The 55985-nt window shown below is 60.8% G+C and carries 53 protein-coding genes, 2 tRNA genes, 2 rRNA genes, 1 other RNA gene and 1 pseudogene (1 of these 59 running past the window's edge); 26 read left to right on the top strand and 33 right to left on the bottom strand.

Annotation, left to right across the window (positions count from 1 at the left end):
• Positions 1-694, top strand: the final stretch of a protein-coding gene (locus ACPYOJ_RS07345; RefSeq protein ID WP_481415656.1) for an MFS transporter. 938 nt of this gene lie to the left of the window's left edge; the window shows 694 of its 1632 coding nt (coding positions 939-1632); its start codon lies off the left edge, out of view; the stop codon is at positions 692-694.
• Positions 695-702: 8 nt separating this feature from the next.
• Positions 703-1158: a GNAT family N-acetyltransferase gene (locus tag ACPYOJ_RS07340; RefSeq protein ID WP_481415655.1), complete on the top strand. Its 456-nt coding sequence runs from the start codon at positions 703-705 to the stop codon at positions 1156-1158.
• Positions 1159-1161: 3 nt separating this feature from the next.
• Here the strand turns inward: ACPYOJ_RS07340 and ACPYOJ_RS07335 are convergent, their stop codons facing one another.
• Both ACPYOJ_RS07335 and recR read right to left on the bottom strand, forming a co-directional pair.
• The gene (locus tag ACPYOJ_RS07335) at positions 1162-2412 is read right to left on the bottom strand and encodes a lytic murein transglycosylase (protein ID WP_481415654.1); all 1251 of its coding nucleotides are present in this window, start codon (positions 2410-2412) and stop codon (positions 1162-1164) included.
• Between the two features lie 12 nt (positions 2413-2424).
• A complete protein-coding gene (gene recR / locus ACPYOJ_RS07330; protein ID WP_168827853.1) occupies positions 2425-3030 on the bottom strand; it encodes a recombination mediator RecR in 606 nt (201 codons plus the stop codon).
• A 56-nt stretch (positions 3031-3086) separates the two neighbouring features.
• Here recR and ACPYOJ_RS07325 point away from each other — a divergent pair, with 56 nt between their 5' ends.
• A complete protein-coding gene (locus tag ACPYOJ_RS07325; RefSeq protein WP_481415653.1) occupies positions 3087-3704 on the top strand; it encodes an MOSC domain-containing protein in 618 nt (205 codons plus the stop codon).
• 2 nt (positions 3705-3706) lie between these two features.
• Here ACPYOJ_RS07325 and ACPYOJ_RS07320 read toward each other — a convergent pair whose 3' ends face one another.
• The 4 genes from ACPYOJ_RS07320 to ffs form a co-directional block, all read right to left on the bottom strand.
• Positions 3707-4318 (bottom strand): LysE family translocator, encoded by a 612-nt coding sequence (locus tag ACPYOJ_RS07320; RefSeq protein ID WP_481415652.1) that lies wholly within the window; start codon positions 4316-4318, stop codon positions 3707-3709.
• A gap of 35 nt (positions 4319-4353) precedes the next feature.
• Positions 4354-4677, bottom strand: a complete 324-nt coding sequence (locus ACPYOJ_RS07315; RefSeq protein ID WP_168827850.1) for a YbaB/EbfC family nucleoid-associated protein — start codon at positions 4675-4677, stop codon at positions 4354-4356.
• 19 nt (positions 4678-4696) lie between these two features.
• A complete protein-coding gene (locus ACPYOJ_RS07310; protein WP_481415651.1) occupies positions 4697-6574 on the bottom strand; it encodes a DNA polymerase III subunit gamma/tau in 1878 nt (625 codons plus the stop codon).
• Between the two features lie 46 nt (positions 6575-6620).
• An RNA gene (gene ffs / locus ACPYOJ_RS07305) (signal recognition particle sRNA small type) lies at positions 6621-6717 on the bottom strand.
• Between the two features lie 89 nt (positions 6718-6806).
• On the opposite strand from ffs, the gene ACPYOJ_RS07300 reads away from it, so the two are divergent.
• From ACPYOJ_RS07300 to ACPYOJ_RS07280, 5 genes and pseudogenes are all read left to right on the top strand, one after another.
• A complete protein-coding gene (locus ACPYOJ_RS07300) occupies positions 6807-7217 on the top strand; it encodes an HIT domain-containing protein (RefSeq protein ID WP_481415650.1) in 411 nt (136 codons plus the stop codon).
• Positions 7214-8173 (top strand): NAD(+) diphosphatase, encoded by a 960-nt coding sequence (gene nudC, locus ACPYOJ_RS07295; protein WP_481415649.1) that lies wholly within the window; start codon positions 7214-7216, stop codon positions 8171-8173. The genes ACPYOJ_RS07300 and nudC overlap by 4 nt, the downstream gene beginning before the upstream one ends.
• Before the next feature lie 9 nt (positions 8174-8182).
• Positions 8183-8871, top strand: a pseudogene (locus ACPYOJ_RS07290) (helix-turn-helix transcriptional regulator).
• A gap of 68 nt (positions 8872-8939) precedes the next feature.
• A complete protein-coding gene (locus ACPYOJ_RS07285; RefSeq protein WP_481415648.1) occupies positions 8940-9185 on the top strand; it encodes a hypothetical protein in 246 nt (81 codons plus the stop codon).
• A gap of 109 nt (positions 9186-9294) precedes the next feature.
• Positions 9295-9663 (top strand): VOC family protein, encoded by a 369-nt coding sequence (locus ACPYOJ_RS07280; RefSeq protein ID WP_481415647.1) that lies wholly within the window; start codon positions 9295-9297, stop codon positions 9661-9663.
• Positions 9664-9702: 39 nt separating this feature from the next.
• Here the strand turns inward: ACPYOJ_RS07280 and ACPYOJ_RS07275 are convergent, their stop codons facing one another.
• Both ACPYOJ_RS07275 and ACPYOJ_RS07270 read right to left on the bottom strand, forming a co-directional pair.
• Positions 9703-10563, bottom strand: a complete 861-nt coding sequence (locus tag ACPYOJ_RS07275) for a prephenate dehydratase (RefSeq protein ID WP_168827845.1) — start codon at positions 10561-10563, stop codon at positions 9703-9705.
• Between the two features lie 10 nt (positions 10564-10573).
• Positions 10574-11329 (bottom strand): 3-deoxy-manno-octulosonate cytidylyltransferase, encoded by a 756-nt coding sequence (locus tag ACPYOJ_RS07270; RefSeq protein WP_481415646.1) that lies wholly within the window; start codon positions 11327-11329, stop codon positions 10574-10576.
• 154 nt (positions 11330-11483) lie between these two features.
• Here ACPYOJ_RS07270 and ACPYOJ_RS07265 point away from each other — a divergent pair, with 154 nt between their 5' ends.
• Positions 11484-12059, top strand: a complete 576-nt coding sequence (locus tag ACPYOJ_RS07265; RefSeq protein ID WP_481415645.1) for a c-type cytochrome — start codon at positions 11484-11486, stop codon at positions 12057-12059.
• A 61-nt stretch (positions 12060-12120) separates the two neighbouring features.
• Here the strand turns inward: ACPYOJ_RS07265 and ACPYOJ_RS07260 are convergent, their stop codons facing one another.
• Positions 12121-13068 (bottom strand): AEC family transporter, encoded by a 948-nt coding sequence (locus tag ACPYOJ_RS07260; RefSeq protein WP_481415692.1) that lies wholly within the window; start codon positions 13066-13068, stop codon positions 12121-12123.
• A gap of 422 nt (positions 13069-13490) precedes the next feature.
• On the opposite strand from ACPYOJ_RS07260, the gene ACPYOJ_RS07255 reads away from it, so the two are divergent.
• Positions 13491-14483, top strand: coding sequence for an adenosine kinase (locus ACPYOJ_RS07255; RefSeq protein ID WP_481415644.1), 993 nt, complete (start codon positions 13491-13493; stop codon positions 14481-14483).
• Here ACPYOJ_RS07255 and ACPYOJ_RS07250 read toward each other — a convergent pair.
• Positions 14476-15015, bottom strand: a complete 540-nt coding sequence (locus tag ACPYOJ_RS07250; protein WP_481415643.1) for an SH3 domain-containing protein — start codon at positions 15013-15015, stop codon at positions 14476-14478. The genes ACPYOJ_RS07255 and ACPYOJ_RS07250 overlap by 8 nt on opposite strands.
• Before the next feature lie 183 nt (positions 15016-15198).
• On the opposite strand from ACPYOJ_RS07250, the gene ACPYOJ_RS07245 reads away from it, so the two are divergent.
• The gene (locus tag ACPYOJ_RS07245; RefSeq protein WP_481415642.1) at positions 15199-16200 is read left to right on the top strand and encodes a 2-hydroxyacid dehydrogenase; all 1002 of its coding nucleotides are present in this window, start codon (positions 15199-15201) and stop codon (positions 16198-16200) included.
• Here ACPYOJ_RS07245 and ACPYOJ_RS07240 read toward each other — a convergent pair.
• From ACPYOJ_RS07240 to ACPYOJ_RS07215, 6 genes are all read right to left on the bottom strand, one after another.
• Complete coding sequence (locus tag ACPYOJ_RS07240; RefSeq protein ID WP_481415641.1) at positions 16186-16662, bottom strand: GNAT family N-acetyltransferase; 477 nt, start codon at positions 16660-16662, stop codon at positions 16186-16188. The genes ACPYOJ_RS07245 and ACPYOJ_RS07240 overlap by 15 nt on opposite strands.
• A gap of 10 nt (positions 16663-16672) precedes the next feature.
• A complete protein-coding gene (locus tag ACPYOJ_RS07235) occupies positions 16673-17482 on the bottom strand; it encodes a molybdopterin-synthase adenylyltransferase MoeB (RefSeq protein ID WP_481415640.1) in 810 nt (269 codons plus the stop codon).
• Positions 17479-18603, bottom strand: coding sequence for a DNA replication/repair protein RecF (gene recF / locus ACPYOJ_RS07230; protein ID WP_481415639.1), 1125 nt, complete (start codon positions 18601-18603; stop codon positions 17479-17481). The genes ACPYOJ_RS07235 and recF overlap by 4 nt, the downstream gene beginning before the upstream one ends.
• Positions 18604-18747: 144 nt before the next feature.
• Complete coding sequence (locus ACPYOJ_RS07225; RefSeq protein WP_481415638.1) at positions 18748-19758, bottom strand: COG3904 family protein; 1011 nt, start codon at positions 19756-19758, stop codon at positions 18748-18750.
• A 233-nt stretch (positions 19759-19991) separates the two neighbouring features.
• A tRNA-Ala gene (locus tag ACPYOJ_RS07220) sits at positions 19992-20067 on the bottom strand.
• 147 nt (positions 20068-20214) lie between these two features.
• Positions 20215-20598, bottom strand: a complete 384-nt coding sequence (locus ACPYOJ_RS07215) for a TIGR02300 family protein (RefSeq protein WP_168827835.1) — start codon at positions 20596-20598, stop codon at positions 20215-20217.
• A 274-nt stretch (positions 20599-20872) separates the two neighbouring features.
• On the opposite strand from ACPYOJ_RS07215, the gene aroA reads away from it, so the two are divergent.
• From aroA to rpsA, 4 genes are all read left to right on the top strand, one after another.
• On the top strand, positions 20873-22225 hold the full coding sequence (aroA, locus tag ACPYOJ_RS07210) for a 3-phosphoshikimate 1-carboxyvinyltransferase (protein WP_481415637.1): 1353 nt from the start codon (positions 20873-20875) through the stop codon (positions 22223-22225).
• Positions 22226-22229: 4 nt separating this feature from the next.
• Positions 22230-22874 (top strand): FMN-binding negative transcriptional regulator, encoded by a 645-nt coding sequence (locus ACPYOJ_RS07205; protein WP_481415636.1) that lies wholly within the window; start codon positions 22230-22232, stop codon positions 22872-22874.
• Positions 22871-23515, top strand: a complete 645-nt coding sequence (gene cmk / locus ACPYOJ_RS07200; RefSeq protein WP_481415635.1) for a (d)CMP kinase — start codon at positions 22871-22873, stop codon at positions 23513-23515. Before ACPYOJ_RS07205 ends, cmk begins: the two co-directional genes overlap by 4 nt.
• A gap of 169 nt (positions 23516-23684) precedes the next feature.
• Positions 23685-25385: a 30S ribosomal protein S1 gene (gene rpsA, locus ACPYOJ_RS07195; protein ID WP_168827831.1), complete on the top strand. Its 1701-nt coding sequence runs from the start codon at positions 23685-23687 to the stop codon at positions 25383-25385.
• A 74-nt stretch (positions 25386-25459) separates the two neighbouring features.
• Here the strand turns inward: rpsA and ACPYOJ_RS07190 are convergent, their stop codons facing one another.
• The 3 genes from ACPYOJ_RS07190 to ACPYOJ_RS07180 form a co-directional block, all read right to left on the bottom strand.
• A complete protein-coding gene (locus tag ACPYOJ_RS07190) occupies positions 25460-27019 on the bottom strand; it encodes a hypothetical protein (protein WP_481415634.1) in 1560 nt (519 codons plus the stop codon).
• Positions 27020-27248: 229 nt separating this feature from the next.
• A complete protein-coding gene (locus tag ACPYOJ_RS07185) occupies positions 27249-27875 on the bottom strand; it encodes a ribonuclease D (RefSeq protein WP_481415633.1) in 627 nt (208 codons plus the stop codon).
• A gap of 85 nt (positions 27876-27960) precedes the next feature.
• Positions 27961-28770 (bottom strand): MerR family transcriptional regulator, encoded by an 810-nt coding sequence (locus tag ACPYOJ_RS07180; protein WP_481415632.1) that lies wholly within the window; start codon positions 28768-28770, stop codon positions 27961-27963.
• A 200-nt stretch (positions 28771-28970) separates the two neighbouring features.
• Between ACPYOJ_RS07180 and ACPYOJ_RS07175 the strand changes: the two genes are divergently transcribed.
• A complete protein-coding gene (locus tag ACPYOJ_RS07175; protein ID WP_481415631.1) occupies positions 28971-30251 on the top strand; it encodes a 4-aminobutyrate--2-oxoglutarate transaminase in 1281 nt (426 codons plus the stop codon).
• Positions 30252-30272: 21 nt separating this feature from the next.
• A complete protein-coding gene (locus tag ACPYOJ_RS07170) occupies positions 30273-31754 on the top strand; it encodes an NAD-dependent succinate-semialdehyde dehydrogenase (protein ID WP_481415630.1) in 1482 nt (493 codons plus the stop codon).
• A 41-nt stretch (positions 31755-31795) separates the two neighbouring features.
• On the opposite strand, the gene ACPYOJ_RS07165 is transcribed toward ACPYOJ_RS07170, so the two are convergent.
• The gene (locus ACPYOJ_RS07165) at positions 31796-32005 is read right to left on the bottom strand and encodes a SlyX family protein (protein ID WP_481415629.1); all 210 of its coding nucleotides are present in this window, start codon (positions 32003-32005) and stop codon (positions 31796-31798) included.
• Between the two features lie 169 nt (positions 32006-32174).
• Between ACPYOJ_RS07165 and uxaC the strand changes: the two genes are divergently transcribed.
• Both uxaC and ACPYOJ_RS07155 read left to right on the top strand, forming a co-directional pair.
• The gene (gene uxaC, locus ACPYOJ_RS07160; protein WP_481415628.1) at positions 32175-33590 is read left to right on the top strand and encodes a glucuronate isomerase; all 1416 of its coding nucleotides are present in this window, start codon (positions 32175-32177) and stop codon (positions 33588-33590) included.
• Positions 33587-35041, top strand: a complete 1455-nt coding sequence (locus tag ACPYOJ_RS07155; protein ID WP_481415627.1) for a mannitol dehydrogenase family protein — start codon at positions 33587-33589, stop codon at positions 35039-35041. The genes uxaC and ACPYOJ_RS07155 overlap by 4 nt, the downstream gene beginning before the upstream one ends.
• A 113-nt stretch (positions 35042-35154) precedes the next feature.
• Here the strand turns inward: ACPYOJ_RS07155 and ACPYOJ_RS07150 are convergent, their stop codons facing one another.
• The 7 genes from ACPYOJ_RS07150 to ACPYOJ_RS07120 all read right to left on the bottom strand — a co-directional run bounded on the left by ACPYOJ_RS07150 (position 35155) and on the right by ACPYOJ_RS07120 (position 43877).
• The gene (locus tag ACPYOJ_RS07150; RefSeq protein WP_481415626.1) at positions 35155-37605 is read right to left on the bottom strand and encodes a GcvT family protein; all 2451 of its coding nucleotides are present in this window, start codon (positions 37603-37605) and stop codon (positions 35155-35157) included.
• 1 nt (position 37606) lies between these two features.
• Positions 37607-38482 (bottom strand): phosphotransferase, encoded by an 876-nt coding sequence (locus ACPYOJ_RS07145; protein WP_481415625.1) that lies wholly within the window; start codon positions 38480-38482, stop codon positions 37607-37609.
• Between the two features lie 66 nt (positions 38483-38548).
• On the bottom strand, positions 38549-39625 hold the full coding sequence (locus tag ACPYOJ_RS07140) for an ABC transporter ATP-binding protein (RefSeq protein WP_481415624.1): 1077 nt from the start codon (positions 39623-39625) through the stop codon (positions 38549-38551).
• 24 nt (positions 39626-39649) lie between these two features.
• Positions 39650-40723 (bottom strand): Gfo/Idh/MocA family protein, encoded by a 1074-nt coding sequence (locus ACPYOJ_RS07135; RefSeq protein WP_481415623.1) that lies wholly within the window; start codon positions 40721-40723, stop codon positions 39650-39652.
• A gap of 19 nt (positions 40724-40742) precedes the next feature.
• A complete protein-coding gene (locus ACPYOJ_RS07130) occupies positions 40743-41630 on the bottom strand; it encodes a carbohydrate ABC transporter permease (protein WP_168827818.1) in 888 nt (295 codons plus the stop codon).
• On the bottom strand, positions 41623-42585 hold the full coding sequence (locus ACPYOJ_RS07125) for a carbohydrate ABC transporter permease (RefSeq protein ID WP_168827817.1): 963 nt from the start codon (positions 42583-42585) through the stop codon (positions 41623-41625). Before ACPYOJ_RS07125 ends, ACPYOJ_RS07130 begins: the two co-directional genes overlap by 8 nt.
• Before the next feature lie 5 nt (positions 42586-42590).
• Positions 42591-43877, bottom strand: coding sequence for an ABC transporter substrate-binding protein (locus ACPYOJ_RS07120; RefSeq protein ID WP_481415622.1), 1287 nt, complete (start codon positions 43875-43877; stop codon positions 42591-42593).
• A 204-nt stretch (positions 43878-44081) separates the two neighbouring features.
• Between ACPYOJ_RS07120 and ACPYOJ_RS07115 the strand changes: the two genes are divergently transcribed.
• From ACPYOJ_RS07115 to ACPYOJ_RS07095, 5 genes are all read left to right on the top strand, one after another.
• Complete coding sequence (locus ACPYOJ_RS07115; RefSeq protein WP_481415621.1) at positions 44082-44759, top strand: TetR/AcrR family transcriptional regulator; 678 nt, start codon at positions 44082-44084, stop codon at positions 44757-44759.
• 132 nt (positions 44760-44891) lie between these two features.
• A complete protein-coding gene (locus tag ACPYOJ_RS07110) occupies positions 44892-46040 on the top strand; it encodes a Gfo/Idh/MocA family protein (RefSeq protein WP_481415620.1) in 1149 nt (382 codons plus the stop codon).
• Between the two features lies 1 nt (position 46041).
• Entirely contained in the window at positions 46042-47205 is a 1164-nt protein-coding gene (locus ACPYOJ_RS07105; RefSeq protein WP_481415619.1) for a dihydrodipicolinate synthase family protein, read from the top strand.
• A 24-nt stretch (positions 47206-47229) separates the two neighbouring features.
• Entirely contained in the window at positions 47230-48060 is an 831-nt protein-coding gene (locus ACPYOJ_RS07100; protein ID WP_481415618.1) for a sugar phosphate isomerase/epimerase family protein, read from the top strand.
• Positions 48061-48102: 42 nt separating this feature from the next.
• A complete protein-coding gene (locus tag ACPYOJ_RS07095) occupies positions 48103-49377 on the top strand; it encodes a Gfo/Idh/MocA family protein (protein ID WP_481415617.1) in 1275 nt (424 codons plus the stop codon).
• Positions 49378-49379: 2 nt separating this feature from the next.
• On the opposite strand, the gene ACPYOJ_RS07090 is transcribed toward ACPYOJ_RS07095, so the two are convergent.
• Genes ACPYOJ_RS07090 through ACPYOJ_RS07080 form a run of 3 tightly spaced genes read right to left on the bottom strand, consistent with a single transcriptional unit; the run spans position 49380 to position 53281 of the window.
• Complete coding sequence (locus tag ACPYOJ_RS07090; protein WP_481415616.1) at positions 49380-50390, bottom strand: hydroxyacid dehydrogenase; 1011 nt, start codon at positions 50388-50390, stop codon at positions 49380-49382.
• Positions 50387-52243, bottom strand: a complete 1857-nt coding sequence (locus ACPYOJ_RS07085; protein WP_481415615.1) for a DUF2264 domain-containing protein — start codon at positions 52241-52243, stop codon at positions 50387-50389. The genes ACPYOJ_RS07090 and ACPYOJ_RS07085 overlap by 4 nt, the downstream gene beginning before the upstream one ends.
• Before the next feature lie 9 nt (positions 52244-52252).
• Complete coding sequence (locus tag ACPYOJ_RS07080; RefSeq protein WP_481415614.1) at positions 52253-53281, bottom strand: LacI family DNA-binding transcriptional regulator; 1029 nt, start codon at positions 53279-53281, stop codon at positions 52253-52255.
• A gap of 140 nt (positions 53282-53421) precedes the next feature.
• On the opposite strand from ACPYOJ_RS07080, the gene ACPYOJ_RS07075 reads away from it, so the two are divergent.
• Entirely contained in the window at positions 53422-54711 is a 1290-nt protein-coding gene (locus ACPYOJ_RS07075; protein WP_481415613.1) for an ABC transporter substrate-binding protein, read from the top strand.
• Positions 54712-55080 (top strand): hypothetical protein, encoded by a 369-nt coding sequence (locus ACPYOJ_RS07070; protein WP_481415612.1) that lies wholly within the window; start codon positions 54712-54714, stop codon positions 55078-55080.
• Here ACPYOJ_RS07070 and ACPYOJ_RS07065 read toward each other — a convergent pair.
• The 3 genes from ACPYOJ_RS07065 to ACPYOJ_RS07055 form a co-directional block, all read right to left on the bottom strand.
• A tRNA-Met gene (locus ACPYOJ_RS07065) sits at positions 55059-55135 on the bottom strand. The genes ACPYOJ_RS07070 and ACPYOJ_RS07065 overlap by 22 nt on opposite strands.
• Before the next feature lie 287 nt (positions 55136-55422).
• Positions 55423-55537 (bottom strand): 5S ribosomal RNA (rrf, locus tag ACPYOJ_RS07060).
• A gap of 209 nt (positions 55538-55746) precedes the next feature.
• Positions 55747-55985 (bottom strand): 23S ribosomal RNA (locus ACPYOJ_RS07055); the annotation flags it as partial.

Raw genomic sequence — 55985 nt, 5'->3', positions numbered from 1 at the left:
CACCTCGGTCGGTCTGCTCATTGCCGGCGCATGCTGGGTGCTGGCGCTTTCCCTGTTCAATACGATCGTCCAGCTTTCGACGCCGCGCTGGGTGGTCGGACGCGCGCTCTCGCTCTATCAGACGGTCACTTTCGGCGGCATTGCCGGGGGCAGCTGGCTCTGGGGCCTGCTTGCCGATCGCTTCGGCGTCTCGTATGCGCTCTACAGCTCCGCCGCGGTCATGCTGATCGGCATCGTCATCGGCCTTCGCTTCTCGATGCCGGCCTTTGCCTCGCTCAATCTCGATCCCCTCAACCGCTTCATCGAGCCCGCACTCGGTCTCGACATCACGCCCCGCAGCGGGCCGATCGTCGTTCAGATCGATTATCAGATCGGCGATGACGACCTGCCGGAATTCCTGAAGCTGATGGGAGAGCGGCGGCGCATCCGCATCCGCGACGGAGCACGCAACTGGGCGCTGATGCGCGACCTCGAGAATCCCGGCATCTGGACCGAGACCTACCACACGCCGACCTGGGTCGAGTACATCCGCCACAATCAGCGCCGCACCCAGGCCGATGCGGAGAACTTCGATCGCCTGCGCGCCCTTCACCGCGGCACCGAAGCGCCGCATGTTCACCGGATGATCGAACGGCAGACCATCCCGCCATCCGACGACGTCTTTCACAAGGCACCCATCGATCTCCACCACTAAGGCAAGACATGCATTCCTTTCGCCGCGCCCGCCGTTCCGATCTCACGGCAATCATCGGCCTGCTCACCGATGATGAGCTCGGGCAAAGCCGAGAGATTGCCTCCGATCCGCCGGATGCCAGATATCTTGCGGCATTCGATGCTATCGAGGCCGATCCGAACCAGTTGCTAGGCGTCGCCGTAAACGGCGAGGACAAGCCGGTTGGCTGCCTGCAGCTGACCTTCATTCCCGGACTTTCACGCACAGGCATGTGGCGCGGGCAGATCGAAAGCGTGCGCATCGCGCAATCGGAACGCGGCAGCGGGCTTGGCACGCGCTTCATCGAATGGGCGGTCGCGCGCTGTGAGGAACGCGGTTGCGGATTGGTGCAGCTGACCTCGGACAAGGCCAGGGACGATGCGATCCGCTTCTACGAGAAGCTGGGCTTCGTTGCGAGCCACGAGGGCCTCAAGCGCAACCTCTAGGCCCTACCTCAGCTTTCCGATCATCGAGGCTTCGGGATAGCAGGTGGGATTTTCACCGTTCTTTGCCTGCCACTGGCCGATGGAGCGGCGCGTCTTGTAGCCGGGAAGGCCGTCGGAGCCGCCGACATCGTAGCCCTTCTTCTCCAGTGCCTTCTGCATGGCCGCAACATCGGAGCGCAGCATCTTGCCGACATCGCCCCACGCTCCCTGAAAGGCTCCGGAGCCATCGGCGATCCGGTCGGCGAGGTTGCCGATATAGAGAGCATAGAGATCGGAGTTGTTGTATTCCTTTATGATGTAAAAGTTCGGCGTGACGATGAATTCCGGCCCATCGCGGCCGGCCGGCACCAGCATCATGCCTTCCGCTTTCATCTCGGCAGACGGGAAGCCCTTGCCGGAAATGCGATCGATCCCGAGCGAAGCCCAATGCGACAGAGGCTTTGCGAGATCCGGGCCTTCCTGCGCACAGGAGACCCGCGCGGGGATCGTCACCTCAAAGCCCCAATCGCGATTGCGCTGCCAGCCTTTTTTAACAAGATAGTTGGCTATTGATGCCAGCGTGTCCGGCACGGACGTCCAGATGTTGCGGTGCCCGTCGCCATCGAAATCGACGGCATATTTGAGATAGCTGCTCGGCATGAACTGCGGCTGGCCAAGCGCTCCCGCCCAGGAGCTCTTGAAGTCGGCAGGGGTCACATCGCCGCCATCGAGAATATGAAGTGCGGCGATCAGCTCTGTGCGGAACATATCCTTGCGCGTCGACATGAAGGCTTTGGTCGCCAGCACCCCGATCGCTGAATTCGGAATCTTTGCCGCGCCAAACCCCGTCTCGCGGCCCCAGATGGCCAGCACGATCGAACCCGGCACGCCATAGGTCCTTTCGATGCGCTTCAGCGTCGAGCCATATTGCGAGGCAAAGCCGCGTCCGGTCGCCGCAAGCCTTTTCAGCCGCTCTTCGTTGAAATAAGGCGCGGGTGAGGAAAACTCGGCTTGCGTCTGCTTTTGCGCCTTTGGCGGCGGGAAGCCAGGAGGCGCCAGATCCGGAAGGTCCCAGTTGAGCTCGATGCCTGCAAAGGCCGACTGGAACGTCTTCGCCGAGATGCCATTCTTTTCGGCTTCCCGGCGCAGTTCGGTCTGCACCCAATTTTCGAATTGCGCTTCGACAGCCGCCTTGGAGGGAGCGGCAAGGGCGGGCAAATGAACCGCTGCCACGAGCGCCGCGGTCAGGATCGAAAGGCGCGCAATCGTCTTCAATCTCTTCTCCCCCTAGATGACCGTTCGCGCTCGAAGCGCCGCCGCCAGCGTTCCCTCGTCGAGGTAGTCGAGTTCGCCGCCGACCGGAACGCCATGCGCCAGCCGGGTGATCTTCACGTCCAACCCGGCCAGCTGATCCGTTATATAGTGGGCTGTGGTTTGGCCCTCGACGGTCGCGTTGACGGCGATGATGAGTTCGCGAATGCCGCCCTCGCCGATGCGGTCGATCAGCCCGCGAATGTTGAGATCATCCGGCCCGACGCCGTCGAGCGGTGAAAGCGTGCCGCCGAGAACGTGATAGGCCGCATTCATCGCGCCGGCGCGCTCCAGCGCCCAGAGATCGGAAACGTCCTCGACCACGATGATAACGGAGTGGTCGCGGCGCTCGTCGGTGCACACAGAGCAAGGATCGAGGGTATCGACATTGCCGCAGCGCGAGCAAACCTTCACCTTGTCGTAAGCCTCGCCCATCGCATTCGACAGCGGTCCGAGCAACTGGTCCTTCTTCTTGATCAGGTGCAGTGCCGCGCGCCGTGCCGAGCGCGGCCCAAGACCCGGCACCTTCGCCAGAAGTTGGATGAGTTTTTCGATTTCGGGGCCTGTGACTCGCTTTGCCATGTGCCGTTCTTAGCCCATATGCTGCCAAAACGGCAACGCGGAAGGATCGGTCGCTCATGAAAATACGTGCCGTCTGCACCGGCAGTCCCGAACGGCTGCCCGGCAAGACATACAAGACGGGCATCTACAAACACGCCGTCAACGGTGCCGTAATCATCGGCGGCGACGGGCTTGTCGGCGACGCCGTCTGCAACCGCAAGCATCACGGCGGCGCCGATCAGGCCGTCTATCTGGAAGGCGCGCTGACGCTGGACTGGTGGGCGGAAGAACTCGGGCGCGCGATCTTCCCCGGAACGTTTGGCGAAAACCTTGTCATCGATGGCCTCGACAACCGTGACGTCTCCGTCGGTGATCGGTTCATAGCGGGCAATCTCGTGCTTGAGGTCACCTCCGCACGGATCCCCTGCTCCACATTCGCCGCCAAGATGGGCGACCGGCAATTCGTGAGGCGCTACACTGAGGCTGCTCGCCCCGGAATGTACTGCCGCGTGATCAAGAATGGGGTGGCCGAGGCCGGCACGGCTGTCGAATACGTGCCTTTCGATGGACCCAAGATAACAATGCCGGAACTGATCGCAACCTTTGGCCGCCGCCTCTCATCTGAGGACAAGGCCCGCTATCTCGCAGCACCCGTCCACTTCAAACTGAGGGCGCAGCTTGAGGCGCAGGGCTAGGGTCAGCGCAACGCGATTGCGACGGCGGCGCCCGCCATGGTTCCGGCGCTCGCCCGGTTGGCGATCCGAACCGCACGGCGGCTTTTCAGGAAGCCACGCGCTTTTGCAGCAGCGAGTGCCCATGTGACATCGATCAGGATCAGCACGACAAACATGGTCGTGACGAGCTCAGCCCAGCCGACGATCGTCACCGAATGAATGTCGATGATCGAGGGCAGCAGAGCCACGTAGAACACCATTATCTTCGGATTGCCGAGCGTCACCGTCATGCCCGCAAAGAAGAGCTTTGCCGCGGATTGCGCTTCCGGCAGCGTCTCCTCGCTCTTATCCGGCGAGGCAAACCACATCTTCCAGGCGAGATAGAGCAGGTAGCAGACGCCGAGCCATTTGATCGCGACGAACGCCCAGTGGAAGGTCTCGGCAATCGCGGCAAGGCCCGCGACCGCGCAGGTCAGCCAGATCGCCTCGCCGATCCACATGGCGGCGAGAAAAGGCAGGACATCGCGAGCGCCCTTCGACAGCACGCGTGCGACAAGCGCCGCAATGCTCGGCCCGGGCGAACCGGCGGCCATCAAGAGAGCGCCGGCAAACACAAGCAGACTGGTCAGCGTCATCGCCGCTCTCTCCCCCGTGAACTTGATCTGAAAACTTAGAACGGCATCTTGAAGCCGGGCGGGATCGGCAGGCCGGCGGTCAGCGCCTTGGTCTTTTCGGCAGCGGCGGCCTCCGCCTTGTCCTTGGCATCCTTGTGAGCGGCAACAATCAGATCTTCGAGGATCTCGACGTCGTCCTCCTTGAACAGCGACGGGTCGATCTTCAGGCTCTTCAGCTCGCCTTTACCGCTCATCACGAGGGTCACGAGACCGCCGCCCGCCTTGCCTTCGGCCTGGAGCTCGGCGATCTCCGCCTGCATCTGCTCCATCTTGGCCTGCATTTCCTTGACTTTGCCCATCATGCCCATGATGTCGCGCATCGTCTTCTCCTTCTCGAAACTAGAATTCTATGTCGTCGCCGGGCAGGATGTCGCCTTCTTCGGATTCGGCGACCGCAGGCGGCTTGGCCTCCTCAGCTTCCTCCTCCGGCGTCGGCGCCCTCACCCGCACGTCGATGATCTTGGCGCCCGGGAAGTGGGCGAGGATCGCCGCGACGTCGGGATCCTGGCGCGCATCGCTAACCTGCTGTTCCTTGGCCTTGGCTTCGGCCTCCACCATCGTCGGCTCTCCGGCCTCGCGGCTGGTGCTGACGATCCAGTGGATACCGGTCCACTCCTTCAGCTTAACAGCGAGTTCATTGAGCAGCGTTGGCGGCGCACCCTCGGTGAGGTTCACGTCAAGCCGGCCCGCCTCGATCTTTACCGGCCGCACGAAATTGCGCACCAGCGCCTTCAATTTCACGTCGCGCTTTTCGGCGGCGAGATTGACGATATCGGCGATGGAATCGACCGGAATGAGCGGCTTTGGTGCTTCCGCCGGTTTCATCTCGATCCGGCCTGCCTGCAGCGGCTGCGGATCGGGATTGGGTACGGCACGCAGCGTCGCCGTCGGCCCGGACGGCTGCGGACGCGGCGTGTTCTCCGGCGCGCGCGCGGTGACAGATGACTGATAGGGTACGTGGGTTCCGCCACCACCGTTTCCAGACAGCACCGGCGAAGGACGCGAGCCGCCGCTGCTGTTGTCGGAAAGTTCGGCGAGCCTGCGGGCCGCATCTTCCGGGGCCGGCAGATGCGCGGCATGCGCCAGCCGGATCAACACCATTTCCGCGGCGCCGGCCGTGCGCGAGGAGCTTTCCGTTTCCGGAATCCCCTTCAAGAGCATCTGCCAGATGCGCGACAGCGTCGTCACCGCAACGCCTTGCGCGAACTCGGCAGCCTTGGTGCGCTCGACTTCACTGAGCGAAGGATCGTTTGCGGCGTCCGGCACGTATTTGAGCCGGGTGACAAGGTGGGTGAAATCGGCAAGGTCAGTCAGGACGACGACGGGATTTGCACCTGCCTGATATTGCGCCTCGAACTCGGCGAGCGCCGCTGCGACGTCGCCCTTGATGACATGCTGAAAGAGATCGACGATCCGCGCACGGTCGGCAAGGCCCAGCATGCCGCGCACGGCCTCCGCCTGGACCGCGCCGCTCCCATGGGCGATCGCCTGGTCGAGCAGCGAAAGGCCGTCGCGTGCCGAACCCTCGGCGGCGCGTGCGATCATTGCCAGCGCATCCGGCTCGGCGTCGATACCTTCCTTCGCTGCAATTGTCGTGAACAGTCCGACGAGATCAGACGCGCTGATGCGGCGGAGATCGAAACGCTGGCAGCGCGAAAGGACGGTGATCGGAACTTTACGGATTTCTGTGGTCGCGAAGATGAACTTCACATGCTCCGGCGGCTCCTCGAGCGTCTTCAGCAGGCCGTTGAAGGCCTGTGTCGAAAGCATGTGCACTTCGTCGATGATATAAACTTTGTAGCGCGCCGAAACCGGACGGTAGCGCACCTGCTCGATGATTTCGCGGATATCGTCGATGCCGGTGTGCGAGGCAGCGTCCATCTCGATCACGTCGACATGGCGGCCTTCCATGATCGCCTGGCAATGGTCGCCCGGCACGCGAAGGTCGATCGTCGGCTTGTCGATCGCGGGCGTCTTGTAGTTCAGCGCCCGCGCGAGAATACGGGCCGTCGTCGTCTTGCCGACGCCGCGAACGCCGGTCAGCATATAGGCCTGCGCGATACGGCCGGTCTCGAAAGCGTTGGTGAGCGTGCGGACCATCGGCTCCTGGCCGACCATGAGGTCCGTGAAATCCTTTGGGCGGTATTTGCGTGCCAGCACCCGGTATCCGGTGCCCGTCGAGGCGGCATCTTGTGACTGTCGCTCGGTGTCGCTCATCGCCCTGCTTGCCGCCCGGAACGCCGGGCATTGTGGAAGAGAGAAGGTGGGAGGCTGGCACGATGACCCGTGCCTGGCTCGTTAGGGCTGCTTCCTTCCGGACCTGACCCGGTTGGCGAGTGGCTCGTCCACCACCAACCTCCCGGATGCACATATCGGCAATATCGCCATCAAAAGCAAGCCAAGCTAAAAAAAAACTGCTAATCATAGGAAAAGTATGGAGGAATGCCCTTTGACTGATTTCGTGCTTGACCCGCGGCTCGAGAATGACAGCACAAGTATCATGCCGACAGGCCTGTGCGACCTGAGATTGTCGAAGGACGCCCGCTGGCCGTGGCTGATCCTCGTACCCCGCCGCGCCGGCATCACGGAAATCTTCGAACTGACGCCGCTCGACCAGGTGCTGCTGACATTCGAGATCGAGCTGGTGGCGAATGCACTGAAGAACGTTACCGGTGCCACAAAAATCAACGTCGGGGCGCTTGGCAATATCGTCCGTCAGCTTCATGTTCATGTCATCGCCCGCTTCGAAGGCGACGCCAACTGGCCAGGCCCGGTCTGGGGTTTCGGCAAAGCCGAAGCCTATGACGACAGCAAGCGGGATGAATTCATAGCGACATTGCGGGAAGCCCTTTCATCATGAGTCATTCACTTTTCGATACCGATGCGCCCCATCCGGAGCCCAGCAATTTGACGGCTTTCGCCGCAAACGACCTGATCCGCGATTCCGAGCATCGCGACGAGCAATCTGTCGATAGGGCGCTGGCGAAAGACGGCACGCATATCTTCGCCTTCACCAAGGACAAGCTCGTCCTGAAGCATGACGGCCAGGTGCTCGATCCGCTCTTCGCCCGCTACGAGCTGCAAGAGCTGCAGCCGCATTGGGACGAAACGATCCTGCTCGGCTACCGCAAGACGGGCGAGCCGCGGCTTGCTGTTCCCGTCGGTACCCCGGCCGAGGATCTCAAAAGCCATTACAAGCCTGCGGACGGCCGGACGCTTTATCGCGACCAACTCATCGATGACGTGCTGCTCGGCGAATTCGCGCAGGCCGCCAGCCTCATCCGCTGGAATTGCGACAACCGCTACTGCGGCCGGTGCGGCTCGGCGATGGAAATGCGTATCGGCGGCTACAAGCGCGTGTGCACGGCCTGCGAGCACATGATCTTTCCGCGCACCGATCCGGTCGCGATCATGCTTGTCATCGACGAGGAGCGTGACCTTTGCCTGCTTGGCCGCAGCCCGCACTTTGCGCCGGGAATGTATTCCTGTCTCGCGGGCTTCGTGGAGCCGGGCGAGACAATCGAAAATGCGGTCCGCCGTGAAACGCTGGAGGAGTCCGGCATCCATGTCGGCCGCGTCCGCTATCACGCGTCGCAACCCTGGCCCATGCCGCATTCGCTGATGATCGGCTGCTTTGCTGAGGCAAAGTCCAGAACCATCCACCGCGATGAGCAGGAGCTCGAGGACTGCCGCTGGTTCACGCGCGAAGAAACGATCGAAATGCTGGAACGTCCCGGCGCCAATGGCCAGGCATCGCCACCCAAGGGCGCCATTGCCCACCGCCTGATGCGCGACTGGGTGGAATGGAAGCGATAGGTTGATGCAATGGCGCGCTCGGAACGCCTGTTGGCACTGCTTCAGACACTGCGGCGCTATCGCCGTCCAGTGAGCGGCGCCATCCTTGCGGCTGAAACGGGCGTCAGCATCCGCACCCTCTACCGCGATATTGCCAGCCTGCAGGCGCAGGGCGCGCTGATCGATGGCGAGGCAGGGGTCGGCTATGTCCTGAAGCCCGGTTTCATGCTGCCGCCGATGATGTTTTCGCAGGATGAGATCGAAGCGCTGGTCCTCGGATCCCGCTGGGTCGCGCGCGCCGCAGATCCTCGCCTTGCTGCGGCAGGCACCGATGCTCTGGCCAAGATTGCGGATGTCTTGCCGCGCGAGATGCGCGACGAGATCGAAACCTCGACCCTTCTCGTCAATTTCCGTCCGCGTTTCGAGGACAAGGCCGATCTCGGCGTCATCCGCAAGGCAATCCGGGCCGAGCGTATCCTCAAATTGACCTATACGGATGAAAGCGGTGCGGTCACCTCCGCCGCGTCTGGCCCTTCGCGATCAGCTTTTTCGAGCAAGTCCGGGTGATGGTCGCCTGGTGTGAGCTCAGGCAGGATTACCGCCACTTCCGCACCGACCGAATCATCGAAATCCTCCCAGACGACACGCGTTATCCGCGCCGGCGTGCCGTTCTTCTCAAGGAGTGGAGCGAACAGCAGAACGTTCCCGCCGAACCTTGAATCCTACTGCCATAAACTGTCAGTAGGCGGCGTTATTATCGGTTCTAATCCAAGCAGGAGAACCGATAATGACGAGTCTGAACCTCACCCGATCGGCATGCGTGAATCGACCTGTCGAGAACACATCCACGCATGCGCGATACCCGCAATCCCCGATGCTGCGAATGATGCTGAACGCATCCCGCAACATGGTGCGAAGCCGCTATCCTTGGCTCGATCTCGATGCGATGTCCGACTACATGAAGCGCGATCTAGGGTTCATGGACTGGAGCCCCCCGCACCACGAGGACGATTCAATTCAATTGGCCCCTTAAACGCCAATCCCGCGAGTTCAACCTCCCGGGCGCCGAAGCCTGCTGCCATAGATCGGCAGCAGGCTTCGGCACTGTGGGGCACGATTTCATACCAAAAAGGAACAGCAATATGTCCAGCCCCAATCTTGTTATTCTCTACGTCAAGGATCCGGCTGAAAGCGCCGTCTTCTACAAGAACCTGCTCGGCCGCGAACCCGGCGTCGCGGCACCGAATTTTGTCGCGTTTCCGCTCGATGGCGGCTTCACGCTTGGCCTGTGGCGGCGCAGCACGGTCGAACCGCAGCCTTCTGCCATCGGCAATCGGGGCGAAGTCGCCTTCATGGTGCCGGGGGAGAATGCCGTTGCCAGCTACTACGAGGATTGGCGAAAGCGCGGCCTGCCTATTGCCCAGGAGCTGACCGACATGGATTTCGGCCCGACCTTTGTCGCTCTCGATCCGGATGGCCATCGGCTGCGCGTCTGCGAGCCGGACAAATGAGCGGAAAGAAAAAGGGGCGCCAGCGGCGCCCCTTTTTTGTTATTTGTGCAATTGCCCGCGCATCGGGTGACCGTGGTAGACCCCGAGAATGCGGACGTTCTCGGAGAAGAACCGCAATTCCTCCAGAGCCCGGCGCACATTGGCGTCGTTCGGATGACCTTCGATATCGGCGTAGAACTGCGTTGCAACGAACTTGCCGCCGAGCTGGTAGCTTTCAAGCTTGGTCATGTTGATGCCATTGGTGGCAAACCCGCCAAGCGCCTTGTAAAGCGCGGCCGGGATGTTGCGGACGTTAAAGACGAACGTGGTGACGATCTTTTCTTCCTCGGAAGTACGGCTTGCCCATTCTTCGTCACGAGAGAGGATGACGAAACGGGTGACGTTGCTCTCCGCGTCCTCCACATTTTCGGCAACGATATCGAGGCCATAAAGCTCGGCGGCAAGGCGCGGTGCAAGGGCCGCCATCGTCCGGTCACCGGTTTCCTTGACGAGCTTCGCAGCCCCTGCCGTGTCTCCTGCAATCACCGGCTTCCAGCCATGCGCGCGCACGATTCTGCGGCACTGGCCGAGCGCATGGATGTGGCTGTGAACGGTGCGGATTTCGTCCTTCGAAACGCCGGGCAACACCATCAGCTGGAAACGGATCGGCATGAAGTATTCGCCGATGATGTGAAGCCGGGACTCGGGCAGAAGATGATGGATATCGGCGACGCGGCCAGCGATCGTGTTTTCGATCGGGATCATCCCAATGTCGGCCTCGCCATTGTCGACCGCCGTGAACGCATCCTCGAAGGTCTGACAGGGCAGCGGCTCCATGGTCGGGAACATGTCACGGGAGGCCATGTCGGAATTCGCGCCGAACTCGCCCTGAAAAGCAATTCGATTGGTCTGGATGTTCATAGCGATGTCCTCACGCCTTCTTTGCCGAAAGGATACGGCGAGCCTTTTCGAGATCAGCCGGTGTATCGACCCCAAGCGGCACGGTGTCGACGATCTCCACGTCGATGCGCATGCCGGCTTCAAGCGCACGGAGCTGCTCCAGCGATTCGCGCCTTTCGAGAACCGAGGGGCCGAGTGAAACGAAGCGCTTGAGCGCTGCCCGGCGATACGCGTAAAGGCCAATATGGTGATAGAGGGGGCCGTTGCCATACGGTGCCGTCGCGCGGGTAAAATAGAGGCCCCGCAGGCGGCTGTCGGAGAGCGGCGAGCCAACGACCTTGACGACGTTGGGATTGGTCTTCTCTTCCTCGTCGGTGATCTCGACCGTGAGCGTCGCGATATCGACGGCCTCGTTTTCAAGCGGCCGCAACGCAGCGCGGATTGTTTCGGGATCGATCGTCGGCAGGTCGCCCTGAACATTGACGACGACCCTCACGCTGCCTTCCGGATCAACCTTGTTCAACGCTTCGAAGATTCGATCGGAACCGGATTGATGATCCCGGCTGGTCATGATGACCTGGAAGCCGGCTTTCGAAACAGCTTCGAAAACCTGCTCGTCATCGACCGCCACGACGACTCGCCCGATCTCCGCTTCCTTGGCCCGCAAGGCCACCTGAACGATCATCGGCAGTCCGCAAATATCGGCGAGCGGCTTGCCTGGAAGGCGCGTGGACGCCATGCGAGCGGGGATCAGAATCAGCACGCCATCTAAAATTGAACCGGTCACCGTTCGGGCCTTTCTATTCCAAGCGGGAAATGACAAAAAGTCTCACGTACAAGACCATTTAGACTGTTGCAAGGAACAGCCAAAAGACATAGGTTCCCCGCGATTTCAAGATGGTGCCTTTTCAGGGTCTGCCAATTGCGGGGGAGCATTGCAGATGAAGTCTAATGTCAATATGGCCGTTGGTGCGCTGCTCGGTACAATTTTCGTACTGATGTCGGTGTCGATCGCGTCCGAAGGAATCTTCCACTCCGAAGCACCGGAGAAAGAGGGTTTTGCTATTGTTGCCGCGGAGGCGCCCGCCGCCGGCGGTGGTGAAGCTGCGCCTGCAGCGATGGAGCCGATCGCCAAGCTTCTTGCAACCGCCGATGCCAAGGCCGGCGAAACGATATTCAAGAAGTGTCAGGCCTGTCATGACGCGACCAAGGGCGGTCCGAACAAAGTCGGACCAAACCTCTATGGTGTTGTCGATCGTCCGATCGCCTCGCATGAGGGCTTTTCCTACTCCTCCGCTATGAAGGATTTCTCCAAGGGCGGCAGCGAAAAGTGGACCTTCGATCATTTGAACCATTTCCTGCTGGCACCGAAGAAGCAGGTTCCGGGCACTGCGATGGGTTTTGCGGGCCTGCCGAAGGAACAGGATCGCGCCAACGTCATCCTCTACCTGCACACGCTGGCCGATTCGCCGGTCGCGCTGCCCGACCCGAACGCCCCGGACACTGTTACACAGTGATCCTGCACCGGTTTCCGATGAAAGTTGAGGCCCGGCCAACGCCGGGCTTTTTCTTTTGCGATCAGGCGCCGAGCAGATAGGCCCAGATGGAAACTGAAATGGCGCCAAGCGCTGTTGTGACCGTAATCGTTGAAGCCGCAAGGCTGTGACCAACGCCGAAGCGATTGGCGATCAGCCAGGCATTGACGCCGGTAGGAACGGACGAAATCAGCACCAGCGCGGCTGTCCACTGGCCAGTCAGTCCGACCAGATGACTTGCGGTCCAGACGCAGCATGGAAGCAGCAGCAGCTTGAAGGCAGAGGTCATGCTGGCGATGCCGAGATTGCCGGAAACGCCGTATTTCTGAAGCGCCATCCCCAGCGATACCAGAGCCACCGGCCCTGCGGCTCCCGCCAGCTGATCGACGATGGATTTCACGGGCGGCGGCATGTGAAGACCCGCAACGTGCATCGCTGAGCCCGCCGCAAGGCCGATCACCAGTGGATTTCGGATGAGGTTGAGTCCGATCTGACCCAGCAGCCTTCCAATGCTCCGCTCGGCTTTGCCCGAAATCTTCCGCTCCGCCCGCTCCATCATGATTGTGCCGATAATCATCATGACTGGCAGATGCACGGCAATCAGGATGGAAAGCGGCACGAGTCCTTCGTCTCCGACGGTGCGCTGAACGAGCGGCAGGCCAACGAAAATCGTATTGGCGAAAGCCGAAGAGACGCCGGCAAGCACACCGATGCGCTCGTCACGGCCGAAAAGGCGAGTCGCGGCGATGTGGCCGGCGGTCCAGGTAATCGCAACGCCGGAAAAATACGCGATCCAGAGGCGAAACGGCGAAGCGCCGTGAAAATCTGCTTCGGCGATCGTACGAAAGAGAAGCAGCGGAACGGCAATCTTGAAAACAAAGTCGCTCAGCGCATCCCCGACATCCGCCTTCATCAATCCGGCTTGCACGACCAGCCAGCCGATAAGGATCATGACGAAGATGGGGAGAACGTCGAAGAAGATGGCTATCATGCGGGGAAAGGCCTTGCGCGGGATACCCTGCTCTACCAGCAAAACTTCTTCGTTGACAATGCAACGGCAAAGAGAGGCGCCTACAAACCGGGCGATGGAACGAAAAAAGCGGGCATCGCCCGCTTTTCCGCATCCGGCGTCGCCGGACACCCGGTTTCCGGGTCTGCCAGTTCATCCGTGGTCAGCCCGCTCCGGTGCAGTGTCGAAGGGTATCATTCCCTTCTCATCCGGCTGCAACGCGAAAACTGTTCATGCCGGTCTGCTTGCGAACAATATTTAAAAGCTCAAGGTGACAGCCGCGTGACTCCCTGGCGGCATTTTTGCGAACAAATAGAGGGACCAGCCTCGTTTTTTCTTCCAATGACCGGAAATTCGGGTAAGACCAACCCCCGGCGATCATTCAACCCGGACCTATTCCTTTCATGACCAAATTCGATGTTCTGACTGTCGGCAACGCCATCGTGGATATCATCGCGCGCTGCGACGACCAGTTCCTCATTGACAACGGTATCACCAAGGCAGCGATGAACCTCATCGACGCCGAACGCGCCGAACTTCTCTATTCGCGCATGGGACCTGCCCTTGAAGCGTCCGGCGGCAGCGCCGGCAATACCGCATCGGGCGTTGCGAGCCTAGGCGGCAAGGCCGCCTATTTCGGCAAGGTCGCCGAGGACCAGCTCGGCGCGATTTTCGCGCACGACATCAGGGCACAGGGGGTGCACTACCAGACGAAGGCGAAGGACACATTCCCGCCGACCGCGCGCTCCATGATTTTCGTCACCGATGACGGCGAGCGGTCGATGAACACCTATCTCGGCGCCTGCGTCGAGCTCGGTCCGGAAGACGTCGAACCCGACGTCGTAGCTCAAGCCAAGGTAACCTATTTCGAAGGATACCTCTGGGATCCGCCGCGAGCCAAGGAAGCGATTCGCGAATGCGCCCGCATCGCCCATGAGAATGGGCGCGAAGTGTCCATGACGCTTTCCGACAGCTTCTGCGTCGATCGCTACCGTGCGGAATTCCTCGACCTCATGCGCTCCGGCACGGTCGACATCGTTTTCGCCAACCGCCAGGAACTGCTCGCGCTCTACGAGACCGAGGATTTCGAGGAAGGGCTCAACAAGATCGCCAAGGATTGCAAGATCGCAGCCGTCACGATGAGCGAAGACGGCGCCGTTATCCTGAAGGGCAACGAGCGCTGGTACGTCGATGCGATCCGGATCGAGGAAGTGGTCGATACCACGGGCGCTGGCGATCTCTTCGCCTCCGGTTTCCTTTACGGCTACACGCAGGCGCGGACGCTGGAAGATTGCGGCAAGCTCGGCTGCCTTGCTGCCGGGATCGTCATCCAGCAGATCGGGCCGCGTCCCATGAAGTCGCTTGCCGAAGCGGCCCGTGAAGCGCAGCTTATTTGAAGGCTTCGCCTGGATAGGCGCCCCAGATTTCCGACTGCGCTACCCAGCCTTCGACGCCGTCGGTATCGGCATGGCACCAGTCGCCGTTGCATTCGCCGATATTGATCGTCACGCCCGGCTCCAGCTTGGCGACGATTGTCGCCGAGGCCTGCGGCTCCCGCCGCACATTGACGTAAACGGATTTACCCTTGCCCTTCATCCACGGAGCGGCGATTGCTGCACGCTTCCCGGATAGCAGGGACTGGTTCACCCAGCCTTCCGTGCCGTCCGCGTCGCGGATGCGCCGCCAGTTATCGTATTCCTGGATGATTTCGACCGGCAGCCCGGCCTTCAGATACATCCAGGAGGCGGCGTAATCCGTGCCGGGGCCGATCCGGAGATTGACGCGCTTCGACTTCAGCGTGACGAAACGCGGAAGCGGCAGACCGCTCGGGCCCTTTGCCGCTTGGGCCCAGGCAGATTCGACGGTACCTGCCGCAAGCATCAGACCAACCGCAAAAACGAGGCAGACCTTCAGAGAGTTTCCACGCATTGGAGAGTTCCGTTCAATCGAATTCGCGAGCAGGTCCAGCCTGCTCACCGCCGGACTTCGACATTCGTCTAGCGCCATACGCGACTTTTATTTGTCTTCGCGTACGGGTCTGATAGAAATTGCCCGAGACCAAAAATATCCCCGTCTTGGTTAAAGACCTCTGAACAAACGTGGCCGGCCGCGATGACATCGAAGAAAAAACCGAAGGTCTATATCACCCGGAAACTGCCCGATGCGGTGGAGACCCGGATGCGGGAACTCTTCGACGCCGAGCTCAACATCGACGATTCGCCGCGTTCGGTTCCGCAGCTCATCGAGGCTGTCAGGACCGCCGACGTTCTGGTGCCAACCGTGACGGATCGCATCGATGCGGCCCTCATCGAGCAAGCCGGACCACAGATGAAGCTTATCGCAAGCTTTTCGAACGGTACGGACCATATCGATGTCGAGGCCGCGGCCCGAAGGGGCATCACGGTTACCAATACGCCGAACGTGCTGACCGAAGATACAGCCGACATGACCATGGCGCTCATCCTCGCGGTGCCGCGGCGTCTCGGTGAAGGTGCGCGGGTTCTTACCGACAAACCGGGCGAATGGGCCGGGTGGTCACCCACCTGGATGCTCGGTCGGCGTATCCACGGCAAGCGAATCGGCATTGTCGGCATGGGCAGGATAGGCACGGCAGTGGCGCGCCGCGCCAAAGCTTTCGGCCTGTCGATCCACTATCACAACCGCAAGCGCGTGAATCCGGCAACCGAGGAGGAGCTGGAGGCGACCTATTGGGAAAGCCTCGACCAGATGCTGGCGCGCGTCGATATCGTTTCCATCAATTGCCCCTCGACGCCGGCGACGTTCCATCTGATTTCCGCGCGCCGCCTCGCGCTGCTGCAGCCGACCGCCTACATCGTCAACACGGCGCGCGGCGACGTCGTGGATGAAGCCGCCCTGATCAAGTGCCTGAGGGAGGGACTGATCGCCGGCGCGGGACTCGACGTTTTCGAGAACGAACCTGCGGTCAATCCGAAGCTCGTCAAGCTTGCGAACGAGGGCAAGGTGGTGCTGCTCCCGCACATGAGTTCGGCGACGATCGAAGGCCGGATCGACATGGGCGACAAGGTGATCATCAATATCCGGACCTTCATCGACGGCCATCGGCCGCCGAATCGCGTGCTACCCGGCCGTTAGAGCCTTGCGCATTTCGATATAGGTAACGCGGTCGAAGCCTGGATGGGATTTCTCGGCCGTCCTGGCAAAACCCCAGCCAGCGAACACTGCGTGGTTTTCGGTCAATTCGATGCGCGTATCGAGCCGCATGGCAGGCAGTCCACGCTCTTTCGCAACACTTTCGGCGATTTGAAGCAGCTGCCTTCCGACACCCCCGCCCTGAGCCTCCGGGGCAACGGCGAGTTTGCCGATGTAGAGGCATTCCGGCTCCTGTTTCAGGAACATGCAGCCAAGCAGATCTTCCCCTTCCAGCGCCAGATAGCCGATTTCGTTGGCAGCCTTTTCGGCCAGCGATTGCGGCGTCAGACCGAGCGCGGAAGACGGCGGATCGATGCGGTCGTTCATATAGGCGAAAGACGAGAGGATCAGCTGCAGCAGCTCGCCCCAGCGGCCGAAACTCGCATCGATCCGGATGATCTTCATGCGGCTGGTTCTATCTTGGGCGGCGTCGCTTGTAGCGGACAGTATCGAAACGGGCGGCAAGCGCATCGTAGAGCAGCAGGCGGCCGACCAGCGGCTCGCCGGTGCCGGTCACAAGCTTGATCGCCTCCATCGCCATCAGCGTGCCGATGACCCCCGTGAGAGCGCCGATGATGCCGGTTTCGGCGCAGGCGGGAATGAGGCCCTCCGGCGGCATTTCCGGAAAGAGGTCGCGGTAGGTGGGATTGAGCGTCCCGTCCTCGCTTCGTTCGTAGGGCTTCAGCACCGTCAGCGAACCGTCGAAACGGCCGACGGCGCCGCTCACCAATGGGATTTCCGCTTTTTCGGCAGCATCGGCCGCCGTGTAGCGCGTCTCGAAATTGTCCGATCCGTCGATCAACAGATCAAAGCCGGAAAGATGGCGGAAGGCCCACTCCGTCGAAAAGCGCTCCGCGAAGCGGATGACATTCACATGCGGGTTCAGCCGGGCGATGGCCAAGGCCGCGCTCTCCGTCTTCAGTTCGCCGATGGTGCCGGAATCATGAATAACCTGCCGCTGCAGATTGGAAAGCGATACGCGATCGTCGTCGGCGATGCCGAGCGTGCCGACCCCCGCGGCTGCCAGATACTGCAAGACCGGCGCCCCGAGACCGCCCGCTCCAATCACCAGAACACGGGCTGCCTTCAGCTTTTGCTGGCCCGCCCCGCCGATCTCCGGCAGGAGGATATGACGCTGATATCTTGCGATTTCTTCGGGGCTCAAAGGTTCCATGCGGGTGATGCTAGCATGGCCGGAAGGCGTGGGGAAAGCCGCATCCGTCATTCGAAGACGCGGCCATCGGCCACGGTAAAAAACTGCGCGCGCGCGCCGAGGACGGCAAACATCGACCGATCGGTTCCGGTCATGAAGGCCTGGCCGCCAAGCGCATCGATGAGATCGAAGAGGGCGGCACGCCGGCCCTCGTCGAGATGCGCGGCGATTTCGTCGAGAAGCAGGATCGGTGCGTGACTTGTGAGATTGGCAACGAGCCTGGCATGGGCGAGGATCAGGCCGACAAGCAGCGCCTTCTGCTCGCCGGTCGAGCAGCGCTCCGCCTCCATCTGCTTCTCGCGGTGGCGGACGAGCAGATCGGCCCGGTGCGGACCATCGAGCGTGCGACCGGCAGCCGCGTCGCGATAGCGGCTTTCGGCAAGCATTGCGGCATATTCGTCTTCGAGATCGACGGAAGGACGCGTGAGCTGGCCGTCCATGAACCCGGAGAGCTCGAGCGAGGCGGAGGGGAAAGGCGAGGTTTCGCGCGTTTCCTCAATGAGACGGGCAAGCAGGCCGAGCATTTCCTGGCGTGCCAGCGCCATGGCGATGCCGAGACTTGCCATCTGCTCTTCGATGCCTGACAGCCAGGAGGGATCGAACCGGCCCTCGTCCAGCAGCTTGTTGCGGCTGCGCATCGCCCGCTCGAAATCGCTGGCGCGGCGGCCATGGGCCGGATCGAGCGATAGCACCAGGCGGTCGAGAAAGCGGCGGCGATCGGAAGAACCACCGGTGAAAAGCCCATCCATGGCAGGCGTCAGCCAGAGAACACGCAGATGGTCCGTCAGCTCGTCGGCCGTCTTTGCCGGCGTGCCGTTGATGCGCAGCCTGCGGCCGGTGTTCTCGTCGCTGGTATCGGCGCCGGTCCCGATTTCGACGTGGCCCTCCATGCCCTCGAGTTCGGCGAAGATCGAAAACCCCGCCGGAGCGCCGACGCGGGTGACATCGGAATAGGTGGCGCGGCGCAGGCCCCGTCCGGGCGAGAGGAAAGAGACCGCCTCCATCAGATTGGTCTTGCCGGCACCATTATCCCCCGTCAGCACCACATGCCGCCCGTCGAGCGCCAGCGACGCCGTCGCATAATTGCGGAAGTCGGTCAGCTTCAGGCGCGAAAGGGAAACCTTGTGGGGCATCAAATATCCGGATTCGTGGTTCGGGGCAGAGCTATGCCGAAGCCGGGTGGATGGCAAGGCTGTAGTGGGGGATCAACGATCCCCTCCGACGGTAGAGGGACCCGATTTAATCGAGTCCGGTTAGATCGCGTCAAAGCCGGTTAGCTACCTGGCAGCCAGACTAAAAAGTCCATTAAGCTTTTCTTGACCACCATCCGTGGAAATGGCAGCAATTCCAAGGAAAATTCCAGCCTCAGAGCTAGCTCGAACGTGAATTCCGAAACTCTCTGCATAGGCAAGCATCCGTGCCTCGTCGTCTGAGAGCTTAGCCATGAACATTATGTAGATGCCTGCAGGCGCCCTTAGGCACCTGTCTGAGATGTCAATTCGAATTCCTTCACCGTTGACGACAATTTCGATCAGCCCGAAATTCAGAAGCTCGTGCTCTCGACCCATCGCTTCTACCATCGCGACGAATGCAAACCTATCGGAATTGGAGTAGCAGAGAATCACCTTTCCATGCCCGTATAGGGAGTCTCGTTCTCCTCTGACCCACATTACGCCCTGATGTACTTCTACGCCCCACTTAGCTTCGGTCTCTCCACCCGTAATCACCCTCAAATCACGTAGCTGCTCTTCGGCGAGCAGCGAGAGGTCGTGTCCTGGCGTCAGAGCAGACTGCTCCAGAAAGGCCGCCGGGATGCCCATGTCCTCAATGTATCGGGCGATTGCCGCGGATAGTCTCTGCGACTTGTCGATAGTGTGAAGCGTGGGGTTTTTAAAGAAGAATTGATGGACACCGAACTCCGACCCGGTGTCGAAATGACGAAGTCGCCCACCGAGAAAAATCAAAGTGGCAGCACTCAGACATTTGCCAGGAATGAACCTGCGAGGGATAATCAGCTCGTCGGCGCTTTGGCTATCAAGTACGTAAGACCCAACCAGCGTAGAAAACCAAGCATCACGGATCAGCCTGCCGATCCTGATCGCGGCCTCTACGTGCCCGCCGGTCGAGTTAATGTAGACATTCGTTCGAGGCGGCGGCGCGGAACGCTCAACAAACTTCTCGAATTTCGTATCGTCACCTTCCTCGATCCTACCGATCAAGTTGATATGGAAGAAGCCGCCAAATAATATCTCGGCTTCGGTTTGAGGCTCAGTGTACTCGAATTGCATTCGATTTTGCCTTATCCGCCTCATATCTGTCGCGTACGCATAGACAGATTTCAGACTCACTTTTAGAGCTGGGTTAACATGTAACTAGGGGAGCAATCATAAGGCGAATCAAGAGGAAATGGCATTTCAAGAGTTCACCCGACACCTCTGCCGCCAACTCCAAAATGTAGGTCCAGAAAGAGCATGTCGTTGCTCTACGAAACCTACCGGAAATCATATAAATGGGGAGAACTTGGTGGAGCTAAGCGGGATCGAACCGCTGACCTCTTGCATGCCATGCAAGCGCTCTCCCAGCTGAGCTATAGCCCCATCAGGGTGGTCCGGTATTTGCCGGTCCTGGGATACTCCCCGGCGTTGCCCGGCGGAGTGGCGGCTTCTTACTTGCGGTTTTCGCAGATAGCAAGCCTAAAAAACCGGCCCGGAGATTTTTTATCATCCGGGCCGACGTTCGTTCGATCAGACTTCGTCTTCGTCGCCGGTGACGCCGATGATGTCGCTCATGTCGTCGTCTTCGTCTTCCTCGGCTTCGAGGAAGGTGTCGTCGTCATCGCCTTCGATTTCGACGTCGTCGTCGCCCATATCCGGGATATCGTCGCCGGCTGCACCTTCATCGGCATCCTCGAGCGATACGAGTTCGACTTCTGTGTTCTCGGTATCGACTTCCTGCACGTCGTCTTCTTCGGTCGCCTCTGCAGCCGCAGCCGCCGAGGTTTCCTGGAAGAAGGACAACGGGTAGGACTTGCCGGTATAAGGAGAAACGATCGGGTCCCGGTTCAAGTCGTAGAACTTCTTGCCGGTTTCCGGATCGGTACGCTTGGTTCCAAGTTCCGCTTTCGCCACTATAAGCCTCGTGAGATAGCCGAATCAAAATTCGGCAAATGCCGTTCAAACCGGCGTTTCTATCGGAATTTATAAGCCGGTCCCCATAATCGCTGATGCTCCCCATGTCAAAGCCAAACTTTATGGCAGCAGCGCCCGCCTTTTTCAAAGCCCGGAGGATGACCGGCTTTCGACTTTGTGTTAACCAGCCGGCAAAGCCGTAAAACCAGCCGGGAACTGACGCAGGGCCAGGCATTTTGCGGGAATTTGTGCCGCTTCTGCAAGGGATTTTTCCGTGTCGCATGGATCCGCGCCGAAACCCGCCACCGCGAGAAAATCCGCCGCCCTGAGGGGCACGGTCCGCATTCCGGGCGACAAGTCGATTTCGCACCGCGCCTTCATGCTTGGAGGCCTTGCGTCCGGCAAGACGCGCATCACCGGCCTTCTGGAAGGTGAAGACGTCATCCATACCGGCAGGGCGATGCAGGCGATGGGCGCCACAGTTCGCAAAGATGGCGATGAATGGATCATCCGCGGTGCCGGCAACGGGGCACTGCTTGCTCCGGAGACGCCGCTCGATTTCGGCAATGCCGGGACCGGCTGCCGCCTGACGATGGGCCTCGTCGGCGTCTATGATTTCGAAAGCACCTTCATCGGCGACGCTTCGCTTTCCGAGCGGCCGATGGGCCGTGTGCTCGATCCGCTGCGTGAAATGGGCGTGCAGGTGAAATCCACCGGTGGCGACAAGCTGCCGGTGACGCTGCACGGGCCGGGAACGCCAAGCCCATTAATTTACCGCGTGCCGATGGCATCCGCGCAGGTGAAGTCGGCCGTGCTGCTCGCCGGTCTCAATACGCCAGGCATCACGACCGTCATCGAACCGGTGATGACGCGCGATCACACGGAGAAAATGCTGCAGCGCTTCGGCGCCGAGCTTTCCGTCGAGACCGACCATGCAGGCGTTCGAACGATCCGGCTCGAAGGCCGCGGAAAACTGACGGGCCAGGTCATCGACGTGCCGGGCGATCCGTCCTCGACAGCCTTCCCGCTCGTGGCGGCACTGATTGTCCCAGGCTCCGACATTACCATTCTCAATGTGCTGATGAACCCGACACGCACCGGGCTGATCCTGACGTTGCGGGAAATGGGCGCCAATATCGAAGTGCTGAATGCGCGGCTTGCAGGTGGCGAGGACGTCGCCGATCTGCGCGTCCGCGCCTCCGAACTCAAGGGTGTTACCGTGCCGGAAGAGCGTGCTCCGTCCATGATCGACGAATATCCGGTCCTCGCCGTTGCCGCCTGCTTTGCAGAAGGTGCGACGGTCATGAAGGGGCTGGACGAGCTGCGCGTCAAGGAATCCGACCGTCTTTCGGCCGTCGCCGACGGACTGAAACTGAATGGCGCTGACTGCGACGAAGGCCGGGACTTCCTTGTCGTGCGCGGCAAGCCCGGTGGCAAGGCGCTCGGCAACGCATCCGGCGGCCGGGTAAAGACTCATCTCGATCACCGTATCGCCATGAGCTTCCTGGTCATGGGGCTTGCTTCGGAGCATGCTGTGACCGTTGACGACGCAACGATGATCGCCACCAGTTTTCCGGAATTCATGGACCTGATGGCAGGTCTCGGCGCGAAGATCGAGCAGGAGTAAAGTCATGTACCAGCCGCCGCATTTTCGCGAAGACGATCTTGGCGTCCAGCATGAACTGATCCAGGCCCATCCACTCGGTTTGCTGATCACGGCAGGAGGTTCGGGGTTGATGGCCAATCCGGTGCCTTTCCACCTTGATGCGAATGCATCCGAGAAGGGTACGCTGCGGCTGCACCTTGCCAAAGCGAATGGGCAGTGGCGTGATATTCAGGACGGTGCGCCGGTGCTTGCCGTTTTCCAGGGCGCAAATTCCTACGTGACGCCTTCCTGGTACCGGACCAAACAGGAAACCGGCAAAGTCGTGCCGACGTGGAACTACGCAATTGTGCAGGTGCGCGGTCCAGCACGAGTTATCGACAATGCCGAGTGGCTGCTGCGGCAGATCAACGCCATCACCGGCCAGCAGGAAGGCAATCGCGAAGAACCATGGGCCGTCCACGATGCGCCGGAGGATTTTGTCCGGGCGCAGCTGAAAGGCATCATCGGCGTCGAGATCGAGATCGCGGCGATCGAGGGCAAATGGAAGGTCAGCCAGAACCGGCCAGTCGCAGACCGCGAAGGGGTGGCATCCGGTTTGAACGAGGTGGAAGGCCAGGCGGAGATGGTGGATCTGGTAAAGCGCTACGGCGGGCTGGAAGGTAATCATTGAGCAAGACATTTACGATCGCCATCGACGGGCCGGCAGCAGCAGGCAAGGGCACGCTATCGCGCCGGATCGCCGATGAATACCGGTTCCACCATCTGGATACGGGGCTGACCTATCGCGCTACGGCAAAGGCCTTGCTCGATGCGGGGCTGGCGCTCGATGACGAGCAGGTCGCGGAAAAGATGGCCCACAAGATTGAACTCAGCGGGCTCAATCGTGATATACTTTCGAGCCACGAGATCGGCGAAGCCGCCTCGAAGATTGCCGTCATGCCGGCCGTGCGCCGGGCGCTGGTCGAGGCGCAGCGGCGGTTTTCGGAAAGGGCGCCGGGCACGGTGCTCGACGGGCGCGATATCGGCACCGTCGTCTGCCCCGGTGCACCCGTAAAGCTCTATGTGACGGCCTCTCCGGAGGTGCGCGCAAAGCGCCGCTATGACGAGATCATCGGCAAGGGAGGAACTGCCGATTTCGACGCGATTTTCGAGGATGTGAAGCGACGCGACGAACGCGACATGGGACGGGCCGACAGCCCCTTGAAACCAGCTGATGACGCGCACTTGCTTGATACGTCGGAAATGAGTATAGAGGCCGCGTTTCAAGCCGCAAAGTCGATCATCGATGCGGCCTTGAGCCGAAACAACTGAATTCGAGTGCTTTCCCGCCTTTGCGGGGCGCTTCTGAAAAGCCTGAAATTCCGTCCAAGCGCCGGATTGCTTCCTGACAGGGAGGCGGACTGGGTTCAGGCCCGTTCAACACGAACCAACCGGCGCATACGTGGGCCTTGCAGCTATCGAAGGCCACGCAGGAGATTTTATGTCAGTAGCTACTCCCTCTCGCGAGGATTTCGCGGCCCTTCTCGAAGAGTCCTTTGCCAAGAACGATCTGGCTGAAGGCTATGTCACCAAGGGCATCGTCACCGGCATCGAAAAGGATGTCGCCGTTGTTGACGTCGGCCTGAAGGTCGAAGGCCGCATCGCGCTCAAGGAATTCGGCGCACGTGCCAAGGACGGTTCGCTGAAGGTCGGCGACGAAGTCGAAGTTTACGTCGAGCGCATCGAAAACGCACTTGGCGAAGCTGTTCTGTCGCGCGAGAAGGCTCGCCGCGAAGAAAGCTGGATCAAGCTCGAAGCCAAGTTCGAAGCTGGCGAGCGCGTCGAAGGCGTGATCTTCAACCAGGTCAAGGGCGGCTTCACGGTCGATCTCGACGGTGCGATCGCCTTCCTGCCGCGTTCTCAGGTCGACATCCGTCCGATCCGCGACGTATCCCCGCTGATGCACAACCCGCAGCCCTTCGAAATCCTCAAGATGGACAAGCGCCGCGGCAACATCGTGGTTTCGCGCCGTACGGTTCTGGAAGAATCCCGTGCCGAGCAGCGTTCTGAAATCGTTCAGAACCTCGAAGAAGGCCAGGTTGTTGACGGCGTCGTCAAGAACATCACCGACTACGGTGCGTTCGTTGATCTCGGCGGCATCGACGGCCTGCTGCACGTCACCGACATGGCATGGCGCCGTGTGAACCATCCGTCTGAGATCCTGAACATCGGCCAGCAGGTCAAGGTTCAGATCATCCGCATCAACCAGGAAACCCACCGCATCTCGCTCGGCATGAAGCAGCTCGAGTCGGATCCGTGGGATGGCATCCAGGCCAAGTATCCGGAAGGCAAGAAGATCTCCGGTACCGTCACGAACATCACCGACTACGGTGCGTTCGTCGAGCTGGAGCCGGGCATCGAAGGCCTGATCCACATCTCGGAAATGTCCTGGACCAAGAAGAACGTACATCCCGGCAAGATCCTGTCCACGAGCCAGGAAGTCGAAGTCGTCGTTCTCGAAGTCGATCCGTCCAAGCGCCGCATTTCGCTCGGCCTGAAGCAGACGCTGGAAAATCCGTGGGCAGCATTCGCCCGCAACCATCCGGCCGGCACTGAAGTCGAAGGCGAAGTCAAGAACAAGACCGAATTCGGCCTGTTCATCGGTCTCGACGGCGACGTTGACGGCATGGTGCACCTCTCCGACCTCGACTGGAACCGTCCGGGCGAACAGGTCATCGAAGAGTTCAACAAGGGTGACGTCGTCAAGGCTGTCGTTCTCGATGTTGACGTCGAAAAGGAGCGCATCTCGCTCGGCATCAAGCAGCTCGGCAAGGACGCTGTCGGCGAAGCAGCTGCTTCCGGCGACCTGCGCAAGAATGCAGTCGTTTCCTGCGAAGTCATCGCAGTCAACGATGGCGGCATCGAAGTGAAGCTCGTCGAGCACGAAGACATCACCTCGTTCATCCGCCGTGCAGACCTCTCGCGCGATCGCGACGAGCAGCGTCCGGAACGCTTCTCGGTCGGCCAGGTTGTTGACGCCCGCGTCACCAACTTCTCCAAGAAGGACCGCAAGATCATGCTGTCCATCAAGGCGCTGGAAATCGCAGAAGAGAAGGAAGCCGTTGCTCAGTTCGGTTCGTCCGACAGCGGCGCTTCGCTCGGCGACATCCTCGGCGCGGCTCTGAAGAACCGCGGCGAGTAATCGCTCTAGCCTTTGAGACAAAGAACCCGCCGGAGCGATCCGGCGGGTTCTTTATTTGATCGAATGCTTTTCGATTATTCCCAGCCAGCCATGCGCTGGTAGAGCGCGTAAATTGGATCGGCGACGGTGCCCGCTGCCGGCGCAGCCTCCAGCTCAGGCAAGTCCGGTAAGACGCCCTCAGGGCCAGCTTCGTCTGCTTCGGCATCCTGGTGCTGCTCGCCTGACGGCGCGTGCTGGTTCTGAGAACCGCTTCCTTCATGATCCCGGCGATGCATTTCGCCGTCCTTGCGTTCGCTTGAATGCTTGGCGAAGTGGTAAGGGTGCTGCGCGTAGGCGAAGCCCTCGGCGGGTTTTACGAGACCGGCCTTCTGGGCCGCTTCGGTGAGCTCGGCTGGCGCAAGCGCAGGCTGCGCCGCGACCTCCTTCGGCTCGCGCGCCAGAGTGGCAGCGTCGGCGCCGGCGGGGCGTACAACCGCTTCCACCTGCTGCGCATCTCTCGCTTGAGCGGCTTCAGCCGGCAAAGCGGACATCTCCTTCGCAGCGGCCTCTTCGAGCGCAAGGGCGGTAGGTGCGTGCTCAGTCGCGAGATCTTCCGAGAGAACGCTGGCGTTGTGCTCTCCGATGATAGCAACGACCAGTTCTGAGACCTTCTCCGTCATTGATGCGAGTATGCCGCTCCAGGCTTTCGGAATGACGGAATCGGGTTTCGCAAATTCCTTCGACCCAAGCGGTCCTGCCTGCGCTTCTCGAACGGTCGTGGCCGGCTCGTCCGGTACGGGCTGCTCTTTGAGATCGTCGATTGGCAACTCGTCCGCCATTGGGCTCTCCGCCGTGACAGGCTCTTCGCCGGCGGCCTCCAGCCTTTCTCCGACAATTGCCTTCGGCTCTTCCGGCAGCGATTTTTCCTCGATCTGTGGTCTGACCTCTGTACTCTCCGCAGTATCGGGCTCATCGAGGACGGCATCGATGTTTTCGACGGGTTGTTTCTCCAGTTGGGCAGACTGCCGTACCGGACTGAGCCCGGCCGGATACGAGGTCGCGGCCGTCACCGACTGCCCCCTCGATGAAGCGGCGGGCGGGCTTTCCCCTTGGAGACGTATTTTCGGGCGCTGCTCACCGGGAAGCGGCGAAGCATCGTTCTGGCGATAGGAGTATACGACAGCACGCGCGGCGAGATCGCGGTCTTTGTATGGGAGGGTTTCCAGATAGGCGATGATGCGAGCAGCTTCCGGTCCTGCCGGATTTTTCAACGCCTCAGCAATGAGGCGCAGCGGCAGGTTCTGGCCCTGCGCAGCCAGCTGGCGTTCGATCTCGTTGATTTTCGCAGGCGGCAACTTCTGGATCGCATCCGCGAGACGCGAGGCAAAGACCAGATCCGTTTCGTCACTCTCGCGCGGCAGCGGCAGGGCGCGCGAGGCAGCCTCAATCGCCTCGAGAAGGGCCTCGAACATTTGTTGCTTGGCGGCAATCAGCAGCAGATTGAGCTTGCCGGCAATTGCCGAATTCAGGTTGGAGGCCTCGACAGCCTGGACCGGCACGACGACTGATCGCTCCCAACCGCTTGTCGCGAGCGCGGCTGTCTGACCGTTGGAGGAAAAGCTTACATTTGACGCTGCACGAACCGGAGTCAGCATGGCATGCTCCTTCTTTCGCAAAGTGACGATGGAAGCAGATCACAAGAGGGCCGCGCTCATCCGGCCCCTCGCATTCGTCTGCAAACCTCCGGGTCCGCATGACGCATCATGGCGCCGCCGAATGCATAAAGATTGATGAAAATCCTATCGAAGGGCCATTAATGAAATGCTAACGGCCGGAGGGATGTCCCGTCCGGCCGCTGCAGGAAAGTCTTTGGTTCTGAAGAGGTCAGCTGTGGGCGAAGATATCCGCTTCTTCCCAGCCGAGCAGGTCGAGCTTCGCGCGAGTCGGTAGGAATTCGAAGCAGGCGTTTGCATGATCGATGCGGCCGTCGCGGATCAGCCGCTCGGTCAGCTTGTCGCGCAGGGCGTGCAGGTAGAGCACATCGGAGGCGGCATATTCGAGCTGTGCCGGCGAAAGCGTTGCCGCTGCCCAATCAGAGGACTGCTGCGCCTTGGAGACGTCGACGTCGAGCATCTCCTTCAGATTGTCCTTCAGACCGTGGCGGTCCGTATAGGTGCGTGACAGACGGGAGGCGATCTTGGTGCAGAAGACCGGCGCCGTCGTCACGCCGAAGGTGTGGAAGAGCACGGCGATATCGAAACGGCCGTAGTGGAAGATCTTCTGGCGGGTTGGATCGGCAAGCAAGGCGACGAGGTTTGGTGCTTCCTTCTGGCCGGCGGCGATACGGATGACATCGGCCGTGCCGTCGCCCGACGAGAGCTGCACGACGCAGAGCCGATCGCGGCGGGGCACAAGGCCAAGCGTCTCGGTATCGATCGCGATTGCGCCGGTGTAGCGGGCGGCATCCTCCGCAGAAATATCGCCTTCGTGGTATCGGATGGTGGCGGCCATGAGTATCTCTATCGTTTCAATGTCTCTTGTGGCGCTATAGCGCAAAGGCAGGCGGCGCGATACCCGGTTTTCGGCCCTGCCGGCGTCAGAATGTCGGCGGAGTGTTGATCCACAGAAGCACTGTTTCGCCATCGTGGCGATTGCGCCAGGAGTGATAGCGGCGGCTCTCGAAATAGAGCGAGTCGCCGGGACCGAGATCGAAGAACTGGTCGGAATCGAGAACGAGTTCGAGGCGGCCGGAAAGGACATGCATGAACTCCTCTCCTTCGTGCCTGTAGGCGCCTTCGCTGGCGGCACCCGGTGCCAGCACAAACCGGTGGCAATCCATCATCCTTCGGCCTTCGGCCAGCAGCTGCACCGTCACGCCCGGCGTGGTCTGCGGCCAGGTGCGCCATTCGCCGGAACGGACAATCTCAGCACCCTGTTCGCTCTCCTCACCCGAAAGGCGCGAGACCGTTGTGCCGTAGTATTCTGCGAGGTCGTGCAGGGTCTTGAAGCTGACGCCCTGAGAGGTACGCTCCAGGGTCGAGAGCGTGGAAGACGTGACGCCGATATCGCCGGCGACCTGTTCGAGCGTCTTTCCCGCGGCATGGCGAAGCCTGCGCAGCCTGCGGCCGAGATCGGAAACGGCGCCGTTCTCCACGCCTTCGGCCGACGGCTCCTCATTTTCCAGCGCCTCACGGATCGCAGCCGGATTGAGGCCGCGCTCGAGGCGATACCACGATATCCGCTTCAGCCGGGCGACGTCGTCTGCACTATATTGCCGGTGGCCCGTTTCGGAGCGTTCCGGAACGAGCAGTCCCTGGCTTTCCCAGAGGCGGACAGTGGAGGCGGAAACGCCTGCCAGCCTTGCCACTTCGGCCACCTTATAGCGTACCGGGCCGTTGTCGTTCATCAAGCATCAAACCCCTGATTGCCTATGGTTTCAAACATGCTCGCTATCAGAATCTTTCGGTGCGAGCATCCATCAAAAACCTTGATGTTTGAAGCAGTAAACGCCGCTTGATTTCTTGCAGGAAAAATGTAGGAATTTTGTACATATCTTGCAGAACTTATGCAAGGTAATTTCACCTCTTTGAGCGCAGGAGCGCAACGATGAACGCGATCACCCTTACAGACCGGAAGAACGCTGCGATTTCCCGCGGCGTCGGCATGACCACGCAGATCTATGCTGACCGCGCGGAAAATTCCGAGATCTGGGACAAGGAGGGGCGGCGCTATATTGATTTCGCTGCCGGCATCGCGGTGCTCAATACGGGTCACCGCCATCCACGCGTGATCGCAGCGGTCAAGGAGCAGCTGGATCGCTTCACCCACACCTGCCATCAGGTCGTGCCCTACGAAAGCTATGTGCATCTCGCAGAACGCCTGAACCAGCTGACGCCCGGGGACTTCGCCAAGAAGACGATCTTCGTGACGACGGGAGCCGAGGCCGTCGAAAACGCCGTGAAGATCGCGCGCGCTGCGACCGGCCGCTCGGCCGTCATCGCCTTTGGCGGCGGCTTCCACGGCCGCACATTTATGGGCATGGCGCTGACAGGCAAGGTCGTGCCCTATAAGGTCGGCTTCGGCGCAATGCCAGGCGACGTTTTCCATGTGCCCTTCCCTGTCGAACTGCATGGCGTCACCGCCGAACAACCGCTCGCGGCGCTGAACAAGCTGTTTGCAGCGGACGTCGATCCGCAGCGCGTTGCCGCAATCATCATCGAGCCGGTCCAGGGCGAAGGCGGCTTCTATCCGGCTCCAACGGCCTTCATGAAAGCGCTTCGCGAGCTTTGCGACCGGCACGGCATTCTCTTAATTGCTGACGAGGTGCAGACGGGCTTTGCTCGCACCGGCAAGATGTTTGCGATGGATCATCATGAGGTCGCACCCGACCTGATAACCATGGCGAAGAGCCTCGCCGGCGGTTTCCCGCTGGCTGCAGTCACCGGCCGGGCGGAAATCATGGATGCCCCGGGACCGGGCGGCCTCGGCGGCACCTATGGCGGCAACCCGCTTGGCATCGCCGCTGCCCATGCCGTCCTCGACGTGATCAAGGACGAGGATCTCTGCAATCGCGCCAATCAGCTCGGCGGCCGCCTGAAGCAGCGGCTGGAATCGCTGCGCGACAAGGCGGCCGAGATCGCCGACATCCGCGGTCCGGGTTTCATGAACGCCGTCGAGTTCAATGACAAGACCACCAAGCTGCCAAGCGCCGAGTTTGCCAACAAGGTTCGCCTGATCGCGCTGGAGAAAGGTCTCATTCTTTTGACCTGCGGCGTGCACGGAAACGTCATCCGCTTCCTTGCCCCGATTACCATTCAGGACGATATCTTCGGCGAAGCGCTCGATATCCTCGAAGCCTCAATCCTTGAAGCAAGTGCGGGCAAGTAACCGCCCTTCGGAGTAAATGACATGGCATTCACGACTGCACTGACCAAGCACGTTCCCTTTTCCTCACCATTCCTCCGCGACACCGGCTACATCAATGGCGAGTGGACGAAAGGCGGAGCCACGAAAACCTTCGATGTTCTGAACCCGGCGACCGGCGAAGTCCTCGCTTCGCTACCGGATATGGGCGCAGCCGAAACGCGCGTGGCGATCGACGCCGCTTACGCCGCCCAGCCCGCCTGGGCAGCACGTCCTGCAAAGGAACGCAGCGCAATCCTGCGGAAGTGGTTCGATCTGATGGTTGCCAATGCCGACGAGCTGGCCGCGATCCTGACGGCCGAGATGGGCAAGCCATTTCCGGAAGCCCGCGGCGAAATCCTCTACGCCGCTGCCTACATCGAATGGTATGCCGAGGAAGCCAAGCGCATCTACGGCGAAACGATTCCTGCGCCGTCGAACGACAAGCGCATGATTGTCATCAAGCAGCCCGTCGGCGTCGTCGGCACGATCACGCCCTGGAACTTCCCGGCCGCGATGATCACCCGCAAGATCGCTCCTGCACTTGCCGTCGGCTGCACCGTCGTTTCCAAGCCCGCCGAGCAGACGCCGCTTTCGGCGATTGCGCTCGCGGTTCTTGCCGAGCAGGCCGGCGTTCCGGCCGGCGTCTTCAATGTCATCGTAGGCGAAGACGGCCCGGCGATCGGCAAGGAGCTCTGCGGCAACGATAAGGTCCGCAAGATCAGCTTCACCGGTTCGACGGAAGTCGGCCGCATCCTGATGCGCCAGTGCGCTGACCAGATCAAGAAGGTGAGCCTCGAGCTTGGCGGCAACGCGCCGTTCATCGTCTTCGACGATGCCGATCTCGATGCCGCCGTCGAAGGTGCGATCGCCTCGAAATACCGCAATGCGGGTCAGACCTGCGTCTGCGCCAACCGGCTCTACGTGCAGTCCGGCATCTACGACGCATTCGCGGCCAAGCTGGCCGCGAAGGTGGACGCGATGTCGGTCGGCGACGGTTTCACGGCCGGCGTCGCGATCGGCCCGTTGATTGACGAGCAGGGCCTTGCCAAGGTCGAGGATCACGTCAGCGACGCGCTTTCCAAGGGCGCCAAGGTGCTGACCGGCGGCAAGCGCATCGAAGGTGCGGGCACCTTCTTCACGCCGACCGTTCTGACCGGCGTCGCCAAGGGCATGAAGGTCGCCAGGGAGGAAACCTTCGGTCCCGTTGCGCCGCTCTTCCGCTTCGATACTGTCGAGGAAGTCATCGCCCAGGCGAACGACACGGAATTCGGCCTTGCTGCCTATTTCTTCGCGGGCGATCTGAAGAAGGTCTGGAAGGTTGCCGAGGCGCTGGAATACGGCATGGTCGGCATCAATACCGGGCTGATGTCCACCGAGACGGCACCGTTCGGCGGCATCAAGCAATCCGGCCTTGGCCGTGAGGGCTCGCGCCATGGCGCAGACGACTACCTCGAAATGAAGTATCTCTGCATCGGCAATCTCTGAACCAAACAAAGGGCGCCCCGGGCGCCCTTTTTATTTCCGCCTCAATAATGCGGCGGCTTTGTTATCGTCGGCGCTTCCAGCGATTGCTCCTCCAGCGACAGAAAACGCTCCGTCAGGCGGTCGAGTTTCGCGCGCATCTGCTCGACAACCTTCCATTGTTCCGCAAGTTGATCGGAAAGCTCGTCGATCGTCTTTGCCTGATGCGCAACCGTCTCCTCGAGCTTGGTGATGCGGCTTGTCTCTTCGGCCATCGATTTCTCTCCCGGCAATAAGTGGCCTTTCAAAGCCGAAACAGGCCTTCAGGTCAATTCTTTCGAGGCTCGCGAAAAACGATTCCGAAAGTGAACCGTTTAGTTACTAATAGGGCTTGTCGTCCCCTCGTTGGTGAGGTAGGCCCTACGCTATCAGGGAGGATATCTGATGGATGTAGGGAACGGCTTTCTTCATCCGGACCGGCTCTTTCCGGCCGATCCGGCAACACGAACCATCGCGCGCGACCTCTACGAGACGGTCCGCAATCTTCCGATCGTCAGCCCGCATGGGCACACTGAACCGGCCTGGTTCGCCGACGATAAGCCGTTCGAGGACGCGGCTTCGCTGCTTGTCATTCCCGATCACTATCTCTTCCGCATGCTGCACAGCACAGGCTCCAAGCTCGACGAGCTCGGCGTGCCGCGCCTTGATGGCAAGCCGGTCGCTCAGGGTCGCACGATCTGGCGCGCTTTCGCTGCGCGGTATCACCTTTTCCGGGGTACGCCGTCGAGCCTGTGGGTCGATCATGCAATGTCCGCTGTGCTCGGCTGCACGGAACCGCTGACGCCAGATAATGCCGACAGGCGCTACGACCACATCAACGAGCAGCTGGCCAAACCCGAATTCCGCCCGCGTGCCCTGCACAGCCGTTTCGGTATCGAAACGATCGCGACCACGGAAGGTGCGCTCGACCCACTCGTTCATCACCAGAAGATGCAGAAGGACGGCTGGATCGGCAAGGTCCGCACGACCTACCGGCCTGATAGCGTCACCGATCCTGACGCCGCCGGCTTCCGCGACAACCTGATCAAGTTCGGCGAAATCACCGGCAGCGATGTTACACGCTGGGACGGCATGATCGACGCACACCGCAAGCGCCGCGCCTTCTTCCGCCAGTTCGGCGCAACGGCGACGGACCACGGCGTGCCGACGGCGTTTACAGCCGATCTTCCGCTTGCCGACAAGCAGGCGCTGCTCGACAAGGCTCTGAAGGGACCGCTTACAGCAGCCGAGGCCGAACTCTTCCGTGGCCTGATGATGACGGAAATGGCCGGGCTTTCGGCCGAAGACGGCATGGTGATGCAGATCCATGCCGGTTCGCGCCGCAACACCGACAGCACCCTTTTCCAGACGCGCGGACCGAACATGGGCGCGGATATTCCCACCCGCACGGATTGGGTCGGCGGGCTGAACGCGCTGCTTTCGAAATATGGCCACGCGCCCGGTCTAAAGGTCCTGCTCTTCACCCTCGACGAGACGACCTATGCCCGCGAACTGGCGCCGATGGCTGGGCACTGGGAATGCCTGATGATCGGGCCGCCTTGGTGGTTCCACGACAGCCCGAACGGCATCCGTCGCTATCTCGACCAGGTGGTCGAGACCGCGGGCTTCGTCAATCTCGCAGGCTTCAACGACGATACGCGCGCGCTGCTCTCGATCCCCGCCCGCCACGATGTCTGGCGCCGTGAGGTCTGCCGCTTCCTGGCGCAGCTTGCAGCCGAGCACCGGATTTCAAAGGCGGATGCCGAAATCGTCGCCCGGGACCTTTCCTATGACAATGCGAAGAAGGCGTACAAGCTGTGACGGAGCGACTGCAAAACCTGACCGGTCTCGCGCCGGCGGCCAGGCTTCCGGCCTATGATCGAAGCCAGCTGAAGGCCGGCATTCTGCATCTCGGACCCGGCGCTTTCTTTCGTGCGCATTTCGCACCCTTCACCGATGCGGCGCTCGCGGCGGGCGGTGGCGATTGGGGTATCGAGGTTGCAAGCCTTCGCACCGCCGATGTTGCGGATCACCTGAACGAGCAGAACGGCCTCTATACGATGCTGATCCGCGATACGTCGGGAACGACGGCCCAGGTCGTGGGTCCGATTCTCAAGGCGCATGTTGCGACGCGTGATCCCGCAGGGCTGCTGCAACGCCTCGAAGACCCTGCGATCCGCATTGTCAGTCTGACGGTGACGGAAAAGGCCTATGGTTTTGATCCGCACAGCGGCGGCCTCGATCTCAACCATGCCGACATCGCTGCCGATCTTGCAAACCGGCATGCGCCGCGCGGCGTTGTTGGCTACCTTGTCGAGGGGCTGGCCCGGCGGCGGGAAAAAGGCATTGCGCCCTTTACGCCGCTCAGCTGCGACAATCTGCCAAGCAACGGTGCGGTCCTGAAGCGCCTCGTCCTCGAATTCGCGAGCCGCATCGATCCCGATTTGCACGACTGGATAGAGGAGAACGTGCCTTTTCCGTCGACCATGGTCGATCGCATCACGCCGGCGAGTACCGACGCCACCTATGCCGATGCCGAACGCCTGACCGGGCGGGTGGATCTGGCAGCGATCGAGACCGAGCCCTTCACCCAATGGGTGATCGAGGACCATTTCGCGAATGGCCGTCCTGCGTGGGAGAAGGCCGGTGCGCTGATGGTCGAGGAGGTTTCAGCCTATGAAAAGATGAAGCTCCGAATGCTGAACGGGGCGCATTCTCTGCTCGCCTACCTCGGATACATAGGTGGCTATGAATACGTTCGTGACGTCATGGACGACGCCGGTCTGGCCGCGCTTGCACGGCGGCAGATGAACTCGGCGGCGGCAACGCTCGATCCTGTTCCCGGCATTGATCTGGACCATTACGCAGACGAGCTAATAGCACGCTTTGCAAACAAGGCGATCGCCCACCGCACCTATCAGATCGCCATGGACGGCACGCAGAAGCTGCCGCAGCGGCTGCTGGAGCCGGCAACGGAAGCGCTTGCTCATGGCAGCAAGGCGGAGACCTACGCAATCGCAGTTGCCGCGTGGATGCGCTACGCACTGGGTGTCGATCGGAACGGCCAACGCTATGAGCTGCGCGATCCGCGATCGGCCGAGATTGCAGCTATCCTTGCCGACGTGCCGCGGAATGGCCCGGCTGTTTCGGCGGCGCTTTTCGGCTTGCCCGGACTTTTCCCTGCGGCACTCACGAAGAATGTGGCCTGGACGGAAGACGTCGCCAACAAGCTGGAAATCCTGATCCAGGACAACAAGCTGCCGCTGATTTGAAGCCTGGGCTTTCAGTGGCAGCATGCGGCGACAGCCGCCTTCCCTCATTCCTGTGCTTGTCACAGGAATGAGGGAAGGCGGGGTTGCCTGTCCCCCAAATAGCGAGGGCTGCACTACGCCTTCACCCTCTTCATCTCCGGGTCATAAAGCGGTTTCAACGACACCGTGCACGGCACCCGCTCCCTGGCGACGTCCAGCTCGTAGCTTCCTGCCAGCACGAAATCCGCCGTCACGCCATCGGGATTGCGGATATAGCCGTAGCCGATCGGCTTGCCGACGGTATAGCCGAAGCCGCCGCTGGAGAGCCAGCCGACACGTTTGCCATTGCGATAGGTAGTTTCGCGCCCGAGAAGGACGATCTCGGGATCGTCCGGCACGAGACAGGCGAGCATCTTCTTCACGCCGCCCGTAAGCTGGCGCTCGATCGCCTCGCGGCCACGAAAGGCAACGTTCTTCTTCGTCTTGACGGCCCAGGTAAGTCCCGCTTCGACCGGCGTATGGTCAGGGCCGATATCCGAACCCCAGGCACGATAGCCCTTCTCCAGCCGGCAGCTTTCGATGGCACGATACCCGGCATTGACGAGGCCAAGCCCGCCACCCGCCGCCATCAGCGCATCGTAGACTGTCGTCGCATATTCGACCGGAACATGCAGCTCATAACCGAGTTCGCCGACATAGGTGATGCGCAGTGCCCGTACCGGGCAGCCGGCAATGCCGATCGTTCGGACGCGACCGAAGGGGAAGGCTGCATTCGACACATCGGCCGAGGTCACCTTTTCCAGAACGGCGCGGGCATTCGGCCCCATCAGCGAAAGTACGGAATAGGCCGATGTGACATCGACCAGTTCGGCGTGCATTCCCTCGGGAATATTGCGGGCAATCCAATCGAAGTCGTGGGTCGCAAAGCCCGTACCTGTGACGATGTAATATTCGTTCTCGGCGATACGGGCGACCGTCAGGTCGCATTCGATGCCGCCTTTGTCGTTCAGCATCTGCGTGTAGGTGAGAGTTCCCGCCGGCCTTGCCACGTCGTTGGAGGCGATCCAGGACAGAGCGGCCTCCGCATCCCTGCCCTTCAGCACGAACTTCGCAAATGAAGTTTGGTCAAAAATCACAGCCGCCTCGCGCACCGCCTTGTGCTCGCGGCCGACGGCATCGAACCAGTTCTGACGGCCGTAGGTATAGATATCCTTCGGCTCTTCATTGGCGAAGAGGTCGGCGAACCAGTTCGGCCGCTCCCAGCCGAGCTTCTCGCCGAAGCAGGCGCCCTGCGCCTTCAGCCGATCGTAAAGTGGCGACTTGCGGCTGGGGCGGCCGCTCGAATGCTCCTCGAAGGGCCACGCCATCGTGTAATGCTTGCCATAGGCTTCGAGCGTGCGGGTGCGGACCCAGTCGGTGTCGAAGTGCGGGCGGCCGAAGCGGCGAATATCGACCGGCCAGAGATCGTAGGGAGGCTCGCCCTTTGCCACCCATTCGGCAAGCGCCATCCCGGCGCCCCCGGCCGAGGCTATGCCGAACGCGTTGAACCCGGCGCCGACGAAGAAGTTCTTCAACTCCGGCGCTTCCCCGAGGATGAAATTGCCGTCCGGCGTGAAGCTCTCAGGGCCGTTCAGCAATTGCTTGACGCCGGCGTTCTGCAGACCCGGAACGCGTTCTAGCGCCTGCTCCATGATCTGCTCGAAATGATCGAAATTGCTGTCGAGCAGCGTGTAGTGGAACCCATCAGGAATGCCGTTCACCGCCCACGGGATCGGGTTCGGCTCGTAACCGCCCATGACCAGGCCGCCGACTTCTTCCTTGTAGTAGGTCAGGCGGTCGGGGTCGCGTAGCGTCGGCAGGTTTGAGGGGACGCCGAAGGATTCGGTGATGATGTACTGATGCTCGACGGAAACGAGCGGTACGTTGACGCCGAACCGGGCAGCAAACGCCCGTGTCCACTGCCCGGCACAGACGACGACGCGCTCGCATTCGATGCGGCCGTGCTCGGTGATGACTGCGCGTATCCTGCCTTTGTCGATTTCGAGATCGAGGACTTCGGTATCCTCGAAGATCGATACACCGGACATGCGTGCCCCCTTGGCGAGCGCCTGCGTGATGTCGGAAGGATTGGCCTGGCCGTCGGTCGGCAGATAGGCGGCGCCGATGAGATCATCGATCGTCATCAGCGGCCAGAGCTCGAAGGCTTCCTGCGGGGTGAGCAGCCGCATGTCGAGACCGAAGGATTGGGCGGTCGTCGCCTGCCGTTTCACCTCCGTCCAGCGCTCTGCGTTGCAGGCAAGACGCAGGCCGCCGTTCATCTTCCAGCCGGTGCCGAGGCCGGTCTCATCTTCCAGCTTCTTGTAGAGATCGACAGAGTAGCCGAGCAGCTGGGTTATGTTGGCGCTCGAGCGCAGCTGACCGACGAGGCCCGCGGCATGGAATGTCGTGCCGGAGGTGAGCTTCTTGCGCTCAAGCAGCACCGTGTCCGTCCAGCCGAGCTTGCCAAGGTGATAGGCCGTGGAGCAGCCAATGATGCCGCCGCCGATCACCACGGCTTTCGCCGTCTTGGGTAGTTCCTTCGTCATTCTATCGATCCTGTTCAAATGCCTTGAAAGCGCGCTCGAAGCGGGCGAGGTTTTCGGCGGTATAGGCGGCGTAATCGAAATCGATGGTGGAGTGGATTTCCGAAACCATGCTCCATAGTGTCTCGCGGAGCAGCGATGCGCATTTCATGGCGCTGTAGCGGCGCTCAAGGTCCGGCGTCAGCGGCCGATCGAAATAGGCCTCCAGCATGTCCCGCTCCGCGTCTTCCGAAAGCTCGTTGTTCGACGCCAGGCCACCAAGGTCGAAAAGCGGGGTGTTGAAGCCTGCGTAATCCCAATCGATCAGCCAGAGACGCTTGCCGTCGTCGAGGAAGTTCGCGGCGAGAAGGTCGTTGTGACCGAAGGCGATGTCGAACGGGCCGGCGGCGTGTTCCAGTACCTCTGCCTTTTCTGCGCAACGCCGCAGCATCGGCGCATGGATGCTTCCGGCGGCTTTCAGGTTGGCAACGTAATCGCGAATGACATGGAAGACCCAGAAGATCGTCGCCGGCCCGCGGAAATGACGCGCAACGTCATGATGGCAGGCACGAACCAGCGGCACGACACGCGCGAGCATTCGCGCATCCTGGATATCTTCGGCAGTCAGCGCTCGCGCCTCGATGAAATCGAGAACGAGCACGCCAGGCGCATGATGGATGACTGCAGGCGAAAGGCCGGCCGCATGCGCAGCTTGGCTGGCGGCGAGTTCGTTCTGCCGGCTGATATGATGGATCGGAATGTCGGCGCCAAGCCGCACGACGCGGCGCACCGCCCGATCGGTTACCAGGTAGTTCCGGTTGGTTATGCCGCCGGCAATCGGCGTGATTTCAATCGGCCCTTGCCATATGCCGAGTGCACGAATCCTATCCTCAGGCGTCACGCTTTCCCCCTCGCGGCCGCACCCTCAAAATGATGGGCCAGAGCGGGATCGCCTGTCAAGAAGGCCTCATATCGTGGCGCCGGAGCCGTCGAAGACATGGCAACGGGCGGGGTCGAATGATGCCTTCACGTTGGCGCCGCGTTCGACCTTCTGCTGGCCATCCAGAGCCACCGTCAATTGCTGGTGATCGGGTGTCGTCGTATAGAGCATCGTCGCGCCGCCGAGGTTTTCGACCAGATCGACATTGACGGTCGCCAGCGCAATGCCGCCATCGGTGACGGATAGATGTTCCGGCCGGATGCCGAAGGTAACCTCCTGACCGGCCGACCCCTTCAAGCGGCGCGGCAGGCGGATGGAGCTGCCGCAGACGTTGACCGTCGTGCCGCCATCGCTCACCTGCTCGATCTTCGCCTTCAGGAAGTTCATCTTCGGGCTGCCGATGAAGCCTGCGACGAAGCGATTTGCCGGATTGTTGTAAAGATCAAGCGGCGCCCCGACTTGTTCGATCCGTCCCGAGTTCAGAACCACGATCTTGTCCGCCATGGTCATGGCTTCGACCTGGTCGTGGGTTACGTAGATCATGGTGTTGCCGAGATTGCGATGGAGCCGCGAGATCTCGACGCGCATCTGGACGCGCAGTTCCGCGTCGAGGTTCGACAAGGGTTCGTCGAACAGGAAGATGCGCGGCTCACGTACAATGGCGCGACCGATCGCAACGCGCTGGCGCTGGCCGCCGGACAGTGCCTTCGGTTTCCGTTCGAGAAGCTTCTGGATCTGCAGAATTTCGGCAGCCCGGCGAACTTTCGGCTCTATTTCGGCCTTCTTGTAGCCGGCGGTCTCCAGACCGAAGGCGAGGTTCTTGTAGACCGACATATGCGGATAAAGCGCATAGGACTGGAAGACCATGGCGATGCCACGCTTGGCCGGCGCCACTTCATTCATACGCTCGTTGTCGAGCAGCAGCGCACCGCCGGAGATCTCCTCGAGACCAGCGATCATGCGCAGCAGCGTGGACTTGCCGCAGCCGGAGGGGCCGACGAAAACCGCGAACTCGCCGGGGTCAATTGCAAGATCGATGCCGTGGATGACGTCCACAGCTCCATAGCGCTTCTCGACCTTCTGAAGAACGACACTTGTAGCCATCGTCTAAAAACCCTCCCCTGTTCCTTATCGCGTTCTCGCGCGCCAATCGGCGTATTTCGGGCTTTCAGGACCAATCGGCAGAGCGACATCGGCCCCGCTATCGGACGATTGATAGATCGCAGTGACCAACTCCAGCGCACGGCGCGCATCGCCGCTCGTGACCGGCAGCAGGCCCCTGCCGCTCAGATAATCATGAAACCGCGCCATCTGGGTGTTGAAGCGGGGGGCGACGGAGCGCCAGTCGCCAAGCGCCGCATCGATCCTTGCTTGCACTTCGTCATTGGCGGCAATGATCTGCCAAGGGTCCTTGCCGGGCGAATAGGGCTCGTGGTTGCTCTCGAACGTGACGTTCTCGAAATGCAGCCTCAGCCGGCTGATCTCCTGCTGCGAGCCCAGCGTGCACGAGAGCGAGACGAAGGCGCCGTTCTGCATCAGAAGGCTGACGGAAGCGCAATCCTCCACCTCGATATCATTGACGCGGGTCGCGACGCGACCGAACACCCGGGCGGCGGGACCGGCGAGATGGAAGAGCATGTCGTGCAGGTGGAGCGCATGCGTGACGAGCACGCCGCCGAGCTCCGTCGCCCATTTGCCGCGCCATGGAACGGCATAATACTCCGGCTTGCGCAGCCAGAAGGTCTCGACCGAACCCATATAGAACTTGCCGGCGATTCCTGCGTCGATGATGCGCTTCGCCTTCTCTACGCCGTCGCCGTAACGATACTGGAAGATCGGCATAAGGGTGCCCTTGGCAGCCTTTTCCGCCTTCATGATTTCGTCGACACCGGCAAGCGATCCGGTCAGCGGCTTTTCGCAGACGACGTGCTTGCCGGCACCAAGGGCTGCGACCACCTGTTCAAGATGGATGCCGGGCGGCGTACAGATATCGATGATGTCGATGCTGTCGTCGCTGAGAAGCTCGGCGAAGGAGGTCGTGCGGCGGTCGATGCCGAACTCATCGCCGACGGCCTTCAGGCGCTCTTCGTTCAGGTCACAGATCGCCGCGACCTTGAACTTGTCCGGGTGCGGCAGGTAGCCCTCGACGATGTGAGAGCGCCCGATACCGCAGCCGACGATGGCGACAGTCTTGATACTCATGCAACTTTCCTTATCAGCATCAGCGCTTCATGCCGGTCGTGGCGATACCTTCGATCAGCATGCGCTGGAAGAAGAGGAAGAAGAAGAACACGGGCACGAGCGAAAGCGTCGACATGGCGAACAACCCGCCCCAATCCGATGCACTCGTCGAATCGACGAAGGTTCGAAGGCCCAGCTGGATGGTGTAGGTGTTCATGTCGTTCAGGTAGATCAGCGGGCCGAAGAAGTCGTCCCAGGTCCAGATGAAAGAGAAGATTGCGGCCGTCGCCAGAACCGGCAGCGAAAGCGGCAGCATGATCTTCCAATAGATACGCCAGGCACTGCAGCCGTCCATCATCGCGGCCTCATCGAGTTCGCGCGGGATGCCGCGGAAGAACTGCACCATGAGGAAGATGAAGAAGGCATCGCTCGCCAGAAACTTCGGCACGACCAGCGGCAGGATCGTGTTGACCCAGCCGAGGTTGAGGAAGAGCACGTATTGCGGGATCAGCGTCACGTGATACGGGATCATCAACGTACCGAGCATGATCGCGAACCAGAAATTCCGGCCGGCAAAGCGCAGACGCGCGAAAGCATAAGCCGCCAGCGAGCAGGCAACGACATTGCCGATGACCGTCAGGACCGAAATCACCAGCGAGTTCCAGAAGAACCTGCCGAAGCTGATATCGAGGCCGACCCAGCCGCGAACATAGGACGCGAAATCGATGGACGAGGGGATGATCGACGTCGACGAAAAGATTTCGTTCTCCGGTCGCACCGAAGCGGACACCATCCACAGCAACGGATAGAGCATGAGGAGCGAGGCGGCGATCAGCAATGCATGAACGACGATCGATCCCTGCAGACTACGCTTGTTGACGTCGGATGGCGGCTTGGCCGCGGTTATCGTAGCGGTCATCTCAGTCATCGTAGTGCACCCAGTAACGCGAGGTCAGGAACGAGAAGGCGGTGAAGATCGCTATGATGATCACCAGGATCCACGCAAGTGCCGAGGCATAGCCCATGCGGAAGTTTCCGAAGGCTTCCTGATAGAGGTAGAGCGTGTAGAACAGCGTCGAATTGATCGGGCCGCCGGTGCCGCCGGAGATGATGAAAGCAGGCGTGAAAGCCTTGAAGGCATCGATCGTCTGGACGACTGCGTTGAAGAAAATGACGGGCGTCAGAAGCGGCAGTGTAATCTTGTAGAATTGCCGGAACTTCGAGGCGCCATCGAGGCTCGCAGCCTCATACATATCCTGCGGGATCTGCCGCAGGCCGGCGAGGAAGATGATCATCGGCGAACCGAACTGCCAGACGCTGAGCGCCACCAGCGTATAGATCGAATAGCTCGGGTGCGAAATCCAGCTCGGCCCCTGAATGCCGAATTGCGCGAGGGCCGCGTTGACGAGCCCGTCGCCTGCGAAAAGCTGACGCCAAAGGACGGCAATCGCGACGCTGCCGCCAAGCAGTGACGGGAGATAGAAAATGGCGCGGTAGATCGGCAAACCGCGCACACCGCGGTTCAGCGCCAGCGCGACCATGAGCGCGAAAGTCAGCTTGAAGGGGACGGAAAGCACGACATAAGTCAGCGTAACCGTCATCGCGGCAGCGAATTTCGGATCAGCGGTGGCGATGCGCACGTAGTTCGCAGTGCCCACCCAGCCTGGCGACCTCAACATGTCGAAGTCGGTGAAGGACAGGTAGAGCGAAATCAGGGCAGGTCCGAGCGTCAGCCCGAAGAAGCCGAGAAGCCAAGGCAGCAGGAAGAGATATCCCGGAGCGTTTGCGTTCCACAGCCGCTTGAAGCGACTGTCGGCAACCGCGCCTGAATACCGTTCAACCGTGACTGCCCCTGCGGGCGTCGTGCGCATCGCGTTGCTCATATGGATCAGCCCCGTGCGAGAAGGCGCGTGATTTCGTCCACAAGCTGCTTACCGGCGTCGGCTGGTGTCAGCTGACCAAAGGCCACCTGCTCAGAGATCGTCCGCAGCACGACCTGCCCCTCGCCGGCACCCGAGGGCGGCGGCGGCGGCAGCGGGCCGGCCAGATCGCCAAGACCACCAACATATTCGAGCGGGATTTTACCGCTCGCATCAAGCTTCGTGGCGACGATGTCACGCATCGCCTTGGATTCAGGAATGCCGCGCTCGACGTCGAGCACCAATGCTGCATCCGGGTCCTTCACGAAGAAGTTGACGTAGTCGACGGCCTGATCGATCACCTTCGATTGTGCCGAGACCGAGAAGAACATCGACGGCTTGCGGTAATGCCCGCCCTTCGATTCCTTCGTAATGAGCATGTAGTTGCTCAGCGTCAGCTTGTCCTTGTTCGTTGCCTGATAGCCGACAAACTGGTTGCTATGCGCGTAGTCTGCGGCAGCCTTTCCGATCGTGACCGGGCTGGTATCGATGGTGTCCTTGTAGAGCGCCTGGATATCCGGCGTGACGCAGGCGCCGGCTTCGCGGAACTTGGACCACATATCGAACCATTCGCTCACTTCCTCCGGGCCGAAGGCGATCTTCGAATCCGCCGTATAGAGAGCTTTTCCGCGCTGGCGCAGATAGTTTTCGAGGAGCGGCTCGTTGCCGCTGCCATCGGCGAAGCCGAAGAAACCTTTGCGCTTTCCGGCCTTGGTAATTTCCGCACCGATCTTGCCGAACTCTTCCCACGTCGTCGATTTCGTCGGCAAATCGACGCCGGCCTCCTCAAAAGCCGTCGTGTTCAATACCGTGGCCGCGGAGTTGGCGCCAAGGCTCACGCCATAGAACTTGCCATCGACCTTGCCGCCCTCGATCTGGGCCGGATCGAAATCGTCCAGATTGAGTTTCGAGGGCATATAGGAATCGAGCGGTGCCAGCGCGCCGCGGCGGGCGTATTCAACGATATAACGGTAATCCATCTGGATCACGTCGGGAGCGTTACGGCCAGCGACCTGCGTCGCCAGACGTGGCCAGTAGTCGCTCCAGCCGAGGAACTCGCCGGTGATCGATGTGCCGGCATGCTTTGCTTTATAGAGATCGGACACCTTGTTGGTGCGGTCAGCGCGCGGCTGGGATCCCCACCAGATCAAACGCAGGCGAGCATCCTGCGCAAAGGCACTGGGTCCCAGTGCCGCAAGCGAGAGAAGCGTCGCTCCGCCCGCCATGAAGTTACGTCTACTTACGCTTAAGGTCATCTGTTCCTCCTCCCGAGGGGAGCGCCTCCACACGCTCCTTGCTGGTTTCACTTGCAACAAATAACTAACTGGTTACAAGCTATGGACAAGCATCGGGCCTGTCAAGCGATGATAATTTGGTGAGGTTCTCCTCCCAGGTTTCCGCTTTTACAATCTTGCACCGAAGCTTTATGAGCACAACAGAATGTCTGGGGAGATAAGCCGATGGACAGTACCGGCGAGAGTGGAGGAAAGAAAAAAGTCAAGCGCGCTCCCAGCGAGCGTGTGCTGCAGCGCGACCCCGAGCGGACCCGCAGTGCAATCCTGGAAGCGGCCACGCGCGAATTTGCCGAAAACGGCATGGGCGGGGCGCGCGTCGATGCCATTGCTGAACGAGCCGGGACCAACAAGCGCATGCTCTATCACTATTTCGGCGACAAGGAGCAGCTTTATCTGCACGTGCTGGAGGAGGCCTATGTCAATATCCGCACGGCAGAGCGCGCGCTGCATATCGGTGACCGCAGCCCAGAAGAGGGGATTGGCGAACTCGCCCTCTTCACTTGGCGCTACTTTCTCGAGCATCCGGAATTCCTCAGCCTGCTCGGCACCGAAAACCTGCATCGTGCTCGCTGGCTTCGCCAGTCCGTTCGTCTCAAGGAATTACATTCGCATCTGATCGGTGAACTTTCTGACGTTCTCGACCGCGGCAAGAAGGAAGGCGTCTTCGCCGAGAATGCCGACCCCCTTCACGTCTACCTGACCATTGCCTCGCTTGGCTATTTCTACCTTTCGAACCAATACACGCTTTCGACGATCTTTGGCCGCGACCTGATCGATCCTGCCCAGCTCGACAGCTGGGAAAAGCATATCGTCCACGTGACGCTCGCCTCCATCAAGCGCTGAAAAGCCAAAAAGAGATTTGGCTATTGACAGCCCCGCTCTCGATCTGTCATCAAGTAACTGTTTAGTTACTGGCTTGGGGGGGCCGGGCGACGCCCACTCCCGCCGCTCGATAAACTGACAGGGAGGAACAAGATGGCGCGTCTCGGGATCATTTTGCACGGCGTTACGGGCCGTATGGGCTACAATCAGCATCTGGTGCGATCGATCCTTGCGATCCGCGACCAGGGCGGCCTATTCCTGAAATCCGGCGAGCGGCTGGAGATCGATCCGATCATTGTCGGCCGCAACCGCGACAAGATGGAAGAGCTGGCGAAGAAGCACAACATCAAGCGCTGGTCGACCGATCTGGACGCGGCGCTCGCCAATGCGGACGATCAGATATTCTTCGACGCCGGCACGACGCTGATGCGCGCCGAGCTGCTTTCCAAGGCGCTCGACGCCGGCAAGCATGTCTATTGCGAAAAGCCGATCTCCGACGACCTGGAGGTCGCAATCAAACTTGCGAGGAAAGCGCGCGCCTCCGGCCTCAAGCACGGCGTCGTACAGGACAAGCTGTTTCTTCCCGGCCTTCGCAAACTGGCGCTGCTGCGCGATTCCGGCTTCTTCGGCAAGATCCTCTCGGTGCGCGGCGAGTTCGGTTATTGGGTATTCGAAGGCGACTGGGGGGTTCCGGCGCAGCGCCCGTCCTGGAATTACCGCAAGGGCGATGGCGGCGGTATCATCCTCGATATGCTCTGCCACTGGCGCTATGTGCTCGACAATCTCTTCGGCGAGGTCAAAGCCGTCTCCTGCCTCGGCGCCACACATATCCCCCGCCGTGTCGACGAACAGGGCAAGACTTATGACTGCGATACGGACGATGCGGCCTATGCAACCTTCGAGCTTGACGGCGGCGTGATCGCTCAAATCAATTCGTCCTGGGCGGTGCGCGTACGCCGCGACGATCTCGTGACTTTCCAGGTGGACGGCACCCATGGTTCTGCCGTCGCAGGCCTGACGAGTTGCTGGGCGCAGCACCGGGTCAACACGCCGAAGCCGGTGTGGAATCCTGACCAGCCGCAAACGATCGACTTCTACAAGACCTGGGACGAGGTGCCGGATACGCAGGTGTTCGACAACGGCTTCAAGGTGCAATGGGAAATGTTCCTGCGCCATGTCGCCGAGGACGCACCGTGGCCTTACGGCTTGGAAGCAGGTGCCAAAGGCGTGCAACTTGCGGAACTGGGCTTGAAATCCTGGGCCGAGCGCCGCTGGCTCGACGTCCCGACATTGGAGTTCTGATATGCAAACGCTCAATCTTCCCCTCGATGGCAAGATCGCGCCCTATACGCTGAGCGGCACGCCGATCGAACTCAAGAAGCGCGACGCCAAGGACTTTCCGCGCGTGGTCTTTGCCGCGGCCCACGTTGTCGCCGACCCGCTGGCGGACAATGATCCATGGCTGACGCCGGCGATCGACTGGGAGCGTACGCTTGCCTTTCGCCACCGCCTCTGGGATCTCGGCCTCGGCGTTGCCGAAGCAATGGATACCGCACAGCGCGGCATGGGCCTTGGCTGGCCGGAAGCCCGCGATCTCATCCGCCGTGCGCTGGCCGAGGCTCGCACCCGCAAGGATGCGCTGATCGCCTGCGGCGCTGGAACGGACCATCTGACACCCGGCCCGGATGTCACGATCGATGCGATCATCAAGGCATACGAGGAGCAAATTGAAGCCGTCGAGGCGGAGGGTGGGCGCATCATCCTGATGGCAAGCCGTGCGCTTGCCGCCGCCGCCAAGGGGCCCGACGACTATATCCGCGTCTATGATCGCATCTTGCGGCAGGTCAAGGAGCCGGTCATCATCCATTGGCTCGGCGAAATGTTCGACCCGGCGCTCGAAGGCTATTGGGGCAGTCCCGACCACATCAAGGCGATGTCGACCTGCCTGCAGGTGATCGAGGCCAATGCCGCGAAGGTAGACGGCATCAAGGTGTCGCTCCTTTCCAAGGAAAAGGAAGTGACGATGCGCCGCCAGTTGCCGAAGGGCGTGCGCATGTATACCGGCGACGACTTCAACTACGCGGAACTCATCGCCGGCGATGAGCAGGGTCATTCTGATGCGCTGCTCGGCATCTTCGACGCGATCGCTCCTGCCGCTTCCGCGGCCATGGAAGCGCTCGGCCGCGACAGCAACCGCGAATTCTTCGACCTGCTCGATCCGACGGTTCCGCTTTCGCGCCACATTTTCAAAGCGCCGACACGCTTCTACAAGACCGGCGTCGTGTTCCTCGCTTATCTCAACGGCCTACAGGACCATTTCACGATGATCGGCGGGCAAGAGAGCGCTCGCTCGCTGACCCATCTGGCGGAACTCTTCCGCCTGGCCGACCAGGCACGCGTTCTTGCCGATCCCGATATGGCGATCAGCCGGATGAAGCGGGTGCTCGAAGTCCACGGCGTTCACTGACATCATCGCGTGCGGGAGAAGCTAATGCAGGTCGAGGGACTTTCGATCAATCTTGCGACAATCCGGGAACAGTGCGGCTTTGCGGAGGCAGTGGATATCTGCCTCAAGCATGGCATCACGCAAATTGCGCCCTGGCGGGATCAGGTCGCGAAAGTAGGGCTCGAAGAGGCCGTCCGCATTGTTCGATCCAACGGATTGAAGCTTACCGGCCTTTGCCGCGGCGGCTTCTTTCCGGCCACCGATCGGGCGGGCTGGGAAAAGAACCTCAACGATAACAGGCGTGCGATCGACGAAGCCGCCGCACTCGGCGCCGATTGCCTGGTGCTCGTCGTCGGGGGGCTGCCGGGCAGTTCCAAGGATATTGCCGCAGCACGGCAGATGGTGTCCGACGGCATTGCCGCGGTCCTGCCGCACGCAAAGTCGGCGGGCGTGCCGCTGGCAATCGAGCCGCTGCATCCGATGTATGCCGCAGATCGGGCCTGCGTGAACACACTCGGCCAGGCGCTCGATATCTGCGAGCAGCTCGGCGAAGACGTTGGCGTTGCGATCGACGTCTATCACGTCTGGTGGGATCCGGACCTCGCCGAGCAAATCGCCCGTGCCGGACGCATGAAACGTATCTTCGCCCACCACATCTGCGACTGGCTCGTTCCGACAAAGGACATGCTGACCGATCGCGGCATGATGGGCGACGGCGTGATCGATTTGAAAGGCATCCGGCGCATGATCGAGGAGGCAGGCTTCCTCGGCGCTCAAGAGGTCGAAATCTTTTCGGCGGACAACTGGTGGAAGCGCCCGGCAGACGAGGTCATCGCCACCTGCGTCGAGCGGTATCATAGCTGCTGCCAGGCTTAATTGGATATATTCGTTTCAGCACGTATGAAGGAGGATCATTCGATGGAGAAACGCCGCTTTGCACTGATCGGAACCGGCAACCGCGGAACCACCATGTGGGGGAAGGAACTGCTCGCCGGCTGGCGCGAGCATGTGGATCTCGTCGCCATCGTCGAGAAGAACTCGCTACGCGGAGAACGGGCGCGCACGATGATCGGCAGCAATGCGCCGATCTATGACGACATCGACGCGATGCTGAAGGAGGTGAAACCTGACCTTATCATCGTCTGCACGCCGGACCATACCCATGACGCGATCGTCGTGCGGGCGCTCGAGGCGGGAATCGACGTCATCACCGAAAAGCCGATGACCACCGCAGTGGACAAAATCCGCCGGATCATCGATGCCGAGAAACGCACCGGAAGGCGCGTCGACGTATCCTTCAACTACCGCTATGCGCCGACCGCAGCCAAAATCAAGGAGCTGCTCAATTCCGGAGAGATCGGCCGCGTCACCTCGGTCGATTTCCACTGGTACCTGAACACCAAGCATGGCGCGGATTATTTCCGGCGCTGGCACGCCTATACTGAAAAGTCCGGCAGCCTGTTCGTTCACAAGGCCACCCACCATTTTGATCTGCTGAACTGGTACCTCGACAGCGATCCGGAAGCGGTGACATCGTTTGCCGACCTGCAGAATTACGGCCGCAAGGGTCCCTTCCGCGGTCCGCGCTGCAAGCTCTGTCCGCACACGCATGAATGCGACTACTATTTCGATCTCGGTGCCGATCCCTTCCTCGACCCGCTCTACGAGGATCCTTCGAGGATCGACGGCTACTTCCGCGACGGCTGCGTCTTCCGCGAGGATATTGACATTCCGGACACGATGGTCGTCAGCATCCGCTACCGCAACAACGTCCACGTCTCCTATTCGCTCAACACCTTTCAGCCGATCGAGGGGCACCATCTGGCGTTCAACGGCACCAGGGGGCGGATTGAAATCCGTCAGTACGAGTCACAGCCGTGGGAAGTCCCTAAGGAGGATGAGATCTTGCTCATCCGCAATTTCCCGAAAGGAAAGGATGCGGTCGAGCGAATTCGTGTGCCCTATTCCTCCGGCGGCCATTTCGGCGGCGACGACCGACTGCGCAACATGATCTTCAAACCCGGCATGGAGGACCGCCTGCAACAGCGGGCGGGAACGCGTGCGGGTGCGATGTCGGTGCTTTGCGGTCTTGCAGCATTGGAGAGTTCGCGCACGGGCAAGGTCGTCAAGCTTGCCGACCTGATGCCTGAACTCGCCAATGACGGCTCGCCGAACTCCCGGAAAGCCGAATAGCCTCAGGCGATCTTTCCGAGATCCGCTAGGGTGATGCCGTAAAGAAGCGGCTCGCCCTTCAGGAAACGTTCGATCTCATCGACGGCCATTTCTCCGAGGCGCGCGCGCTCCAGCCCGACGGCGCCGGCGATATGAGGCGTCAGGAAGACATTCGGCAGATCGTAAAACGCCGACGAGGGTCCGGGGATTTCGGGATCTGTTACGTCGATGATGGCGTCGATTCGGCCCGTCGAGAGCGTTGCCAGGAGCGCGGCCTCATCGATGATTGCGCCGCGTGACGTATTGATGAGCGTGGCGCCGTCCTTCATCAGAGCAAGCTTCGTCGCGTCGATCATATGCCGGGTGGACGGCAGGGACGGCGCGTGAAGCGAAACGATGTCCGAAACCTTCATGAGAGTGTCGAGATCGACCCTTTCGGTTCCAAGCTCCATGGCTTCAGTCGCACTGATCGTGGGGTCGGAAAGGACGAGCCTGTAGTCGAAGGGCTTCAGCAACTCAATGACACGTCGGCCGATGCGCGATGCGCCGATGATGCCGACCGTGCGCCGGTAGTTACCGATTGGCAGGCGCTGCATGGGATATGTGCGGTCGCGATTGCGGTCCGCGACATAGAGATCGCGAAAGCGGAAAACCTGTTTGCCGGCAAAGAGAATGGCGGCGAGGGTGAACTCCGCGACCGGGACGGCATTGGCCTCCGCCGCATGGCTGACGGCGATCCCGGCCCTGAAAATCTCCTCGCCGATGATCCCTTTGACGGTGCCGGCCGCATGGGCGACGATCTTCAGGCCCTTCGCCGCCGCAAGCACGTCGCTGCCCACCTGCGGGGCGCCCCAACCGGTGATCAGAATTTCCGTCTCGGAAAGCACGCGCCGGGCACGCTCGTCTGTAAAATTCTGCAGCGGATCGCGATCGAGTACGCGGCCAAGGCGTTCCAGGCGCTGAAGCGAGTCATCCGCGAGGACGTGCTCCGTCCGGGCCGGATGCATGGCGAATGCGATACCGGGGCGGCTCATGGCATCTGCCCCGGCGCTTCGATGGCGCTGACGGTGATGCCGTGCTTTCTAACGTGCTCCTCAAGGGCTGCGATGTCCGGCGCGGCCGGCCGTTTCGCCCAGATGCCGGAAACAGCTTGCGGATCGTTGAACGCGAGCACGGCCGTAACCAGCACGGTTTCGCCGGCGGGGGTTTCGCCGCGCAACTGCGGAACCAATGTCTTGGCAACGATCAGGTTGGTATTCGGCAAGGCTTTCTGCGCGAGCCCCATCCGCTTTACGGTCGAGCCGAGATCGGCGATGCCGGAAAAATCAGCCTCGCCGATGACATGCGCGGCACCTGCCTCCGCCGAGAGCGTGTCGAGGTCGAAATCCCGCTTGGCGATCGCAAAGCCGCCTTCGGCCGTCTGCAGCGGCCTTGGCGTGTTGATCCTGTGCACACGGATATGCCAGGGTGCGGCGGGCACAAGCCAGGTTTCGACCGTGACATCCTTGAACGGCGACCATTTCGCATAAAGCATATCGCCTGCAATTTTGGCTGCCGTATTGGTCTCGCGAACACGGTAGTGCAATCCGTCGTCACTGAAGGCCAGGGCGGAATCGAAGGCGCCACCGGCGAAACTGCGCTCGTCGGCTTCGACACTGAAACCGTAGCGCGCCGAGTATGCGAATTTTACGTATTTTTCCGTGCCAAAACGCATCTGGAGATTTTCCTGGCCGGAGGAAAGCGCCACGACATCGCTGCCGGCGCGCATGATGACCATGCCCGGGTGGCGCTGCGGCGAAGTGACGGGCCCTGGTTCCGGCACCTTCTCCTTCGCCGTCCAGAACGGGTGATCGGCAGGGATCGCCAGCGGCAGGAAAGCCTTGAAAGCCCAATAGGGTGAGCCGGCCGAATTATAGCTCTCCGACATCAGAAGATTGGGATAGCCGAAACCGATCGACAGGACGCCATCGCGGTTCGCGATCGGCTTGTCCCTCCACCAGCGGAGGTGTTGGAGGCAGAGGTGCTTGACCTCGCCCCAAGGCAGGGCTTCCAGATCGGCGAAAGCGAGCGCCGACCAGAAGCCCGCGCAGGCGAAGCGGTATGTCAAACTCCGGCCGAAGGGAATTGTCGCGCCATCGGCTGTAAACCAGTTCTTGAAGTCCTTTGCGAAGAGCACGGCCCGTTCGCGATAGCGCTTGGCATAATCGTCCTCGACGAGCTTTGAATAGATCAGGCCGTAAAAGTGCATCGCGAAGGGAATGTAGTGATCGACGCGGCGTACATTGCCGTCGCGATACCAGCCATCCCCGATGTAGAAGCCTTCCAGTTCCTCCAGATACTGCCTGGTAAGGCTGCGGTCGAAGTAAGCGCCCAAGCGTTCAAGCGCGATGTCGACAAGGATGCGAAAGAATTTCCAATTGTTATCGGCATAATCGAACTGACGTGCATGCTTGAGATAGGCGACGACATTGTTTCGGGCACGCGCATCGAGCGGTTCCCAGATTTTTTCCGGAACGAGCGCAAGCGCAAAACCAAGTGCGGCAAGTTCCACCATGCGCTGGTCACGGCCATTGACCGTACCCCAATATTCTGGGTGTTCCGGATCGGCGCCATTGGCGAGGCCTTCGGCGAAGCGGCTCCAATGCTCGAACCGGCTGTTTCCCGCACCAAGCGGAGCAAGGCCCCACAAAGGGCGGGCGAAACCTTCCAGATCGGCCGCGGCACGATCGAAATGCGCAGCAGCGCCATCGAGCCGCACGCGGGCATTGCCCTTGGAGAAAAAAGGAAGCAGCGGATTGAAGAGATCGAGGAGCGCTCGGCTCATGTCGTCGCGTGTTTCAAGCGGATTGCCTGCAAGCGGATTGGCGCTGGCCGGATCATAGGTCATCTGAATCACTCACGAGGTTGCGGCTTCAGGCACGGTGCCCCCGGCAACCGGGATCACCGCGTGGCATATGTGACGGGCAGGTGCCGCCCGGTCGCGGAAACGGGACATCATCAGGCCCACCGCCTCGCGCCCCAGGGCCGCGCGATCGACGCGCATGGTGGCGAGAGGAGGCTTTGTCATCAAAGCGCAGGGCAGATCGTCGAAACCAACGATCGCGAAGTCTTCCGGCACGCGAAGGCCGGCTTCCGTAACCGCTTCCAGCACGCCGACGGCAATGAAGTCGTTCATGCAGAAGGCAGCCGTAAAGCCGGCGTCCTCCGCGAGGATCGCCGCCATCAGTTCATGCGCCTCACGGCTGGCGCTGCCATGAAAGGTCATCGGCACAAGCCGCCCTTCAGCGCCCTGAACTGAAGCGACCGCTGCCTCGAAACCACGTACACGCTCCCGGATCGTATTGCGGTGCGAGCCGGTGAGATGCAGGATGCGCCGGTGGCCGGCCCTGAGTAACCGCTCGGCACCCTGGTAGGCGCCGAAAAAATTCGACGGTGAAACGCCATCGAGGCGAAGCATCGGATCCGTGCCGTTGACGAGGACGGCCGGAACCTTCTCGGTGTCGATCCAGTCGCGCAGGGCTTCGTTCGGGTCGATGCCGACCAGGAAAAGTCCCTCAGCGCGTGCCGAGGTCAGATAATCGTGAACCACCTCGGGGCCTGCCCGGTCTTCCCGGACGAGACGAATCTCGAAAGGCATTCCGTTTTCGGCCGCACCCGCCCTGAGACCCTCCACGATGGACTCGTAGAAAACGCTGAGCCCGCCTGTGACGCCGTCGCTGGCGATCAGAGCAAGGCCGCCCGGAAGTGGGTCTGCCGCGGATTTCACCTGGTACCCGTGCTCGGCGGCCACACGCAGAATGTGCTCGCGCACGCTGTCGCTGATGCCCGGCTCGTTGGCAAGCACGCGCGAAACCGTCGAGATGGAGACACCGGCTGAGGCTGCAATATCGGCCTGGCGAGGCCGGCTGGGTCGAATTCTGCTCATGCGGCAAGTCTATGCAAATCGTGCAAATTTGCAAGTAAAAGATATTTTATTGCAAACCATATTTTTTTGCGTACTCTGTCGCATGACATGTCCGAGGATCGTTGGAGGACGGCACGGGCAGGCGACAAAGGAGGATCATCATGCAGATCAATCGACGTTCATTTCTGATGGGGTCGGCCGGCGCAGCTGCTGGCCTCGCCTTCGGCGCCGGCGGCGCTGCCCCGGCCTTTGCCGAAGATGTGGCGTTGCGCGCAATGTGGTGGGGTTCGAACGATCGCGCCAAGCGCACGCTCGATGTTACAAAGCTTTATCAGTCAAAGACGCCGGGCGTGACGATCGTCGGCGAGTCGCTCAGCGGCGATGGCTACTGGACGAAGCTTGCGACACAGATGGCCGGCCGCGCGATCGCCGATGTGTTCCAGCTCGAGCCGAGCACCATCTCTGACTATTCCAAACGCGGCGCATGCCTGCCCCTTGACGAGTTCATACCCGTGACGCTCAAGGTCGATGCCTTCGGCAAGGACATGCTGAAGCTGACGACCGTTGATGACAAGATCTATGGCATCGGCCTGGGCCTCAACTCTTTTGCGCTGTTTTTCGACCAGACGGCCTTCGAGAAGGCGGGGCTTGCGTTGCCGACGCCTGACCTCACCTGGGACGAATATGCCAAGCTTGCCGTCGAGCTTACAAAGGCTGCCGGCAAGGACAATTATTCGGGCGGCCCCTACGGCGCCCGCTATACCTATGTCTTCGATGCCTGGCTTCGCCAGCGAGGCAAGAGCCTTTATGCCAACGGCACCCTCGGCTTCGATGTCGCGGATGCCAAGGAGTGGTACAGCTTCTGGGAAGACCTGCGCAAGAAGGGCGGCACAGTGGCGGCCGACGTGCAGACCCTCGACCAGAACACCATCGACACCAACTGCCTGGCGCTTGGCAAATCCGCCATGGGCATGGCCTACTCGAACCAGCTCGTCGGATATCAGCTGATCTCGAAGAACAAGCTGGCAATTACGTTGCTGCCGCGGGAAAAGAAGGGCGGGCCTTCCGGACACTATTATCGTCCCGCCCTCATCTGGAGCGTCGGCGCGACGACGAAGAACGGCGAAGCGGCCGCGAAATTCATCGACTTCTTTGTCAACGACGTCGACGCCGGCAAGATCCTCGGCGTCGAACGCGGCGTGCCGATGTCTCCCACGGTCCGCGAGGCGATCCTGCCGAACCTCAATCCGAGCGAGCGGGCCACTGTCGATTATGTCAACCTGCTCAAGGATCAGGTCGGGGACTACCCGGCGCCCGCGCCCCTCGGCTCGACGGAATTCGACCAGCGCCTGTTCCGGCCGCTCGCCGATGAACTCGCTTTCGAACGGACGACGCCCGCCGATGCCGCGGCACGGCTTGTTGAGGAAGGCAAGGCAAAGATCAGGAGCTGAATGAGATTTCGCTTCTGGAAGCGCCGCTTGGATAGCTGGATTCGGCCCGCCATCGGCGGGACGCGTCAAGTCGACCGCGTCCTGCCGATGGAGCTCGATGTCATTCGAAGGGTAGTGGCCGGCGAAACGCCTGATGCGCCGTTGACCGTGACCTGGAACGCAAAAGCCCGCCGGTTAGGCGGGCTTTTTGGCTATGATCGTTGTGGTTGGTTACTGTTGCCGGATTTGAGCCTGCGGCCTTCAGGTTATGGTGGGCTTTGCGAACGACGAGCTACCATCACCAGCGAAGATGAAGCCTTCGCGCCGGCGATAGCCGGGTCCTGCGGTATTTCGGGATTGGGAAGATTTGGTTGCGGGGGCAGGATTTGAACCTGCGGCCTTCAGGTTATGAGCCTGACGAGCTACCGGGCTGCTCCACCCCGCGCCATCTAGGTAAGCCGCTGCGCGGCTTATCCGGTTTGCGTAAATCCCTTCGGGATTTATCGCGATAGCGTCACCGCTTTAGCGGTGATGCCACTGCCTGAGCAAATTGCCGAAGGCGATTTGTCTCATGTAAGGGGCGCACAGGCAGATAACCCGTGCCGTGCCCCAGCATTTCGCATTTCATTCTGTATATAGGGCCCTAAAGCAGAAAGGACCGCTTTTGGGCGGCCCTTTTTGATCGGCTTGGGCCGTTTTCGTGATGAGAAGATTTTTTGTTGCGTTTTGCAGACCTGGCAGCGACCTACTCTCCCGCGTCTTGAGACGAAGTACCATGGGCGCTGGGGCGTTTCACGGCCGTGTTCGGAAAGGGAACGGGTGCAGCCACCCCGCCATAACCACCAGGTCAGCGAAGCGCAACGAATTGAGAAGCTGGTGCAGTTTTCACTGCGTTTTTAGTCTTGAACACGTCTTGGCGCACCAACCGGACGAACACTGCGGGATAAGCGCTGGGCGCTTACCCTGGGTTCGCCGGGGCCGTCGCAAAGGCTTTCGCCTTCGCTCTGTCAGGACAAGCGCTTCGCGCTTGCCTTGAGATGAGCATGGTCAATGAGAACGATCAAGCCAATCGAGCTATTAGTACCGGTAAGCTTCATGCATTGCTGCACTTCCACACCCGGCCTATCAACGTGGTCGTCTTCCACGGCCCTGATAGGGAACACTCGTTTTCAGGTGGGTTTCCCGCTTAGATGCCTTCAGCGGTTATCCCTTCCATATGTAGCTACCCTGCTATGCCCTTGGCAGGACAACAGGTCCACCAGAGATATGTCCATCCCGGTCCTCTCGTACTAGGG

It is taken from the genome of Rhizobium sp. SVR5-9E, assembly GCF_056755095.1.
Note: the sequence above shows the minus strand (reverse complement) of the source record. Positions and strands in the feature narration are given on the sequence as shown.

What these genes read in the sequence shown, in the direction of transcription:
- ACPYOJ_RS07340 (WP_481415655.1), top strand. Translation starts at nt 703, where the DNA reads ATGCATTCCTTTCGCCGCGCCCGCCGTTCCGATCTCACGGCAATCATC.
- recR (WP_168827853.1), bottom strand. Translation starts at nt 3,030, where the DNA reads ATGGCAAAGCGAGTCACAGGCCCCGAAATCGAAAAACTCATCCAACTT.
- ACPYOJ_RS07325 (WP_481415653.1), top strand. Translation starts at nt 3,087, where the DNA reads ATGAAAATACGTGCCGTCTGCACCGGCAGTCCCGAACGGCTGCCCGGC.
- ACPYOJ_RS07320 (WP_481415652.1), bottom strand. Translation starts at nt 4,318, where the DNA reads ATGACGCTGACCAGTCTGCTTGTGTTTGCCGGCGCTCTCTTGATGGCC.
- ACPYOJ_RS07315 (WP_168827850.1), bottom strand. Translation starts at nt 4,677, where the DNA reads ATGCGCGACATCATGGGCATGATGGGCAAAGTCAAGGAAATGCAGGCC.
- ACPYOJ_RS07310 (WP_481415651.1), bottom strand. Translation starts at nt 6,574, where the DNA reads ATGAGCGACACCGAGCGACAGTCACAAGATGCCGCCTCGACGGGCACC.
- nudC (WP_481415649.1), top strand. Translation starts at nt 7,214, where the DNA reads ATGAGTCATTCACTTTTCGATACCGATGCGCCCCATCCGGAGCCCAGC.
- ACPYOJ_RS07285 (WP_481415648.1), top strand. Translation starts at nt 8,940, where the DNA reads ATGACGAGTCTGAACCTCACCCGATCGGCATGCGTGAATCGACCTGTC.
- ACPYOJ_RS07280 (WP_481415647.1), top strand. Translation starts at nt 9,295, where the DNA reads ATGTCCAGCCCCAATCTTGTTATTCTCTACGTCAAGGATCCGGCTGAA.
- ACPYOJ_RS07275 (WP_168827845.1), bottom strand. Translation starts at nt 10,563, where the DNA reads ATGAACATCCAGACCAATCGAATTGCTTTTCAGGGCGAGTTCGGCGCG.
- ACPYOJ_RS07265 (WP_481415645.1), top strand. Translation starts at nt 11,484, where the DNA reads ATGAAGTCTAATGTCAATATGGCCGTTGGTGCGCTGCTCGGTACAATT.
- ACPYOJ_RS07260 (WP_481415692.1), bottom strand. Translation starts at nt 13,068, where the DNA reads ATGATAGCCATCTTCTTCGACGTTCTCCCCATCTTCGTCATGATCCTT.
- ACPYOJ_RS07255 (WP_481415644.1), top strand. Translation starts at nt 13,491, where the DNA reads ATGACCAAATTCGATGTTCTGACTGTCGGCAACGCCATCGTGGATATC.
- ACPYOJ_RS07250 (WP_481415643.1), bottom strand. Translation starts at nt 15,015, where the DNA reads ATGCGTGGAAACTCTCTGAAGGTCTGCCTCGTTTTTGCGGTTGGTCTG.
- ACPYOJ_RS07245 (WP_481415642.1), top strand. Translation starts at nt 15,199, where the DNA reads ATGACATCGAAGAAAAAACCGAAGGTCTATATCACCCGGAAACTGCCC.
- ACPYOJ_RS07240 (WP_481415641.1), bottom strand. Translation starts at nt 16,662, where the DNA reads ATGAAGATCATCCGGATCGATGCGAGTTTCGGCCGCTGGGGCGAGCTG.
- ACPYOJ_RS07235 (WP_481415640.1), bottom strand. Translation starts at nt 17,482, where the DNA reads ATGACGGATGCGGCTTTCCCCACGCCTTCCGGCCATGCTAGCATCACC.
- recF (WP_481415639.1), bottom strand. Translation starts at nt 18,603, where the DNA reads ATGCCCCACAAGGTTTCCCTTTCGCGCCTGAAGCTGACCGACTTCCGC.
- ACPYOJ_RS07225 (WP_481415638.1), bottom strand. Translation starts at nt 19,758, where the DNA reads ATGCAATTCGAGTACACTGAGCCTCAAACCGAAGCCGAGATATTATTT.
- ACPYOJ_RS07205 (WP_481415636.1), top strand. Translation starts at nt 22,230, where the DNA reads ATGTACCAGCCGCCGCATTTTCGCGAAGACGATCTTGGCGTCCAGCAT.
- rpsA (WP_168827831.1), top strand. Translation starts at nt 23,685, where the DNA reads ATGTCAGTAGCTACTCCCTCTCGCGAGGATTTCGCGGCCCTTCTCGAA.
- ACPYOJ_RS07190 (WP_481415634.1), bottom strand. Translation starts at nt 27,019, where the DNA reads ATGCTGACTCCGGTTCGTGCAGCGTCAAATGTAAGCTTTTCCTCCAAC.
- ACPYOJ_RS07185 (WP_481415633.1), bottom strand. Translation starts at nt 27,875, where the DNA reads ATGGCCGCCACCATCCGATACCACGAAGGCGATATTTCTGCGGAGGAT.
- ACPYOJ_RS07180 (WP_481415632.1), bottom strand. Translation starts at nt 28,770, where the DNA reads ATGAACGACAACGGCCCGGTACGCTATAAGGTGGCCGAAGTGGCAAGG.
- ACPYOJ_RS07175 (WP_481415631.1), top strand. Translation starts at nt 28,971, where the DNA reads ATGAACGCGATCACCCTTACAGACCGGAAGAACGCTGCGATTTCCCGC.
- ACPYOJ_RS07170 (WP_481415630.1), top strand. Translation starts at nt 30,273, where the DNA reads ATGGCATTCACGACTGCACTGACCAAGCACGTTCCCTTTTCCTCACCA.
- ACPYOJ_RS07165 (WP_481415629.1), bottom strand. Translation starts at nt 32,005, where the DNA reads ATGGCCGAAGAGACAAGCCGCATCACCAAGCTCGAGGAGACGGTTGCG.
- uxaC (WP_481415628.1), top strand. Translation starts at nt 32,175, where the DNA reads ATGGATGTAGGGAACGGCTTTCTTCATCCGGACCGGCTCTTTCCGGCC.
- ACPYOJ_RS07150 (WP_481415626.1), bottom strand. Translation starts at nt 37,605, where the DNA reads ATGACGAAGGAACTACCCAAGACGGCGAAAGCCGTGGTGATCGGCGGC.
- ACPYOJ_RS07140 (WP_481415624.1), bottom strand. Translation starts at nt 39,625, where the DNA reads ATGGCTACAAGTGTCGTTCTTCAGAAGGTCGAGAAGCGCTATGGAGCT.
- ACPYOJ_RS07135 (WP_481415623.1), bottom strand. Translation starts at nt 40,723, where the DNA reads ATGAGTATCAAGACTGTCGCCATCGTCGGCTGCGGTATCGGGCGCTCT.
- ACPYOJ_RS07130 (WP_168827818.1), bottom strand. Translation starts at nt 41,630, where the DNA reads ATGACTGAGATGACCGCTACGATAACCGCGGCCAAGCCGCCATCCGAC.
- ACPYOJ_RS07125 (WP_168827817.1), bottom strand. Translation starts at nt 42,585, where the DNA reads ATGAGCAACGCGATGCGCACGACGCCCGCAGGGGCAGTCACGGTTGAA.
- ACPYOJ_RS07120 (WP_481415622.1), bottom strand. Translation starts at nt 43,877, where the DNA reads ATGACCTTAAGCGTAAGTAGACGTAACTTCATGGCGGGCGGAGCGACG.
- ACPYOJ_RS07115 (WP_481415621.1), top strand. Translation starts at nt 44,082, where the DNA reads ATGGACAGTACCGGCGAGAGTGGAGGAAAGAAAAAAGTCAAGCGCGCT.
- ACPYOJ_RS07110 (WP_481415620.1), top strand. Translation starts at nt 44,892, where the DNA reads ATGGCGCGTCTCGGGATCATTTTGCACGGCGTTACGGGCCGTATGGGC.
- ACPYOJ_RS07105 (WP_481415619.1), top strand. Translation starts at nt 46,042, where the DNA reads ATGCAAACGCTCAATCTTCCCCTCGATGGCAAGATCGCGCCCTATACG.
- ACPYOJ_RS07100 (WP_481415618.1), top strand. Translation starts at nt 47,230, where the DNA reads ATGCAGGTCGAGGGACTTTCGATCAATCTTGCGACAATCCGGGAACAG.
- ACPYOJ_RS07095 (WP_481415617.1), top strand. Translation starts at nt 48,103, where the DNA reads ATGGAGAAACGCCGCTTTGCACTGATCGGAACCGGCAACCGCGGAACC.
- ACPYOJ_RS07090 (WP_481415616.1), bottom strand. Translation starts at nt 50,390, where the DNA reads ATGAGCCGCCCCGGTATCGCATTCGCCATGCATCCGGCCCGGACGGAG.
- ACPYOJ_RS07085 (WP_481415615.1), bottom strand. Translation starts at nt 52,243, where the DNA reads ATGACCTATGATCCGGCCAGCGCCAATCCGCTTGCAGGCAATCCGCTT.
- ACPYOJ_RS07080 (WP_481415614.1), bottom strand. Translation starts at nt 53,281, where the DNA reads ATGAGCAGAATTCGACCCAGCCGGCCTCGCCAGGCCGATATTGCAGCC.
- ACPYOJ_RS07075 (WP_481415613.1), top strand. Translation starts at nt 53,422, where the DNA reads ATGCAGATCAATCGACGTTCATTTCTGATGGGGTCGGCCGGCGCAGCT.
- ACPYOJ_RS07070 (WP_481415612.1), top strand. Translation starts at nt 54,712, where the DNA reads ATGAGATTTCGCTTCTGGAAGCGCCGCTTGGATAGCTGGATTCGGCCC.